Below are 56,016 nucleotides of genomic sequence, written 5' to 3' on the forward strand. Positions count from 1 at the left end.
CGTTGTTGTATTAAGGGTCAATACCCGTTTTTCAACGTAAGGTGTTTTTATTTGTCTCAATTTCTTATGTCAGTGCCGCTCGGGGATGGTTTTTTTTAGTTATCGATCTGTGGATGTTGCAATTATCAGAAGAAAGCCTTTCAATAGATAGAAAGAGAGAAAAGGGGGAGAGAGGATGGTCGAGGCGGTTCTTCATGGCGTCATCCTTGCAATTGGACTTATTTTGCCGTTAGGCGCTCAAAATGTGTTTGTGTTCAATCAGGGGGCACTACAGCCGAGGTTTGTTAGGGCACTTCCCGTCGTCATCACTGCTGGGATTTGCGATACAATTTTAATTGTAGCGGCGGTATCAGGTGTATCTTTGCTCATCTTGACATTCCACTGGTTGGAAACGACCATGTTTGCCGTCGGTATCCTGTTTTTGCTGTATATCGGAATTTCTCTTTGGCGGAGCGCTCCTTCGTCAATGGAGGCTGAAGTGGAACGGTTTTCTCCAAAAAGGCAGATCTTGTTTGCAGCATCCGTCTCTTTATTGAACCCCCATGCAATCATCGATACGATCGGCGTCATCGGGTCAAATGCCTTGAGTTATTCCGGGGAGGCTCGGTTCGCATTCACGTTAACGACGATCATTATTTCATGGTGTTGGTTTGTAGGACTTGCTCTTGCGGGAAGGGTGCTTGGCAAACTGGACACGAGCGGGAAGTTCATTGGCATGTTGAATAAAATCTCCGCCGTCGTCGTCTGGGCTGTCGCCATCTATATGGCTATCCGATTACTCGGCAAGTTTATTTGATGCTGTTTTTTTGACGGTGCCTGTGCATGATACATTTATGACAATTCTTCAAGGTGTATAATTATACAAGTTTCAAGCTGGCGAAAGTTGATTTTTTTGACTTAAGATATTACTTTATGCAATTGTAGTGCATAATCTGAATAGTGTCTTGCACAGGCACCTTACGAAGTAGGATCACAACCCCCTCAGCTCCTCATTCAACTTCGCCGCTTGTTTTCTGAAGTACATGTAGAACGCAAGCCAAATTATTGCATAGAACACGATAAATATGCCGAGCATGCCGATAAATCCTTCCACTGTGAATGGAATCCATCCGATGACGAAGGCGACGATGAAATATAGCACTGTCACGCTTAAGAAATGCATTGTTGTTTGCACGGGTAATGTCAATTTTTCATTTTCAAAGATTAATGGTGTGACTGCAAAGAACCAGCCGCAAAAGACAGTACCGAGCGCGTTTTTAGAAAGAAGCGCTGCATCCAGCATATCTTTATCTCCAAAATAGCTCACTGCTACGATTGTAACGATGGCCAAGAATGATCCGAAGAAGATGCCCAATATGCTTCTCGTCAGAAAAGTCTTCATCCGTTTTTCCTCCTGTTCAGTTTCAGCGCTTCCTTGATGCCGCTTACGTATGTCCGCGACACATACTCTTTCGCTCCCGACTTAAAATGGACGACTAACGTGCCGTTGAAAGAGGCTTCAAAACGGCTCAGTTCATGGAGATTGGCGATAACCGACTTAGATAGCCTGATAAATTTCGCCGAATGGAGCATTTCCTCAAGCTCGTAAAGCTTCTCTTTCAATGAAAAGGAGCCCGCGGCAGTGACGGCCACGACGCCTTCTTTTTCTGTATGGAAATAATGAATCTCGTCGGGTTTCAAAATATGCTGCATTTCACCATCTCGACCGACGAGAAACTCCGTCTTCTTCCCTTTCAAGAAATCAAGGATTTCCTTTATCGAATCATCTACTTCATCGCAATGAATCGTAACTTTCGTCTCCTCATAAATTTCATCAATGTCCAGCGTTACTTTCATTCCGTACATCTCCTCCTCGGTTCCTATTAGTAGGATACCATTTGAAGGAAGATTTTCGGAGTTTATTTCCAAAATGCAGAACTATTAGAGAGATTGTTGTAACGATCAGTATAAATCCGATGGAAATGAACGTCGCCCCGGTCCATTCCAGCTGTCCGTTCCAAACGGCGATGAATAATTGATTCATATGATAGAGCGGATTAAGGTCAGCAATAACTTGCACAAATTTCGGCATCATACTGATAGGCATCGTGAAGCCGCCCGTGAACATCACGACTTGAAAGATGACAATCGAGAAGACCAATGCTGCATTCATGCTTGTGAATAAAGAATAGATTGCTGATGAGATGATGAGCAATGCTGCATTCAATAACATGAACATCCCGAATGCCAATACAAAATTGAGGGGTTGGAATGTAAGATCATAAGCGATCATGCCGATGAAGAAAACTAGGAAGTATCCGAGACTCGTAATGATGATTGACTTCAAAATGCTCGACAGCAGCAATGTCCGTTTTGGAACAGGCGATAAATTGATGCGCTTTTCAACGCCAGTCGTCCGGTTCATCACCTCATCGAATCCGAATGCGAAAAAGACGACACCAAATGTGATGAGCAAGATGAACGAAGGGGTGTACGTTTCGGCATAATTAAGATTGCCTGCATACGTCACGTCTCCGAAGAGTTGCCCCATAAACAAATACGTGATCGGCGGAACGATGATCGTGAACACCATATAAAAAATCTCCCTCGTAAACATGAGCAAGTCGTACTTCAATTGAGTCGCCAACATATTAATTCCCCCTTATATCGTTACCTTTGAAAGATAGAATTCGTTGATTGATTTATATCCTGTGGACAAGATCGCTTCTGTCGAATCAAATACTTCATTGACACCATCATTTAAGAGCATTACTTTGTCGCAATATAATTCGACTTCGTCCATATTGTGAGTTGTTAAAATGACCGTGCTGCCTGTGCGTTTGTTGTAGTCGGTAATATACGTCCAAAGCGTATTGCGCATATGTGGGTCAAGACCGGTCGTCGGCTCATCCAAAATGAGCAATTTCGGTTCGGATAAAAAAGCGATAGCCAAACTGACAATCTGCTTCCAGCCGCCCGATAGCTTATCGAAGTACTTTTTCCGATGCGGCTCCAGTTTGAAATCCGTAATGATTTGTTCTATGTCTACGGCAGAGTTGTAATATGCTTTGAACAGTTTCAGCAACTCGATCACTTTTAGCGTTTTGTAAAACTGCGTTGGCTGCAGAACGGCTGAAATGTTCTTTCGTATCGTTTCAAGCTGGCTGTTGGATAAGGAATGCAGTTCCGTATTTAATACGGCGACATTTCCACTGTCATACGGTTTCAGTGTCATTAATATTTCTAAAAACGTTGATTTGCCGGCCCCGTTTTTGCCGATGACTCCGATGACTTCTCCAGCATTAGCTGTAAAATCAATTCCCCGTAAAACTTTGTTCTCCCCATACGCCTTTTGCAAATTGCTAACGCGCACAATTTCCATTCGCAATCCCTCCGTCGTTCTTCTTTGTACACTTACTATATACAGATAATCCAAATCGGTATGCAGCTTTTCGGTGACCGGTCGTTTTTTCACAGTCACTTACAAGAAAGTGCGTGTCAGTTGCATCCGGTAAAAAGGAGATTTCAGAAGTATTGTTGAAGTTAGTAAGGAAGAGAGGTGGCACTATGGCTTCACTACAACCGATTAAACGAAGCAAGCTCAGGATATTCGCAGGGAAGAAAGTATATAGATTGAAACGTTATAGTGAATGGCTGTTTGACGGAAAAAAGTATGCGCGCAAAAGACTGGATGAAAAGCTTCCCTACATGATCAAAAAGCATCGGACTCCTTTACTGAGGCAATTGAAAGATGTTGACATGCAACTGCAACGAAATAAAATCATTAATTTGCAACTCGCCGCTAAACGACTGCATAAAGTCGTCATCGAACCAGGCGAAACGTTTTCATACTGGCGCCTGATCGGTAATACTACTAAGCGGAAAGGGTATGTCGACGGCATGATTCTCCATTATGGAAAAGTAACTGTTGGGACAGGCGGGGGGCTATGCCAGCTGTCGAACCTCATCTATTGGATTACGTTGCATACGCCGCTGACTGTGACGGAGCGCTATCGCCACAGTTACGACGTCTTTCCCGATGCGAACCGAAGTCAGCCGTTCGGCAGCGGGGCGACATGTGCTTACAACTATTTGGATTTGCAAATAAAGAACGAAACGCAAATGCCATTTCAACTAATTGTCTATTTGACGGATACGCATCTCAACGGGGAATGGCGTTCTACTCTACCTACAACCCGGACATATGAGATTTACGAGAAAGAACATCATTTCACAAGGGAATTATGGGGCGGCTACGTCCGTCATAATTCGATTTTTCGGAAAGTATACGACGCAGACGGGAACCAGATCGACGATGAATTCGTCACAGAGAATCATGCGATAACAATGTATGAGCCATTTCTTTCATACGAAGGGGATGCGAAATGATTATCATGATCAATGGGGCGTTCGGTGCCGGAAAGACATCAGTTGCCAATGAACTGTTGCACAGAATGGATGGGGCGATGCTGTTTGATCCGGAAGAGGTCGGGTTCATGCTAAGGCATATCATACCTGACGAACTGAAATTGGAAGGCGAGAAAACGGGGGATTTTCAAGACTTAGAAATGTGGAAGCCGTTGACGGTCGAGGTGGCAAGGCAGCTTCGTGAGACTTATAGCAAAGATTTGATTGTACCGATGACGATATATAATAAGGATTATTTCGATGAGATTTATAATGGGTTTTTGAAAATTGATCCAGAATCATATCATTTCTGTTTGACTGCGAAAAAGGAAACAATCCATCAAAGGTTAATTGAACGAGGTGAAGAGGAAGGCAATTGGTGCTTCGCGCAGACGGATAAATGTCTCGCCGGCTTTGAAGACGCTTGCTTTGAACAATTCATACCGACTGACGGTGTTGGAATTGAAGAGATTGCGGATTTCATTTGCAAAGAGATTGGACAAGGAGAGAATAGAATTGAACTCTGAAAAAACGATTGTCGAGAAATTAGGCCTGCAAAAATATGAAAGAATCGCGATCTTGAATAAACCGGAAGACGTCGATGAATTTGATACGTTGACATACGATGCTGATCTTCAAAAAGAAAGCTACCAATGTGTATTCAGCTTTATTTTCACATTGGATGAATTTGTAGAACGAGCTAACGTATTGATTGAAAAACAGATGATTGAAAACAACGGATATGCCTTCTTGGCTTACCCGAAAAAGGGGAATAAAAAATATGAACAGTATATCGAAAGAGATGTGTTTTTTGAAAAGCTGGCAATTGACGAAGACGGCTATTTAAGCGGCAGTGATCTGAAGTTTTCGCGTATGGTCAGTTTGAATGAAGTGTTTACCGTTGTCGGGTTAAAAGCTGTAAAGAAAAAGGCCGAAAAAAAAGGTACAACTCCGGCTAGCCAATTCGTCGACGATTACATCGTTCATTTAGAGGACATTAAATCACACCTATCATCAAACGAAGCGATACTGGATATCTACAATTCGCTCACATACGGTTATCAGAAGGATTGGGCGCGTTATGTCTATAGCGCCAAAAGGAAAGAGACACAGGAAAAGAGACTTGTTGAAATGGAAATGATCCTGGCTGAAGGCTATAAATCGAAAGATCTCTATCGGCAGAAGAAAAAATGACAGTAGACAAAGTGGGAAGCCGAAAAGTCGATTATTGTCGGGACAGTACACTCATTCAAAAGAAGCCTATGGGAGCTCGCATCATAAGAGGAGCAGAACAGCTCGTCCGTTTTGGTTGGGAACAGGCTCTATCCTGTTTGTTCCCTGTCGTTATCTTTGCCTCTTTAGCGCTGACAAAAATCATATCTCTTCCATTCCTGCCACGGTATGACTGGCTACTAATCATTTGTGTCCTTATGCAGTGGTGGATGTTGCGTTCGGGGCTGGAAACACGGGACGAACTCAAGGTGATTACGTTATTTCACCTTATTGGATTGACACTTGAAATTTTTAAAGTGAATATGGGTTCGTGGTCTTATCCGGAGGATGGGTATTTCAAAGTTTTTGGAGTGCCTTTATATAGCGGGTTCATGTATGCAAGCGTAGCGAGTTACCTATGCCAAGCGTGGAGGAGGCTAGATGTCGACCTCATTAAATGGCCGCCGTTTTGGATAGTAGTACCTCTAGCAGCTGCAATCTATTTGAACTTCTTCACCCACCATTTCTGGATTGACGTTCGTTGGTGGTTATCTGCACTTGTCATTGTTGTCTTTTGGAAATCGTGGGTTAGCTATAAAGTGAATGGAACTCAGTACCGGATGCCGATTGCACTTTCATTTGTCCTCATCGGATTTTTTATATGGGTAGCTGAAAATATCGCAACGTTCTTCGGCGCATGGCAATATCCAAACCAAGCCGATGCATGGAGTCTCGTCCACCTTGGAAAAGTAAGCTCATGGCTTTTATTAGTAATTGTCAGCTTTATGATCGTAGCGACGTTGAAGCAGGTTAAAGGGAAAAACCTATAAGTTGCAGTGCAATGCTGTGGAAATTTTAAGTTAAGGTGGGGGTCAAATGAGTACGATATGGTTGGATTGGGCAAAGAGAATTCAGGCATTGTCTCAGTCAGGGTTAGCTTTTTCAAAAGATATTTACGACATCGAGCGCTATGAGGAATTACGTAAAATTAGTGTAGAAATTATGTCGGAGCATACCAATCTTGAAATGAATAAAATTGAAGCCTTGTTTACGAATGAAACAGGCTATCAAACTCCAAAAGTTGATGTTCGTGGTGTTGTTTTTACAAATGGCCAAATATTATTGGTGAAAGAAAATATCGATGATAAATGGGCTTTACCAGGCGGGTTTTGTGATATTGGATTGTCTCCTTCAGAAAATATTGTGAAGGAGATTAAAGAGGAATCTGGTTATGATGTAATTCCGGTGAAATTAATTGCCGTATTGGATAAAAACAAGCATCCTCATCCTCCAGATCCATACCATTACTATAAGATTTTCATTTTGTGCGAGATTATAGGTGGGGAGCCTGCTATAGGACCGGAAACGGATCAAGTTGAGTTCTTTTCGGAACACAAATTACCACCTCTTTCTACGAATCGAAATACCGAATCGCAGATTAAAACAATGTTTGAATTCTTGAGGAACCCTGAAAGGGAAGCGGTATTTGATTGATTTCATTCCACTATCAGTAGAATCCCTTTTTCAACCAATAGTTGATAGGCGACTCGGAAGCAATATGCTACGCTGAAGGTAACAGTGCGCGCTGAAACTTATTGGGGAGGTAGTTTGGATGTTGGATGCTCCGGAAACAGTAGCAGAATTAGCGCCGTTTGTGGATAAAGGGACATTAAGCAAATGGATTCAAGGTCTGTTGGTAAAGTGATGGGAAAAGAGGCAGCACCAAGATTGTTTTGGTGCTGCTTTTTTATGATGAAAAGAGGATATATATTTCATTTTGTAGAATAGAATAATAGCCGCTTCATGATGTTCCTCGTCAACCAGTTAGAGTTTTTTAGAAATGGAGTATATGTCTTTAAAGACTTGGGGGAAATATAGATGATTAAGCATAGTGAGCGGGTGGCGTTCCGTGAATTGATTTATGAGGATAAGTTTCTGCTGGCCAAATGGTTATCCGATCCGGAGGTTCTTCAGTTCTATGAAGGAAGGGATCGACCGCTCGATTTGAGGCAAGTGGAAGAGGACTTTTACGGGGAAGTGGATGATGAAACACGATGCCTCATTTTGTATGATGAGGAGCCGATTGGGTATGTGCAGTTCTATCCGGTCGGAGAAGAGGAAAGACGTGTTTATGGTTATTCGGATTCATTGGAAATCCTTTACGGAATGGATCAGTTTATCGGGGAACCTAAGTATTGGAATAAAGGAATCGGGACACAGCTCATAGAAATGCTTGTTGCGCATTTATTGACTGAAAAGGATGCAGACCGCATCGTCATGGATCCTCAAACGTGGAATGAGCGGGCGATCCGCTGCTATGAGAAATGTGGGTTCAAAAAGGTGAAGCTCTTGCCGAAGCATGAATGGCATGAAGGCGAGTACCGGGATTGCTGGTTGATTGAATATGCTAGGAAGTGAAGTTGTGCTTCCGAGAGATCGTGGGTCTGCCGTTATTATTAAAGAGGACAAGGTCGCGGTCATTAAGAGAAATCGTGATGATGAGGAGTATTACATTTTTCCGGGCGGTGGAATTGAAGATGGTGAAAGCCCTGAACAAGCCACAATCCGGGAAGCACTCGAAGAGTTAGGTGTTCATATTGAGGTAATAGACTATCTTGGAACTGTTGAATTCAATGGAAAACAACACTATTTCTTGGCGAAGATTGTCGGCGGGATATTCGGGTCAGGTAAAGGCGAGGAATATGAAGAGAGCCGTAAACGTGGACAATATGAGCCGATGTGGATACCGATTGCAAAGCTAGACTCGCTAGATGTCTGCCCAATGGAAATTGTGAAAAATATATATGGAAGAATGGAAATCTGAAAAGTGGTTGGAGGAACCCAGGAATGAAGAGGATGAAAAGAATGAAACCATTATTTGCAGCCAAACGATTTGTTGATGAATACTACCCTCATTGCCAAGCTGCAGTTTTGGCGGGAAGTGTCGTCAGAGGAGAAGATACACCAACATCAGATTTGGATATCGTAATTTTTAATAGCCAAATTGAAGAAGCCTATCGTGAATCCCGTATCGAATACGGCTGGCCGATTGAAGTATTTGTACATTCTTTAACCTCCTATAAAACCTATTTTCGAAGTGATGCGGAACGGGCACGTCCTAGCTTGCCGCGAATGGTGGCGGAAGGAATTGTATTAAAGGATTCTGGCATTTTATCAAACGTCAAAAACGAAGCTGCGGAACTGTTGCATGAAGGGCCGGCCCTTTGGTCGGAGCAGACTGTGACAATCAAGCGATATATGCTAACAGATGCGCTCGGGGATCTGATAGGCACGCAAAACGAGGCGGAGGCGCTTTTCATTGCCAACACACTCGCTGAAGCGATTCATGAATTTGTACTTCGGACGAATGGGAGATGGATTGGCGCATCCAAATGGATAGTTCGAGCACTGAAAGAATACGATGAGGATTTTGCCGACCGTTTTGTGGAAGTATTTGACGCATTTTACAAGACGGGTAATCGGGAAGGGATAATCAGGTTAACCGATGATGTATTAGCGCCATTTGGCGGAAGGCTATTCGAAGGGTATTCTGTAGGGAAATGAGGGGGAGCAATGCCGGTTATGTATGTTGATTGGGGTCCGCGGGGAGGCACTAATTTAAAGCTCACGTGGATGCAAAATTTTATGCCGGACCGAGAGTTAATCACAAGCGTCCATGCTTTTTGTTTTCATGAAGGGCAGCTGCTGATGGTTAACTTGAACGAACGGGGTTGGGATTTTCCGGGAGGTCATATAGAAGCGGGCGAATCGCCAGAAGCGTGTGTCTGTCGCGAAGTGATGGAGGAAGCCTATGTAGCGGGCGATTGCACGCTTCTCGGTGCAATTGAGATAAACCATGAAGACAATCCATTATGGAATCCATCCAGCCCCTATCCGAAAGTGGGCTATCAAGTGTTTTATCGAATGGATATTAAAGAATTCCTCCCATTTGATGCGGGTTTTGAATCATCGGAGCGGAAGCTGATCCGGCCGGTAGAAGTGGACAGCTATTATAAAGGCTGGCACGATTTATATCAGGCGATTATGGATGCGGCGATGAAAATTTAAGGATTATCTATTGAATAGGGTGACATGAATGAAGATAAGAAGATTGCAACTTGATGAAATGCCGCCATATGATTTGCTCCTACTAGCTGATCCATCACGAGAACTTGTAGAAACCTACATATCAGAAGGCGAATGTTATGTCGCGGAAGAGAACGATAACATACTTGGAGTCTTTGTAATCGTTCCGTTAACCAAAGAGACAATGGAGATTAAAAACATCGCGGTTTGCGAAGACAAGCATGGCCAGGGGATTGGCAAGAAATTGCTGCAAGAGGCAATTGGTGTTGCGAAAAGCAACGGCTATGACAATGTTGAAATCGGAACGGGGAATTCGAGTATTGGTCAGCTTGCGCTCTATCAGAAATGCGGATTTAGCATTTCGGGCGTGATCAAAGACTTCTTCATTCATCATTACGATGAGGTCATCATGGAGAATGGTATTCAATGCAAGGATATGATCCGCCTCCGGTTGGAAATTCAGTAAATGAAAGAAGGCATGATGATGCGAATACCAGAGAAGTTGAAGCGGGGAGACGAGATACGGATCATTGCTCCGAGTCGCAGTGCAAGCATCCTATCTGAAGAAGGCGTTCAAATTGCAGTGGAACAGTTGGAGAGCTTAGGTTTCATCGTTTCGTTCGGCAAACATGTTTTTGACAAAGACCTTCAAAACTCCACTTCCATTCAACAAAGGGTGGAAGATCTGCACGAGGCATTCCGAGATGAAAATGTAAAAGGGATTTTGACGGTCATTGGCGGTTTCAATTCAAATGAACTTCTTCCTTACATCGATTACGAATTAATTAAAGAGAATCCGAAAATCTTCTGCGGATACAGTGATATTACCGCGATCGGAACAGCGATATCGACGCAAAGTGAGTTGGTTACGTACTCAGGGCCTCATTTCTCAAGTTTTCAAATGAAGAAAGCGCAGGAATACCAAACACATTTCTTTGCGCAATGTCTCATGCAGAATGAACCGTTTGAGTTGAAGCCTTCGGAACAATGGAGCGACGATGCTTGGTATATGGATCAGGAAAACCGGGTTTTTGAGGAGACCGTGTGGAAAACGTATAATGGCGGAATCGCAAGCGGCGATTTATGGGGTGGGAATTTATGCACGCTGAATTTGCTTCAAGGGACTAAGTATATGCCGATCATTGAAAATGCCATCCTGTTTGTTGAGGATGATGATATGACAATACCCGAAACATTCGCGAGGGATTTAACGTCTTTATTGCAAAACGCGGATTCAATAAAGGCCCTTGTGATCGGCAGATTTCAACGTGCTTCAAAAATAACGGAGAAGCAATTGCTGTTCATTCTCGATAAGCATCCAATGTTAAAGGAGATTCCTGTTTTATATGACGTGGATTTCGGCCACACACAGCCGATGTTTACATTCCCAATCGGCGGAGAGGTACAGGTGGATGCTTCGAAAGGGTTATTGAAACTAACCAGGTTTTAAATTGCTTAACCTGCCGCTCTTCCCTTGTATATGAATAAGTTTACTTATGAAGGGCAGTCTAATCCTTAGAAAAAAGTTGAAAGGATTGGATGTTTTTGTACTACTACAAGGAAGAGCTCATTAATATAATTACTCCTGATAAACCAGACCCTGAAGCCGCAAGAGTTATGCAAGAAATATTAGGCGGTCATTTTGGCGAAATGAGAACGATGATGCAGTATTTTTTCCAGAGTTCCAATTTTAGAGGGAAAGAGACACAATATCGAGATTTGCTCCGTGGTGTTTTCTTGGAAGAAATCGCACACGTGGAACTTGTTCAAAATACAATAAATCAGCTATTAAATGACTCTGGCCATTCTGCGGCTCCAGGGAACGCCGGTGTGGATCAGGCTCCGCTCAACGACGCGATTCGACATGCAAATCCTCATCATTATATTATCGGAGCTCAGTCTTCTCTGCCAGTTGACGCTTCCGGTAACCCTTGGAATGGCTCTTGGGTCTATTCTCATGGAAATCTTATCTCTGATTTGCTCGACAATTTGGTACTTGAATCAACAGGTGTCCTCCAAAAAACTCGTATTTACGAAATGAGTTCGAATAAAACTTTCCGTGAAACGCTCGCTTTTCTTATTGTTCGTGATAATGCGCATCAAAATGCTTTTGCAAAAGCTTTGGAGACATTAGGCGTTGATTGGGGTAAGATACTCCCAATTCCTAACTATGATATAAATAAGTACCCTGAATGCAGAAAATATGTAGAGATGGGTTACCATAATGCACAGTTTAACTTTAGATTAGACCCTACTCGCATAGCCGAAATTCTTCAAGGAGAATCTCCAAGTAGAAATGAAGGCTCGTTTAATGTTATTGACCCTCCTAAAGGGTTTCCAGTACCGATGATGCCTGAAATGCCAAATGAACATAGTCCTGGAATCCAAGATTTGAACCGCTAATTTTCAGCCCCTATGCACACGACTAGGGGCTTTTTGTATTTTATTGTCACAAATTCGTCGGGAGACAAACAGCAACTTTCTGATTACGCTAAAACTTGTACAACAGACATTGGCTTCGGTACAAGTAAGAGGTGTATTGAAAGCGAATGCAGAAGTGAAATCAGCTATACTAGAACTATGAAAAACGCCTCCCGGTGATGATATACACCGGGAGGCATCTTAATCGATTATTGTGTTTTCCCTAAAATGACCCGGATCCTTTCATTTCTCTCATCCTCGCTTTTATACTCAAAGAATCCAAGCCGATTCCCCCAAGGGTCAGAAAAAGTTCCCCAGTTGACAGGAACCTCTTCCCTTGAATGAAGGACAATGTTTTCCACCCCTAATTCTTCTTTAACCCGCTTGCGCTCCTCTTCGATGTCAACCACCCCTAAGCGAATCGGACCGGAATTTTGGGAAGGGGAGCCTTCTGCAACTTGCAGCCAGCAACCCGGAAGTAGCTCCCACTCGGCAAACCCTTCATGCGGTATAAAATCAGGTTCTCTTTTGAGTAAAGTCGTATACCAATGTTGCCCTTTTTCAAACCCCGATACGCGAACTTGCATTGTCATTTCATATATCATCTGATCACCTTTTCATTGTCATTCAAACAACGCAACTTTAGGGTCTTTCCCCACACAATGCACAAGCATGGCATGCAGCTGTCCTCGGTGGTGATAGAGGTGGGAAGAGATTTCTAACAGCCACTCAAACCGTGTATAGGAAACGCCCCAGTAAGAAGTTGTCGTTTGTATTAGCTCCTTCTCTGCATAACCGAGATAACGGTTTTCCAGCAAAGTATAATTTGCAAGCAGGGCTTCTTTCATTTCCGATATGGTTTGAAGGGTGTTTAGGGAGTAATAGATGCTCATCTGTTCCTGGGATGCCTCATCTGAAATAAGTAGGTCCGCCTGGCAAATCAGGGACATATGAGCCAGCAACTGCCCGACGGAATACTTGTTTTCCGTTGGCTTTACATCTAAATCGTTTAGGTCCAATTTGTCCATCATATTAATGATAGAGTGTACCGCTATCGAAATTTGATTCAAAGTTGCCTTCACATATGCATTCATTTCAACACCTCAATCAAATGCTCTTAATACCCTCAAGTTATCAAGCGTCAGCACGCCGCTCCATTCCTGCTTTGCGGTTTCCCAAATATCTTCGAAACGCCCCCACGACCATGTCGGTTTCCAGCTGCCGTCTTCCGCTTGGGTGGAAGCGAGATGCTGGATGTTAGCAGGAATGATTTCCTTAAAGTCTTCATACAGAAAAAACATCGGGGAAGATACGACTTGAAGGGGAAGTAGGCAATAGTCATGCCATTTTTCCGGATCAGTCGTCACGCTGTGGTGGGCAATCTCCTGCACTCTAGCAACAATCTTCTCTGCTTCTTCAGCGGGCAATTCTTTCATTAATTTCACCAAGCATTGCAATTCATGAAAGTCGTTCGTCGCCTCTTCGTTAATATACGCAACCGCGTGGGCTGTCAGCTTTTCTAGAAATTCCTCAGGAACAAGACCTTTGTAATGGAGGAGCAATCCAGTCATTTCAGCGCTTGGATTCCCCCATGGCCAATCGCCTCCGTAATTCCACCAGATAGCGCGCGGTGCAGTCTCCACTTCCTCCGGGACGATTTCCCATCCCATCTTCTCTTCGTCAAATGTATCGATTGCATATTGAATCGCTTTTTGCACCATCGGCTCCGACTCGTCCGCCCCAATGCGAATCAAATGCTGAAGCCCAATTGTCGTCGCTAACGCCGAAGAGGCTTCACAACGGAAATCAGGCTCCAATCCATTTCCGAAACCGCCATCTTCATTTTGATAAACCTTCAATACCTCCAAAACTTGTTCACGGCTGCCATCTTCAAATTCAAATTCGAATAGCGCTTTTTCCAACGGGCGTGCTTTTGATTTGAGAAAATCCGTAGCTTGAAGATATTGTTCAGTCGATAACTTCTCCACATGAACCCCCACTTTCGAGAATGATTGATAATGGATGTATTCGCTTTTTAATAGGGGGAATCCTTTTCGAAACAGCGAATATTTCAGGGGAGGACATACCGTTGAATTGACTATCGAGAGTTTTACTCCTTATCAACCTTTGAGGTCTAGGTATGCATAGAATAATTTCTTAGTTGACTACTTCTTCGAATACTCGTAGAGGTAAAAGCCTGAATACTGTATATAAAAACCATCCCTTATCAAGTCATAGTTCTCCGGTTCAATAGCAAATCCAAATGCTGAATTAGGACCTCGGCCACTTTGTCCTACACCAATTTCAACACCATCGTTGTTATATAGATAAAAATCGTTATGGGACATGCTAGAAGTGAAAGTTCCGTCTTCATTAAAAATGCCATTGTACATAAAAGATCCATTGTTATAATCTAAATTGTACGTCGTGTCAAAAGAGAAAAATATATCAATCTCCCTATTCCAAATCTGAACAAGTACAATATTTGTGTTGTATTTCTCTGCGAGGACAGTGTCATAACTTTTTTCTGCGTTAGTGTTAAAAGGTATCCACTCAGGCTTTATATATAATTCTACCATCTCATTATCATTTATCTGGTTAAGTGCATAACCATTTCTATCCGATACATTTTTCAAAATCCCCTTGTTTGAATATGTCTCGTTATAAAATAAAAGTCCTACTAGAAGTAAATATCCAAGAAAAATTACTCCTAAAAATACTTTTTTCTTTCCCATGCTTCAACTCCTCGTTTCATAATTAAGTGTCATGATTAACTTCCAATTTAGACTTTGTTGAACTCGACAGAATCAAAAAAGGGCATTCCCGGAAATATGGGGAATGCCTATTTGTGATGTTTTAGTTGCTGACATGTTCCGCAAGTGCTTTCGCAATCGCATCTTCAATCGGCGCAACAGGTCCGGTTACATAATTATTAATCATGATGGAGAAGATCAGTTCCGTACCATCTTTCGCAGTGACGTAACCGGAAAGGGTGGAGACGCCTGTGATCGAGCCGGTTTTCGCCTTCACGTTGCCGGCCGTCAATCCATCACCCATCCGGTTCCGAAGCGTGCCGCCGATCATCCGTTCAGGGATGCCTGCAATCGGTAAGGAAGCTTCAAATGCAGAGAACCAGCTTTTCCCTTGAATGCCATACAACAGTTTCGATAATTCATCTGCAGAAACGAGGTTCTTATGCGACATTCCTGAGCCGTCGCGAAGAACGATCGTGTCCGTGTTGACGCCGAATTGCTTCAGCTTCTCCTTCATAACAGACAGTCCAGCATCCCAACTACCTTCGCCTCGCTGCACTTTCCCCATTTCCTTCACTAAAGTTTCAGCGTGTCCGTTATTGCTCAACTTCATGAATGGAATGAAAAGCTCTTTTAGCGGCATCGATTTTTTCGAAGTGAGAACAGTTGCCCCGCTTGGCGTAATACCAGTCTTCATTCCACCGTTCCCAACAAGTTGGATGCCTTGTTCTTCGAGTGATTTCTTAAAGACATCAAGGGTTAACCCTGTTGGCTCCCAAACAGCTGACCATGATTGAGATCTCGTGCCTTCTACAGGGATTTTGCCTTCAATGATAATCCTGTTCGATCCATGCTCACGCGCGATGGAAATGCTTTTCGCTTCGCCTTTCGCCACTGTCGTCGCGCGGTTGACGATCTCTACATAATCCGTCTCCGGAGTAAGTGTCACTTTCGGGAGATCCCCGGCTTTATTGCCAGCATTCACTTCGACGATGACAGTTCCCGCGTCATAGTCTTCGTTCGGAGAAAGCGTCAGGGCAGAAACTTGTGCTCCGACATAATTATGTTCATCCGACCAGTTCAAATCCTGTGAATAGCGGTCATCATCATACCAACTGTCGTCCGCGATCAAGTTGCCGTTGACTTTGTCGATCCCTTTCGCCTTCAAGTCCTTAGCGAACTGGTCTAAATCCTTTTTCATCAATGTCGGGTCGCCTTTACCTTTCAGATATAGATTCCCGTTAAGCATTTTCCCTTTCACTTGCCCGTCTGTCAGCACTTCTGTAGAGAACCGATAGTCAGGCCCCAATATGTCCATTGCCGTTGATCCTGTTAGCAATTTCATATTGGAAGCAGGGCGTAGACGGATGTCGCCATAATGGGAAAAGATTGCTTCACCTGTATTGGCTTTCCGTACGCTCACCCCGGTAATCCCTCCGTGGAGCTTCGGGTCTTTCAAGATTGCTTGTATTTTTTGCTCTAAAGTTGTCGAATCAATGGATGCTACGGGAGTTGTATCCCCGGATGCGGCGACAGATGAATACGTTCCTTCATGTGTTACCGGAAATAAGGCAATCATAGCAATTACCATTGCTAAGAAAGCCCTTTTGAGAAGACATTGCTGTTTCATTAAAATGCTCACATCCTTTCATCCTTTGTATTTGATTGTACTTCAACTTATTTGAAGTGGGTAGATGAAAATACAGAAAATTAGAAATTGAAGAGTTTTACCTAAGTTGGTAAGTAGTCGTTATTCATTATATGTTTGGAGGTACATAGCCCATACATTAGAGAGTAGAAAACAAGTTGCGGAAAATAGTCGTTCAGGTAGAATTATGTATATTCATAAGATAAGGAAGTGTCGGCAAGATGCGGTACACGTTGTCACCATTGGGCGATCAAGCCGTTGTCATTGAAGTTGGCAATGAAATATGTGCAGCATTCGAGTGGAAAGTGAAGGCCATTGTTTCCCGGATCGAAGCAGAATCGCCGCCTTGGATGATTGAATATATCCCTGCTTATACGACGGTTACGCTAATTTATTCGATTCAGACCTTCATGAAAGAAGAAAGTCCGTACGAAGCGGTTTGTGACAAAATTCGCGAGATGCTCGTCGATGTGAAGCAAACGGGGGCTGTTCAACAAAAGGTCGTGAAGATCCCTGTTTTGTATGGTGGCAAATATGGACCGGATTTAGATTTTGTTGCGAAGCATAACGGTTTGACAGCGGATGAAGTGATCGATATTCATACATCGGGCGATTACACGGTCCATATGATAGGCTTCGCACCGGGCTTCCCGTTCATCGGCGGCATGTCCGAAAAGATCAGTGCTCCAAGACGGAACACACCGCGGTTGAAAATTCCTGCCCGTTCGGTCGGGATTGCGGGAGTCCAGACAGGGGTTTATCCAATCGAAACACCGGGGGGCTGGCAACTCATCGGCCAGACGCCGCTTGAGCTGTTTCTCCCGGATGAAAATCCTCCTAGCTTATTGGCAGCGGGGGATAAAATTAGATTCTACAAGATTACGAGCGATGTGTATGAAGACTTGAGAGGTGGCGCGGATGATTGAGGTTAGTAAGCCGGGTCTTCAAGATACGGTCCAAGATTTAGGGAGGTACGGTTACCAGAAATTCGGCGTCGTGGCGGGCGGCGTCATGGACCCGTTCTCTCATCGGATTGCAAATCTACTTGTCGGCAATGAGGAGTCAGCTGCTTCGCTCGAAATGACACTAGTCGGTCCCCGGCTTTTATTTAGGGAAGACGCATTGGTCGCGATATGTGGCGGAGATTTAGCACCGACGATTGCGAACATGCCTGTACCGATGTGGAAACCGGTGTTCATTCGAAAGGGCAGTGAATTAAAATTCGGAGCTGCCAAAGCAGGAAGCAGGGCATATTTGGCGGTCGCTGGCGGATTTGACGTATCGGAAGTGCTTGGAAGTCGATCAACGTATGTGAAGGACGAGGCTTGGCGGGTTGGAAGGAAGGGCGCTCAGGAAGGGGGATGTCCTTCAAGTTACATCCGGGGATTCGATGACTATAAAAGAAATAATTGCTTCCGGTAAGCCGTTCCATGCTGCGGATTGGCAAATTGCACCCAAGCTGCTACCCAGTTTATCTAACCATTATGAAATCAAGGTTATACGCGGCAGACAATATGAGCTGTTTGACGAAGAGAGCCGACATAGGTTTTGGAATGAACCTTTCACCGTCAGTTCGCAGTCCGATCGGATGGGTTACCGGATAAGTGGATCCGCGCTACAGCTGAAGGAGCCGGTAGAGATGATTTCGGAAGCCGTTACATATGGAACCATCCAAGTGCCGCCAGATGGGAATCCGATCGTTTTGGCAGCGGATCGGCAGACGACGGGCGGCTATCCGAAGATTGGACAGATGTCTTCGATTGATTTTACAAAGCTTGCGCAGGCGAAGGCGGGGGACCTGCTTTCATTCAAGGAAGTGACAATTGAGCAATCACAGCGTCTTTTTGTGGAGCAGGAGATGAATTTGAATGCGTTACGTGCAGCAATAAGGTTTAAATTCAGATAGGGGTGTGCGGAATGGCTTTTGTAGTCGACTTGAATTGTGATATGGGCGAGAGCTTCGGCGCGTATGTAATGGGGAATGATGAAGCGATATTGGAGACAATCACTTCTGCGAATATTGCTTGCGGCTTTCATGCGGGGGATCCGACGACGATGCGGAAAACGGTGCAGCTGGCGCTCGAGAATAAAGTAGGCATCGGTGCGCATCCGGGTTTGCAGGATCTGGCAGGATTCGGGCGTCGAGAAATGGCGATTTCTGTTGAACAAGCTTTCGATCTTGTCGTATATCAAATCGGTGCACTGTCCGCATTTGTAAAGGCTGAAGGAGGGCAGATGCAGCATGTAAAGCCTCATGGAGCGCTTTATAATATGGCTGCGGTGAATCGGGAATTGTCCGAGGCTGTTGCAAAGGCTGTGTATAAAGTGGATCCGGAATTGATTCTCTTTGGGCTTGCGGGCAGCGAACTTGTGAGGGCAGGGGAGCGAATCGGGTTGAAGACGGCTCATGAAGTTTTTGCGGACCGTACTTATCAAGCTGACGGAACATTGACGTCGAGACGGGAAGCAAATGCATTGATTACCGATCATGAAGCTGCCATCGGCCAAATTGTCAGGATGGTGAAGGAAGGCAAAGTGACCGCGACGGATGGAGCAGATGTCGCGATAAAAGCGGATACGATCTGCATTCATGGGGATGGGAAGACAGCATTGGAGTTTGCAAGGGTGATACCTGGGGCTTTGGCGAAAGCGGGAATAGACGTTAAAGAGATTGGAGAATTTCTTCTGTAGAGAGTTGTATTGAAGAGGAGCTGTATGATTTTGGAATTACTGTTATATATTTTGTTAATCGCTTTTATTGCCCTAATTGCAAGTTCCTTACTGGGCAATCAAAAGAAATATATCCAAAGCAATAGGAGAATAGAAAAGAAATTAGAGAAGATAATAGAACTTCTTGGAAAAGAACAAAACAATAAGTAAGAAACAAATAGAACCACCTAGTAACCGTGAAAACCGATTGCTTGGTGGTTCTGTTTATTTATTCTCCTAAATCAACATTATGATAAACTTGCTGAACGTCTTCCAAGTCGTCCAATGCGTCGATCATTTTCTCGAATTGTGCTTGAGAATCAGCGTCCAATTCTACATCGTTTTGTGCTAACATCGTCAGTTCAGCTACTGTAAATTCAGTTATGCCGGCACCTTTCAATGCTTCCTGCACAGCGTGGAACTGGTCCGGTTCTGCATAGACAATGACCGTGTCTTCTTCTTCTAAAATATCGCGGACTTCAATGTCTTCTTCCATGAGAAGTTCGAGCACTTCATCTGCAGACATTCCTTCTAAACCGAAAACAGCAGTCGCATCGAACATGTACGCAACGGAGCCGCTGACGCCCATATTACCGCCATTTTTTCCGAATGCTGCACGTACTTCGGAAGCGGTACGGTTGACGTTGTTCGTTAGCGCGTCGACGATGACCATTGATCCGTTCGGACCGAAGCCTTCGTAGCGGAGCTCGTCATAGTTTTCTTCGGCGCCGCCTTTTGCCTTTTCAATTGCGCGGTCAATGATTGCTTTTGGCACATTGTATGTTTTCGCGCGCTCAATGACCATTTTGAGATTTTGGTTCAACTCGGGATCAGGCTCACCCTGTTTTGCTGCTACATATAATTCACGCCCGAACTTTGCGTAAATACGGCTCGTATTCGCATCCTTCGAAGCTTTTTTCTCTTTTATGTTATTCCATTTCCGACCCATCTTCATTCACTCGCTTTCGCTCTGTGCATAGATTTCATCGAGCTATTATACACCCGTTGCATGAATGCTGACAAGAGAAAAATCCTGAAAATGGAATGTGGAGATTTCTCTTTTTATACCGATGAAAGTGCATTATACTAATTGTGGCACTACATTTTCGAATGGAAGGGAAACGTGGTCATGGAACTTTTATATAAGGGCAAGACGAAAGACGTTTATAAATTGGAAGATGGAAATGTGTTACTGAAATTCAAAGATGACGTGACCGGGGAAGACGGCGTGTTTGATCCGGGCGCGAATACAGTAGGATTGACGATTGAAGGTGCGGGGCAATCGGGCTTGCGTATGACGAAGTTCTTTTTTGAGAAATTGGACGATAAAGGGATTCCGACGCATTATGTCGATGCGGATATCGATGCAGCGACGATGACTGTGAAGCCGGCTACCGTATTCGGGAAAGGACTTGAAGTCATTTGCCGTTACCGTGCTGTCGGTAGCTTCTTGCGCCGTTACGGGGCGTATTGCGAAGAGGGACAACCATTGGACGCATTCGTCGAAGTGACGATCAAAGATGACGACCGCAATGACCCGCCGATTACAAAAGACGCACTCGCTCAGCTCGGTATTTTGACGAATGAGGAATATGACGTCCTTGAGCCGATGACGAAGGAGATTTCAGCCGTTGTGAAGGAAGAGCTTGCGGAGAAGGGGCTTGAGCTATACGACATCAAGCTCGAGTTCGGACGTGACGAAGAAGGGAATGTCATGTTGATCGACGAAATTTCCGGAGGCAATATGCGAGTTTATAAGGATGGAGTATATATTGCTCCGCTTGATCTTGAGAAATTAATGTTAGCGTAATGTATAAGCCCGCTGTTCATTCCAAAAAAAATTGGAGTGAGCAGCGTTTTTTATTGCATACATCTCCCGCGTCCAAAACCTCAGTCGACAAATTGACGGGAAAAGTTTCCACACATAATTCCCGTTTAAGTGGACAAACTTGGCGAGAGTAAAAGTTGAGGAGGAATCATAGTGAAGCACAAACTGGTAGCCGTTATGCTTATTAGCGTCATTCTCGTTGTGGCTGGATGTGGGAAAGCGAATAAAAAAGTGCCTGTCAGCGGGGAAAAGATGGAGGCGATTATCTCTCCTATATTGAACACGGAAGGAAAGAAAATCGGTGAAGTGACATTGGTTCAGGAGCCGGAAGGTGTTCTCATCAATGTGCAGGCAGAGAACTTGCCGCCTGGATCGCATGGAATTCATTTCCATGAAACCGGCGTATGTACTCCGCCGGATTTTACTTCCTCTGGTGCGCATTTCAATCCGACCGGGAAGGAACATGGCTTTGACAATCCGAAAGGCTTTCATCTAGGTGATTTGCCGAATATTGAAGTCGACGAAGACGGCAAAGTATCCATGAGGTTGACGAATTCAGAAATCACGTTGAAAAAAGGCCTGGAAAATTCGATCCTCGATAAGGACGGAAGCGCAATCGTCATTCACGAAAAGGCGGATGACTATAAGACGGACCCAGCAGGGGATTCTGGTGCGCGGATTGCCTGCGCCGCCATAACAGGAAAAAAATAAGCCAAACCGGTCCATGCAATGAGTGCGTGGACCGGTTTTTGTGTTCGTCTAGCTTTTGTTTATGGTTTCAAAATCACTTTGATACAATCATCTTCATGCTCGTAGAAGTGATGGTAAGCGGCCGATGCTTCCTCCATCGGTACGACATGGGTAATGATTTCCGTCGGATCGAATTCCCCTTTTGTAATCTTATCAAACAATAAAGGCATATAGTGGATGACAGGAGCTTGTCCCATCTTCAGCGTAATATTGCGCTCAAACATATTCCCAAGTGGAAACATGTTGTAGAGCGATCCGTATACTCCTGTCAGATGGATCGTCCCGAATTTGCGCACGGATTGGTAGCCGATTTCTAGAGCGCTCAACGTCCCGCCTTGCACTTTCATCTTTTGACCGATCTTCTCCACTAGATTCTTTTTCCCGTCCATTCCGACACAATCGATGACGATATCGACACCGCCGCTCGTAATTTCTTTAATATGCGCACCCATATTGTCATAGTCATCGAAATTGAATGCTTCCACTTTGTTCATCTTGACGGCGTGACGCAAGCGGTAAGGGACGTGGTCGACCGCAATGACACGTTTCGCCCCTTTCATCCAAGCGAACTTTTGCGCCATCAAACCGACAGGGCCGCACCCTAGAACAGCGACAGTATCCCCTTTCTTCACGCCTGCATGCTCCACGCTCCAATAAGCGGTCGGCAGCACATCGGACATGAACAGAAGCGCCTCGTCCGGCAGTTCGCAAGACTCAGGGATAACAAATGGCGCAAAATTGCCGTAAGGAACACGTAAATACTCCGCCTGGCCACCTGGATACTCTCCATAGCGTTCGGTGAATCCTAAATAACCGCCCGTATCGACATGAGGATTGGGGTTGGAATTATCACATTGGCTTTCCATTTCATGCTCACAATAAAAACAGTGGCCGCATGACACATTGAACGGAATGACGACCCGATCTCCTTTTTTCACTTTCGTCACATTCGGTCCAATCTCCTCGACAATTCCCATTGGTTCGTGGCCGATGACATACCCTTTATGCGTCGGCAAGGCGCCTACATAAATATGAAGGTCGGATCCACAAATGGCCGTAGAAGTAACTTTGACAATAATGTCGTCGGGCTTCTCGATTTTCGGAGCGTCCACCTTTTTCACTTGGATATCTTTCGCTCCTTGGAATGTAACAGCTTTCATTCGAACTCCTCCTTTTCTATATTCTCCTCCTTATATTCCCCTTAAGAGACAGATATAGTCGTGAAGAGTTCATTGCAGGAAAAAGTTCTCCGTGTAATATGGCTGTGATTTTTCGTTGAAAGCGACCCCGATGCCGAGATGGCTGTAATCTTTTATTAATATATTCTCCCGGTGCCCTTTGGAATTCATTAGGCCTTCATGTGCGAAAATGCTGCTTGACTGGCCGTAAGCCAAATTTTCGCCCGCCCTGCGGAACTTGATATGGTCCTCTTTCATCCGGTCGAAGGGCGAAAGCCCCTGCAGATTATCGTGGCTGAAATAATCATTGATCGCCATATCGCGGCTGTGTTTGCGGGCCGTTTCGGCGATTCTGTCATCCCATCGCAATATCGAGCGGCCATGCCGGACACGGGCAGCGTTCGTCAAATCAAAAAGTTGCTGCTCGAACCCGTTGCGCAAAGATACATCCCCGCCCGCGTACATCCCGGTTTTTCTCTGCTCCATTTTAGTCGTGATGAGCTGAATGGCCGTCACGGTTTCATTCCGATGAAGATCATAAAACACATACAAATAGGCACCTCCGGCTTTAAAAAGGTCCATCCCTTCGTTTTCCTGAAGGACGTAGATGTTCAAGCCTTTGCGGATCTCTTTCAGCGGTTCGCCATACGCCTTTCGAACATCGGCTTTCGGTGTGCCATACTGGATCCCGGCTTTTGAGGAAATGAGGTCGTCGTTCGTGTAGATCGCATTCACTTTCGAATTTTCGTCAAAGGAAATCATGACGAAATTTTGGTAATCCTCATGGTAAGTGAACCACTCTGAGCCGTATTCATTCAATGAATAGCTTTTTGGCTCTCCAAGCTCTGCCTTCACTTGTTCTTCGCTTGCTCCAAGCTCGATATTATGGATGGACATAATGGAGTGATCGGGCTTGTCCAATATAGGTTTGGCCACTTTGTCTGGAATCATCTGTTCCACTTCAGAAGACTTCGAAGATATATATAGGAAGATTTTATCGGCAGCGTTAAGGATAGAGTTCATGGCGGAAGTGACCGGCTCTTTCTCCAATACGTTCTCAATCTTTTCGTCGACCGGATTCAAGAAGGAAAGGTCGATATATTTCGAAACGGGCTCTTCCCATAAAGGTTTAGCGAGATAAAGTGCAACTATGAAAATGATGAATTGAAAAATCCGCTTCACGGAAATCGCCTCCTTTCTATTATTGTACCCGCTGAAGGTGCGATAGATACAGTGGGACCTATTGATAGTTTGAGTCCGGGCGGAAAGGCGGTATACTGGTAGAACAATATTGGAACGGAGCATCGGAAATGAAATTGACGAAGAAAATGCAAAGCGCGCTAGTGATGGAGAAGAATATACGGCTATTCAAATGCCCAATCTGTTCTGCAGTGATGGAAATGGAGGAGCATTCCCGACTCGTCTGCCGGAACATGCACTCGTTTGATTTGGCGAAGAGTGGATATGTTAATTTGGCGCCGCAAGCCCATTCTACGAAATACGATAAGTCGCTGTTTGAAGCGAGGACTGCCGTCATGAATAGCGGTTTTTTCAAGCCGGTACTTGAGAATATCACCGCTCGTTTGGAAGATCAATTGGCGGAAATTAAAAGTCCTGCCGTATTAGACGCGGGTTGCGGGGAAGGGACACATTTACAGGCAGTTCATTCACAGCTAGGGAAGGAAAGTGTCTGCATCGGCATCGATTTGGCGAAGGAGGGCATTACGGCAGCTTCGAAAGCCTATCCAGGAATCATTTGGAGCGTTGCGGATCTCGCTGCCATGCCTTTTGCGGATTCTAGTATGGATGCAATCCTGAATATTTTATCACCGGCGAACTATGCGGAATTCAACCGGTTGCTGAAACGAGGCGGCTTGTTGGTGAAAGTCGTGCCGGAAAGCGGGTACTTGCAGGAATTACGGGAAGTCTTTTACGACGGGAAGCAGCAGAAAGAGGAGGCTGACCCGGTAGCGAGGTTCCAAGAACAGTTCGATGCAGTCGAGACGGAACGGGTTACATACCAATTCGAATTGCCTGAAACGTTGCTCGCGCCGTTAATCCGCATGACGCCGCTTACTTGGAATGCAAGTGAGGAAAAGATTCAAGAGGCGCTTGCGATGGGAATGAAGCACATTACGATTGATTTACGGGTGATTTCGGGTGTACGAAGGTTTTAGTGTGGGGGAAAATGGACAAGCGGTGATAAAGTCGCCGTGAGCGGTGATAAACTTAGTTTAAGTGGTGATAAACTAGCCGTGAGCGGTGATAACCTGTCCATAAGCGGTGAAAAATTCAACTCAAACGGTAATAAGCGGGATTTGAAGTTCGCCTGGATAAGGAGATGGTTAGGTGTTCACAGGAATTAGTTCGATTCCAAATTGGTTTTATATAATGGCGTTTTCGGTCGTCATACTGCTCATTCTATTCTTTGAATGGAAGACGCGATAGGAGGGATTACGTGGCGGAGAAAAAGGACAAGCGAATGAAGCCGAAATTGTCGATGGAACACGAACTGTTAAGGCCATCGGATATATGGATGCGGGAAAGGTTTATTGAACAAGCGAGATTTGAAGGCGGTGTAATGACTGGCGCTGATGAGGAGCGTCTCGTGTTCGATAATTGTGTATTCAAGGATATGTCTTTTGCGAATAGTGATTGGAGAGGCGTGGAGTTCGTCGATGTTTTATTCCAAACTTGCGACTTTTCGAACGTCCAAATGGAGAATGTCATGTTCCATCGATGCGAAATAGTAAATTCGAAGCTGACGGGAGCGGATTTGGCTAATTCTAATGTAGGGCATCTCCTTGTGAAAGATAGTGACGCCCGCTATGCGAACTTCAACTTTTCAGAGATGAAGGAAGTTGAGTTTACTGACTGCAATTTAATGGATAGCGATTTTTACGAATGTAAGTTCAATCAAGTGCGGTTTGAAAAGTGTAAGCTCGACAATGCGAATTTCTCGGAAACTGATTTGGATGGCGTGGATTTATCAAGCAGTACATATGAACACATTGAAGTGACTATACCGAAAATTGCGGGATGCATCGTTTCGATAGAGCAGGCGCTCGGTTTTGCGCGTGCACTCGGTCTGACGGTGAAGGAAGAATAATGGTATACTGGAAAGACATTTGACAAAGAAAGAGTGGCCAGATCATGCTAACATTCGAACAAAAACAGCAAATCATTGAGACATTCCCTGAACTGACGAGGAAAGAAGTGTCGATGAAACGGCTCAACTACCATTATGAAGACAGTTTGTACGACAAAACCGTCGTTGTCCAGCATCTACACCCGAACGGCAATGGATTTGTGTATGTGGAAGGGATCCCGAGCTACGAGCCGGATGAGCGCGGACTCGTCAACATTCGTGAAGCGACGGAAGAGGAATTGAAAGCAATAATCCGTGATGCCATTCGCGCGCTGTCGACAAAAGAAGAGGAAGAAGATCCGCTTGAGGAAGTATGGGTGAATGGACAAGGCCAGAAGCTGACGTTATTGGAAGAAGAGGGTTTCTTCAATGTTTATCATGGCTATAATTTGGAGGAAAGCTTCGGTGATTACCGGGAAGCTGCGGATTATTTGAAGGAGGAAAACTTCACAATTAGCGGAGGTGAATCCGAGTGAAGGGAAGAACGCTAGTCATCGGACTCGTCGTTTTCGTCCTTGCGGTAGTGGCAATCATTTATTTTCTGATGATTAAACAATTCGATAAGGATGCACATGTCAATACGAACGTGGAAATTGTGGATTTGATATGAAAAAACTGCCTGACAAACGGGATTTCCGTTGTCGAGGCAGTTTTTATTTTCATCATCCAGCTTCGGACAGCAGCCTCTCGGGTCGCTTCGATCTTGAAAGAAAAGGCAAAAAGCGCCTTTTTTTCAAGACCTCCAGCGCCTGTCGTGGCCAAACGCTGTCCTCCGCATTTGTTTAATGCCAATTCCCAGCTCTATAAGGACCTTTTCTGAAAGGCATCCACCAGTTCCATTTCCCGAACAGCTTCATTAAACTCGGGACGAGCAGAAGGCGGATAATTGTAGCGTCAATGGCGACTGCAATTGCGATGCCGACACCGATCTGCTTTACGGGCATGACATCCGTAAACGCGAATGCGCCGGTCAATACGATCATGATCAAAGCCGCGGACGTAATGATCTTGCTTGTCGTTGCAAGCCCTTCGACAGTCGAATGATCATTATCGAATGTGTTCGCATATTCCTCCTGCATACGCGAAATGAGGAACACTTCATAGTCCATGCTCAAGCCGAAGACGAGACTGAAAACGAGTATCGGAATAATGAGTGCAATCGTTCCGGGATGCAGCCCGAAATGTCCGTATTGGAAAATGTAGACGAGAATTCCGAAGGTCGCGGACAGTCCGACGATGTTCATTAAAATCGCCTTCAACGGAATGAGCACCGAGCGGAATGCAATCATCAGGATGATGAACGTCGACACGAGAATGACCGTCAGCACAGAAACAATATTGCCGAAAATCTCGTCGAAAATTTCCTGATTGAACTTCGGTTGACCACCCACCAACAGATTCCATTCCGTTTGTTCCGACCAATTCCGCGCCCATTGCTGCGCTTCTTCGGACGTACCTTTCGCCTTAAGCGTCACGGGAATCAATACTTGATTGTCTTTCACGAATGAATCGAGAAGCGGTTCAAGCTTTGCCTTCATTTCAGGGACTTGCGTCGCTTGTTCCCACTCTTCAGGGGACCCGACTCCACTTGCAGTGTAAATGGTCGTCAGTTTGTCGACTAAAGGGTCATCGGCTAAATCCTCTTCCAATGCTTTCATTGCCTTCAAGCCTTCCGTATCAGACCAACCGTCGTCCCGTTCCGCAACTATGTACACATTCGATTGCTTACCAAGCCCGAAAGTGTCATCCATCAATTCGTACGAAGCCCGTGTATCATACGACGCCGGCAGTGAATCGATCTGTGGGATCGTCAAATCCATATTTTTCACTGGAATTATAGCGATACCTAGTAAAACGAGTGCTGCAATCGTAATGAGGACGGGCCGTTTGATTACCGCATTGGCAAACTGCCTCCATCTGTCGGAGCCATTTTCCTTCACTTTCAATATGCGGCCTTTATTTAAACAGTCGCCAAGCAGTATCAAAATAGACGGCAGCAATGTCACTGAACTTAGAACTGCCATGCCGACGACAAGCATACCGCCGAGTGCAATATTTTGGAAAATCTCCACTTTGATAATGAACATTGCGCCGAGTCCGATGAACACACAAAATGCCGAGAAAATGACAGACCGGCCCGCCGTTCGGATTGTAGTCCCAACGGCTTCAAGTATATCGCTTTTCAATCGTTCTTCCCGATAGCGGCTAATGAATAGAAGCGAAAAGTCGATGCTCAAAGCGAGCCCGAGCATAGGGACGATATTCAATACAAAGATTGCCAAGTCCATCTGTCCGCCAACTAACGCCAACACGCCGAACGTGGAGATGACGGTTGCCACCCCGACAATTAAAGGGACCATCGATGCCATGACCGACCCGAAGGCGAATAAAAGAACGATGATCGCAATAGGCAATCCAATTGCTTCCGCCTTCATCAAGTCGCGCTGGCTTGCGCTGTTAATATCTTTTGTAATGGCTGATTGTCCCGTTAAGACAATTCCTTTCTTATCCCCGATCGCTTCCCGGATATCGGTGACGACAGTGGACATGTCCTTGCCGTTCCTTTCAAAATGAAGCAATGCGTATGAAACACCGTTCGTATATTGCTCTTCATTTTCCAGAGGGGAAACGACTTCGGAAGCAAGGTCTAGATTCTCAATGTCCGCCAAGGTGGAAGCGATTGTTTCGTCACTCACTTTATCAAACACGACGAACATCGTTTCTGCGGGCAAATCGAATTTCTCTGAAGCGATCTTCATCACTTGTTCATGCTCCGCATCCATCCTGAATCCGTCACCCGCAAGCAGCCCTGGCAAGCGGAGCGCAAAAATAGCCATCGCAATAAAAAACGCAATCCACACAATCGTGATCATCTTATAATACTTCGTAACAAAACGCGCAAGTGTGCGCATAACATCTTCCTCCCTGATCTTTCTGTCTATCTATTCCCTTATCATAGCTAAAATGGATGGGAATGTCTTTTCCAAAGGAATAATTTAGAAGAATCGCGTCCAAAGCGGGGAGCCGCGCGTCCAAAGCGGGAGGTCGCGCGTCCAAAGTCGGTGCCCCGCGTCCAAAGTGGTTGTCTCCGCGTCCAAAGCCGGTGCTCCCGCGTCCAAAGCAAGCCGTCCCGCGCCCAAAGTGAGTGCTCCTGCGCTCAAAGCAAGCCGTCCTGCGCCCAAAGTGAGTGCTCCTGCGCTCAAAGCAAGCCGTCCCGCGCCCAAAGTGAGTGCTCCTGCGCTCAAAGCAAGCCGTCCCGCGCCCAAAGTGAGTGCTCCCGCGCTCAAAGCAAGCGGCCAGCGCCCAAAGTGAGTGCTCCTGCGCTCAAAACAAGCCGCCCCACGTCCAAATTCTGCTCTCAGATATCTTTTAGAACGAAAAAAACCACTCCCCGAAGGAAGTGGTTTTGAAAGGTTTAAATCAAATTAGTTTTTTTCAACGTTTGTAGCTTGAAGTCCGCGTTGACCTTGTTCGATTTCGAAAGTCACGTCTTGGCCTTCTTCAAGAGTCTTGAAGCCGTCGCCTTGGATAGCGGAGAAGTGTACGAATACATCGTCGCCATCTTCACGTTCGATGAAGCCATAACCTTTTTCTGCGTTAAACCATTTTACTTTACCTTGTTCCATGTTTGTTTCCTCCTCGTGTGCAAAGCACACATTGTGTTACTATCCTTGCTCAAGTCTTGAAGCGGTCAAGCGTAAAAATCGTGACCATCACGCCGAACAAAAATAATTCTTCTTTATCATAACAGAGGTTTTTTGGCAATGCAAGTGAAAAGTTTTCTTTTTAGAAAAATAAGTTCAAAATTTGATACACAATTGCGGCAAGAGCAGCCGAAATTGGCATTGTAATTACCCAAGTGAGGACAATTTTTTTCGCGACTCCCCATTTGACGCCTTTAACACGTTGCGCAGAGCCGACTCCCATGATGGCGGAAGAGATTACGTGCGTCGTGCTGACAGGCAAATGGATAAGCGTCGCGCCGAAAATTATCATCGCGGAGCTCAAATCGGCTGCGGCTCCGTTGACAGGCCGAATTTTCATGATCTTTCCGCCGACCGTCTTGATAATCTTATACCCGCCGATTGATGTCCCGAGTCCCATCGCTGTTGCCGCGGCAATCCGAACCCAAAGCTGGATGTCGTCGCCCGTCTGCATTTGCGCTGCGATCAATGCCATCGTAATGATCCCCATCGCTTTTTGGGCATCGTTCGTCCCGTGCGTAAAAGCTTGTAGAGCTGCTGTTCCGATTTGCAAATAGCGGATCCGTTTATTAGCCTTGAACAGATTCCGGTTCTTCAACAACACCTTGAAGAGCGACATCATAAGGAACCCGCCCGCAATGGCGATGAACGGGGAAATGAGCAGGGCTTGCATAATTTTGATAAAACCGCCGTAATTTAAAATGCCGATCCCTGCAGCTGAAATGGCTGCGCCAGCGATCGAACCGATCAACGCATGCGATGAACTTGACGGAATGCCATAATACCAAGTGATCAAATTCCAGGCGATCGCAGCAGTAAGAGCTGCCAAAATGACGAGCGATCCGTTACTCAACGCAAACGGATCGACAATATCCTTGGAAATGGTCTTGGCAACTCCTGTAAACGTCAATGCGCCGATAAAATTCATGATTGCAGCCATATAGACGGCTGTCCGTGGTTTCAATGCGCGCGTCGAAACCGAAGTCGCAATGGCGTTCGCGGTGTCGTGGAATCCATTGATGAAATCGAAGGCAAGCGCAAAAACAACGATTGCAATCGTGAGAAACAGTACCATATCCATAATTGCTACCCCTTACGCGTTTCGCATGATGATTGTTTCGAGTGTGTTCGCCACGTCCTGGCAATGGTCTGCAATCTCTTCCAGCAGCTCATAAATATCCTTGAATTGAATAATGCGAATCGGGTCCTTTTCGCGGATGAACAGCTGTTTGATTGACGTGCGAAGGACTTCATCGCAAATGCGCTCGTATTCTTTGATCAAAACGGCATGATCCCGCATTTGGACAAGCTTCTTCTTCGCCAACAGCTCCATCGCCTTGACGATTTCATCGGAGCTTTTCACGATATTGTCCATGAACTTCTGGACATATTCATCAATTTCAGTAAGTGAGAACATTTCCAGATTTGCTGCGAAATGTTCGATGCCATCTAAGATATCATCCATTTTAATGGCCAATTGTAATATATCTTCCCGTTCGATTGGCGTCATAAACGAAATATTGAGCTTGGAGATTAGGTCATGAATTAAATCATCCCCCGATGTTTCGTACTCCTTCAGCTTGATGCTCACTTCTTTTAAATCTGCTACAGACGTCACTTTATAATCATGCGCATAATGCATCGCTTCTTGAACGTGCTCAGCAATCTCCAAAAGAGCTGCGAAAAAAGGATCGGTTTTACGTGGACTGAACATTTTTTAGGCCTCCATCCGTTTCCGGAATCAATTTTTAGTAGTCTTATCATAGCAAAAAAAAGCAAAAATAAGTACAGATATAGATGCTGATTTCTTTGGAAAAGTTATCATTTGACTGAAATATTATGTTAAGAAGATTTAAATTTATTTCCAAAAATATTGAAACTTTATTCCTGATGAGTCGTATGTATAGTAGAATTCAAATAGAAGAAGGCGAGGTGAGAGGATGGAAGTGTTCGGAATGCCGGTTATCAATGTCTATTTGACCGTGCTTATCCTCGGGGGATTGGCAACCGTGCTGTACATTTTCTTCAGTGACATTGCAGAAGGAATAGGTGATGCGAGTCCGCTTTTGGATCCCGCAGTCATTCTTGCATTCATTTCATTTACATCTGCAGTCGGTTATATTTTGGAGTTAACGACAGAATGGAATCATTTGCTGATCTTGATCATTGCACTTGGGGCGGCGACCGCATTGGACTTCCTTCTATATTTCTTCGTTCTCCTTCCATTGAAATCCGCGGAAGTATCGCTTGCCTACACAGATGAATCACTCACAGGCCAGGTCGGCAAAGTCATCGTACCGGTACCGGTCGACGGCTTTGGCGAAATCATCATCGAAACGGTGAATGGCATCATTTCGAAAAGGGCTGCGGGTTATGAAAACAAAGCGATCGACTACGGAAAAGAAGTTTTAATCATCGAAGTGAAGGAAGGGACGTTCATCGTCAAGGAGTATGAACCTTTCCGCTTCAAGTAATCAATGCGAAACCAATCAATTAAGGGGGAATTAGAATGGCAGGGATTTCAGGATTGTTTATTGTCATCGGAATTGTCGTGTTCATTTTGCTGGCTGTCATACTCGTCTATATTTCAAAGTATAAGACAGTCGGGCCGGATGAAGCGCTAATCGTCACGGGAAGTTATTTAGGAACGAAAAACGTACATACGGATGACTCGGGCAACCGGATCAAGATCATCCGTGGCGGGGGAACATTCGTCTTCCCGGTGTTCCAGCAATCGGAACCGCTCAGCTTGCTTTCAAGCAAATTGGAAGTGACGACTCCTGAAGTGTACACGGAACAAGGTGTTCCCGTCATGGCCGACGGAACTGCCATCATTAAGATCGGTGGATCGATTTCTGAAATCGCGACGGCGGCAGAGCAGTTTTTAGGAAAATCGAAAGCCGACCGCGAAAATGAAGCGAAGGAAGTGCTGGAAGGGCATTTGCGTTCCATTCTCGGATCGATGACGGTCGAAGAGATTTATAAGAACCGTGATAAGTTCTCCCAGGAAGTGCAGCGTGTTGCATCACAAGACTTGGCTAAAATGGGGCTTATCATCGTTTCATTCACAATTAAAGATGTCCGCGATAAAAACGGCTACTTGGATTCACTCGGTAAACCGCGTATCGCCCAAGTGAAACGCGATGCCGATATTGCCACAATGGAAGCTGAAAAAGAAACGCGTATTAAGAACGCTGAAGCATCGAAGGAAGCGCAAAAAGCGGAAATCGAGCGTGCGACTGAAATCGCGGAAGCGGAGAAGGAAAATCAGTTGAAAGTCGCTGACTACCGCCGCGAGCAAGATGTCGCAAAAGCGCGCGCCGACCAAGCGTATGAGCTGGAATCGGCACGTGCGAAGCAGGAAGTTACGGAGCAAGAGATGCAAGTCAAAATCATCGAGCGTCAAAAGCAGATCGAATTGGAAGAGAAAGAGATTCTACGACGTGAGAAACAATACGATTCCGAAGTGAAGAAGAAAGCGGACGCTGACCGCTATGCGATCGAACAAAATGCAGCGGCGGACAAATCCCGTCAAATGGCGGAAGCGGAAGCAGAAAAGTACCGCATTGAATCGCGTGCTGCTGCGGAAGCTGAAAAAATCCGCCTTGACGGTTTGGCGAGAGCTGATGCACAACGTGCGCAAGGTGAATCGGAAGCAGATGTTATCCGCTTGAAAGGTCTCGCAGAAGCGGAAGCGAAGCGTAAAATCGCGGAAGCATTCGAACAATACGGCCAAGCAGCTGTGCTTGATATGATTGTCCGCATGATTCCGGAATACGCGAAGCAAGTTGCAAGCCCGCTTTCGAATATTGATAAGATTACAGTTGTCGACACAGGCGGGGGTGAAGGCGGCGGTGCCAACAAAGTGACATCGTACGCAACGAACCTCATGGCGACATTGCAAGAATCGTTGAAAGCCTCTTCAGGCATCGACGTGAAGGAAATGATGGAGAGCTACGTCGGGAAGAACAACCTACGTCCAAGCCTCGATAATCTGGCGGAAGAGCTTCGTACACCAAAGCCGACCGCAGTTAAACCGAAGTCTGTAGATGAAGATTAAGCTTTGCCTAAACACCCGGTCCACGAATGTGGTCCGGGTGTTTTTTATGGTTAACCGCCTGGAAAGTCGTTAATACCGCCTGAACTCCGCCGCCGACCGCCTGAAGCACGGCCGCAACCGCCTGAAATCGTTGCCGGCCGCCTGAACTGACAATGTGAGCGCCTGAAGTGTTTAGTATTCCGCCTGATATAGCTGCACAACCGCCTGAACATTAAACGATGTTTGCCTAGCTTAGAAGGACATGACCATAGTCTGCATGCTAGGGAATCACAATGAAAAAACTTTAGGAAATGGCAAATTCGATTTTTCAAAAATAACAAAGCGTATACCTATGCACTTTTTTGGAATAAGAGTAATAAAAAAAAGGCAAAACACCGTCAAATTTGATTTTTGAACATTTTGTCAACTGTTTAGTTTGTTGGTATGATAATTTTGAGGTGAAGAAGTTGCTTTATAAGGTTCGATCTGCACCCTTAAAGCTAGTTGGCTTACAAGCTTTAATTCAAAGATTGTCACCTTCTCATCCTCATTTCCTGGACATCCAAGAGGAGATAAGGAGAAGAGCCGCCGGTTTTAGTGGAGAGGGAAACTTTGACAGGAACATTAGTGATTTTCGGCCATCATATCCATACGCGTTGTTGCATGATATCTGTCTAAAACAAAATGGAGTTTATTTTCAAATGGATTCTGTACTGATAACTCCGTCCTATATCATTATATTTGAGATTAAGAACTTGGCTGGCAAAATCATTGTAAAATCCAATCCAACTCAATTTATTCATGAGAATGTTGAAAGGAAAATTATTCAAAGCCCTATTACTGAGCTTGAAAGAAAGGAGATTTTCTTGCGCAAGTGGCTGCAAGTAAGAGGTATTGATATTCCAATAAACGGGGTCGTCGCACTTGCATATACAAATGAGTTAACAATACTTGAGACTCCAGATAAACCAGTAGTGTTTACACATGATATTCCTATTCTGTTATATAAAACCAATCTTGATAAGGAGATTCTTCGGCAAAATGAAATACATAATCTGGCGAATGAAATGATTGGAATGCATGATGAATACAATCCTTTTCCACTTGTGAAAACGATGGATATTATTGCTGATGATGTTTTGCCGGGAATTATTTGTCCGAACTGTAGTTATCGTGGAATGGCGTGGTATCGGAGGAAATGGAATTGTAAGAAGTGCCAATATCAAGCATCTAATTCGCATAGAAAGTTACTTGAAGAGTGGTTTATGTTACTTGATAATAAAATTACAAATAGGGAATTTAGAAATTTCTCGTATCTAACTGATCCGGATGTTGCCAAAAGGCTTTTGAAGAACTCGGGACTTATCATGAAAGGACAACATAGAAATGCATATTATATTGAAAAATAACGCTTGATGAAAGCGTTGTTTTTTTATTAATGATAGATTAAGCCGCCTGAAATCCCTATGTGAGCGCCTGAAGTTGGCCGACATTCGCCTGAATTCGACAGCGACCGCCTGAAATTGGCTACCAATCGCCTGAACCTCGATGACAACCGCCTGAACCCCGCTCACGATCGCCCGAAGCACGTCCCAAACCGCCTGAACGACGGTCAATTGCTAAGCTAGCCAACCCACATCTTAAGAATTTCTTCATATTTCTCCTCACTCCCCCTTAAGATTCTCCCCTTACAATGAGAAACAGTTACTACGTTGGAGGGGAATTCATGATACAAGTTCAGGAATTGACACATTCATTTAAAATCGGCAAGAAAGGCAAGGAGAGGCATGTCCCGGTGCTGAAGGGGCTATCCTTCACGATTGACGAGGGAGAAATTGTTTCGATTGTCGGGCGGAGCGGGTCGGGGAAGTCGACATTGCTCCATATAATGGCGGGGTTCCTTAAGCCGGAGGCAGGTATTATCCGAATAGGAGAAACGCTAACTTCAACATTCAATGAGGTGGAGAGCGCGAAGTTCCGCCTCGATCATTTCGGATTCATCTTTCAAAATTTCCAGCTCATGCCGGGTCTCACGGCGTTTGAAAATGTGGAGCTGCCACTAAAACTCGCTGGAGCTTCCAAAAAGGAACGGCGGGATAAGGTCCGACACCTTCTTCAGCTTGTCGGCTTGACAGAGGTGCAAGACCATTATCCGAATGAATTATCAGGTGGACAGCAGCAGCGGGTGAGCATTGCGCGTGCGCTCATAACCGATCCGCCAATCATCTTTGCGGACGAGCCGACGGGGAGCCTCGATTCAGAGACGGAGCAGGACATCCTGCTACTCATCCAATCGTTGAATAAGTCCCGCGGCATCACATTTATCATTATTACGCATGATGACACGGTGGCGGAGACGGCCGACCGCATTTACCGCATGCACGACGGTGAGTTAACAGAAGGGGGTGTCGTACATGCAATTTAACGATCAAATCGATTTCGTACGGCAACATATTAAAAAGAATAAACTTCGCGTTTTCATGACCATCCTCGCCGCAACGATGGGCACAGCATTCTTGATTGTCCTTGCATCCGTCGGATTTGGCATCCACGACACGATGCGAAATGAAATACTCGATAATCGATTAGTGAATCAGATTGAAGTGTACTCGAGTGATATGGATCAGACTAAAGTGGAGGAACTTAAAAAACGGGATCGTGTGAAAGCGGTCGTCTTCCGCCAGTCTGTTAGCATTAACCAGCAAACGGAATTGGACGGGTTCATCGGCAGCCATAACATGACGGTCACGGAATTCCAAGAGGAAGCAAAAGTGGGCTTCGCCTTGCAAGAGGGGCGCTTGCCGGAGAATAAACATGAAGTCGTCGTAGGAAGCCATTTCGCCGAAAATCTGATCGAACCGAAAGCGGACGACGGAGAAGCGGAACCTTCAACATATAAGGAAGCAATTATCGGCAAACAGTTCACATACAAAATGGGATTGTATGAAGAGAAAGAACTGTTCCCTGAAGAAACAACATTGACTATCGTTGGTATTGCAAAAGAGCCTGCGAAAGATTGGGTAATGGACTTTAATATTTATGCGGACGCGGCCATCATGTCTGATTTGAATCGGATTTTCCTCACCCACGTAGAGGATGCCGACAGCGAATTGTTCTACGGGAACGTCAATGTGTATGCAGATAATCTTGAAAATGTCACTGCACTAAGCAAGTCCCTCAAAGAGGAAGGGTTTGCCGTCTACTCCATTGCCGATCAGCTTGAACAACTTGATGTCTTCTTTCTGGCATTCAAAGCTGGCCTCGTATTTGTCGGCACAATCGCGATTTTAATTGCCTCCATCGGAATCTTCAACACGATGACGATGGCTGTAACGGAAAGGACCCGAGAAATCGGCGTCATGAAAGCAATCGGGGCAAGCCCGAAACTGATTCAAAGACTATTCCTCATGGAAAGTGCATGGATTGGAATAATAGGAACAGTCATCGCCGTCGTGATCTCTTACGGTGTCAGTTTCATCGCCAATATGGTTTTGCCGATCATCGTTTCAGCTGCGCTCGGGGAAGAAGAAATCGCAAGCTTTGATATCACTTTTTCCATCATTCCATGGCAACTAGTCGTCATAGCATCCGCAATCAGCATATCAGTCGCCATGATTTCCGGCTGGCGCCCAGCTCGTAAAGCGACAAAGATTGATGTCATTCAGGCATTGAGGCAGGAATTATAAAAGAATGTGTATTCTATTTATTCAAAAATAAGTGTAGAGTTTCCTAGCACTTTTCGTTATACTAGAAGAAACACGTGGAAAATAGTCGAAACCTGCTTGACGGAGGATGCCTATGGGAACAACTCGAAACTACACGCACCGCCAAACAGATGGCCAGTACCCTGTTTTACGCATGACATCCGGACAGATTATGATTATGGGATGTTGGAATAACGTTGCGGAAGCCCTCTTTTCTTTGAATGAAGGGGGATCTTTCTGCGCCCAATACAACCCCGAGAACACGGTTGTCGAAACGTACACGTTATTGGATGGCGAAGTCGAAATTGAACACCGTGGCAATCGTACGAAACTGCAAATCGGAGAAACGCTCGACGCTTCCTGTTACGAGAAAATCGTCACGTTTTACGGAACATCCAACTCAGAAATCCTCATGAAGATGGATGCCGATTTCTATGAACAATTATTTTTCGAAACGCAGACTCTGCAAACCGAAATGGATGCTGTTGCGAGGGTGGATGGTTACACATATCACCATTGCGATCGAATTAGGCAATACGCCATAGAAGTTTGGAAACGGATGGACCAGCCGAAATGCAGACTCAAATTGCTGCGGTGGGGTTCCTATTTCCACGATATCGGCAAGCTCGCGATTCCCATTGAGATATTAAACAAACCAGGAAAGCTTACGGGGGATGAGTGGGAAACGATGAAATTGCATTCCTCGATCGGCGCAAACATTATGCGAGCCCACCCGGTGGAGTGGTTGAAAGATGCCGCATTCATCGTCGAGCAGCATCACGAGCGATACGACGGCAAAGGGTATCCCTATGGTTTGAAAGGGGACGAAATATCTTTGGAAGCCGCCATTGTCTCTGTCGTCGACGCCTATGATGCAATGATAACGGAACGCGTCTACAAACAAGCGGTGACGGTCGAAGAGGCGTTTGCAGAACTAAAAAGGGGCAGAGGGACACAATTCCATCCGGAAGTAGTGGATAGATTTATAGAAATATTCCAGGAAAAGAAATTAGCCTGATTTTGAAAGACTCGGATAACCGGGTCTTTTCATTTTATTTCAACTCTAAAAAAGTGCATGATAGAAGGAGGAGTTTGAATTATCTATTGAAAGGCGGAGGGAAAATGGACTATCGTATCGAGCATGACACATTTGGAGAAATCAAAGTACCGGCGGATAAGTTATGGGGCGCGCAGACGCAGCGGAGCAAGCAGAACTTTAAAATCGGCGGAGAACGTATTCCGCTTGGCGTCATTCGTGCGTTTGCCCATTTGAAAAAATCAGCCGCAATTGCTAGCAACTCATATGGCAATCTATCTGACGCGAAAATGAAAGCAATTGTCGCAGCTGCCGAAGAAGTAATTGAAGGAAAATGGGACGACCATTTCCCGCTCGTCGTTTGGCAAACAGGAAGCGGAACGCAATCGAACATGAATATGAACGAAGTGCTAGCGAACCGCGGTAACCAACTGTTAGAGGAGTGGGGCGAAGAAGAGCGCCTCCATCCGAACGATGATGTGAATAAATCTCAAAGCTCCAACGATACATTCCCGACAGCACTGCATGTCTCGGGTGTTATCGCAGTGGAACGTGAATTGCTGCCAGCTCTACAAGAACTGAAGGCAACGCTTGGCAAGAAATCTGAGGAATTCATGGATATTATTAAAATAGGTCGTACGCATCTGCAAGACGCGACACCTCTTACATTAGGGCAGGAAATTAGCGGATGGCATCGCATGCTGGAAAAGACGGAAAAAATGTTGAACGAAAGCGTCCAGTCCATGAAGGAACTTGCAATTGGTGGAACTGCAGTCGGCACAGGACTGAATGCACCAAAAGGATTCGGTGAGAAAGTTGCTGAAGAGATTTCAAAATCGGTCGGCATCGCATTCACATCTGCTGAAAATAAATTCCACGCGCTCACTAGCTATGATGAAGTCGTCTATACACATGGTGCGATGAAGGCTTTAGCAGCGGATTTGATGAAAATCGCGAACGACGTAAGATGGTTGGCGAGCGGTCCGCGTTCAGGAATTGGTGAAATCACAATTCCTGAAAATGAACCAGGCAGCTCCATCATGCCAGGTAAAGTCAACCCGACACAAAGTGAAGCTCTCACAATGGTTGTTGCACAAGTGATGGGTAATGACGCGGCAATCGGATTCTCGGCAAGCCAAGGAAACTTTGAACTGAACGTTTTCAAGCCGGTTATCATTTATAACTTCCTGCAATCTGCACAATTGCTTGCAGACGGCATGCGCAGCTTCAACGACAATTGCGCAGTCGGCATCGAACCGAACAGGGAAGAGATCGATAGCAAAGTGAAAAACTCCTTGATGCTTGTAACAGCTTTGAACCCGCATATCGGATACGAAAACGCAGCGAAAATCGCGAAAACGGCACATAAAGAAGGCACGACATTGAAAGAAGCGGCGCTTAAAACGGGTCTATTGACAGAAGAGCAGTTCGACGAATACGTTGATCCTTCGAAGATGATTGGTCGGTAACATATGTACGAGAAAGATTGTCCGTACTGTAATTTAACTGCAGATCCCGAACAGCAAATTATCTTTGAAACAGAAACATGCGCGTATATTCAAAAGCGTTCTGAACAAAAAGTTTTGGAAGGAAGCGGCTTGATCGTCCCGAAACGGCATGCGGTCGATGTGTTTTCATTGACGGCGGAAGAGTGGCGGGACACGCAGGAGCTCCTGTTGAAAGCGAAGGCCTATTTGGAGGAGCGTTATGGCCATGAAGGCTATACAGTCGGCTGGAATACAGGCGAAGTGGGCGGACAATCGATTCCGCACGCCCATCTGCATGTCATCCCGCGGTTTTCCGACGAACCGTTAGCTGGGAAAGGCATCCGCTATTGGATCAAGCAGAAGGAAAATAAACGGGGTGCATTGTCCACAAATTTGTAACCGTGCAATCTATCAATCTCCGCTATGATGGAAGGACAAGTAACTTATAAAGGAGTCGACATGAATGAAGAAAAGCCTTACGTCTATCATGTTAATATTGGTCCTTGTCCTTTCCGCATGCGGAAACAAGGCGCAACAGCACACGGAAGAGGAACATCTGGAAGTGGGTCATGAAAAACATTTGCCGAACGGGGACTTGCACGAAGTGACGGAGTCGGCTGCAGTCTTGCCGAAGTTTTTAGATGACAAGCCCGAAGACATGCGCCTCGTCTATCAAGTGGCGGCATCCGCTGAAGATATACTGGCTTATATGCCTTGCTACTGCGGTTGTGGGGAAAGTGCCGGCCATGGCAGCAACTTGAATTGCTTCGTCGATGAAATCCGTGAAGACGGTTCCGTCGTCTGGGACGATCACGGAACGCGCTGCCTCGTCTGCTTGGAAATTGCGGTTACATCCGTGCAAATGAAACAGGAAGGCAAGTCAATTAAGGAAATCCGTGAATTCATTGACGATACTTACAAAGAAGGCTACGCAGAACCGACAGATACGCCGATGCCTGCATAATCTCAGCGCTCAGCCTGTTGACAAACGCTCGCATCCGTTGTTGCTCGTCCACTCATGAACTTTAGTTCTATTCGCGTCTTCGCTCCACTTCGCGCCTAGGCTGACAAGCGTTTTCAATCAGGCTGAGGATATGCTTAGTTATCTTGTCTACACTCTGATCGCTCCATCCTAGCTGGGTGGAGCGTTTTTCACTTGCGACGCATAAACTCATTGAAAGAAGCATAAATTGTTCCAAAGGCGCATAAATCATTACACATACTCATAAATCATCCTAGAAACGCATAACCTACAAGATTGACGCATAAATCGCCCGAAAGCCTCATAATTGCTCTTTGAAACGAATAAATCCTTCCAAACTCGCATTAACTAGTTCAATTACAAATATAACCAACATCTTATTTTTCTGAATATGATTCTATCACTTTAATTTTTCTTCAAAAAGGCGTATGCTGTGGGAGTAAAATTGAATGCCCCTAGTTCGTTCTATATAAGGAGAGATATAATGGTTTTAGAGGGGAATAACAAAATCAGAAGAAAAATTTACCACACCCTCGATGGGTTGACTGATAACGAATTTAATGCAACTCCGTCAACAGGAGGTTGGTCTCCGAAACAGATCTTGGAACACCTCGCATTGATGGAAACTTATATAGCTTCAAAAATATCGGGAGAATTGAAGAACCCGAAAAGTCTAAGAGCCTCCAAGAAACTGATCGTCCTTTCCGGGAGCTTACTCGTCAAAGGAAAACTTCCTTTGCAAACACAACCGACAGATACGTATAAGACGATTGCAGATATTAAAGAAGAACTTCATAACTCAAGAATCTATTTGCTCGATGTCTATGACGGCTGCAGCAAAGATCAATTGCGTGATAAGTCCTTCAAGCATCCGAATCTAGGATTAATTCCACTGGAACAATGGTTCCCGGTCGTCGGCTTGTACGAGAAATGCCATTTGAAGCAATTGAGGAAGACGATCGATGATTTACGAATAAACGGCTACTCATTAGAAGCGGCAGAATAAGAAAAGTCCCCGAACGCTATTACGCCTGGGGACTTATTTTATTTATGAACGCACTGGATTCACATGTTTCAACGAATATACACATCATATAATTTTGTCAATATAACGTAAGGGAACGTGTTGCAAATGAACAATGAACCATTCGTCGCTTCATGGAGTGGCGGGAAAGACTCGACACTGGCGTATTATCGTGCACTTCAAGAAGGTGGAGTCGCAAAACGGATTTGGACAATGTTCGAAGAGGATAAAGAGCGATCAAAATCTCACGCATTGCCATTGGAAATTATCCAAGCGCAGGCGGATAGCATCGGTGTTCCTTTGATGATTCGGGGAGCGGACTGGTATGGGTATGAAGAGCAATTTTTAGATGCAATGAAGGAATGTGTCGATGCAGGCATTCCGAATGGCGTTTTCGGAGATATCGACCTCGAGGACCATTTGACTTGGGTACAAACGGCATGTGCCAAAGTCGGCATGAAAGCAATCCACCCGCTATGGATGGAATCGCGCCGGAAACTGTTGGAGGAATTCGTACAGGCGGGTTTTGAAGCATATATTGTAGTTGTCAATACGAAGATGATGCCTGCACAATTTATAGGGCGTGAATTCACGATTGAATTAATGAACGAACTAGAATCGCTTGGTATTGATTCATGCGGGGAATCGGGGGAATTCCATACCGTTGTCGTCGATGGACCGATTTTTAAGAAACGTGTACCTATCGAGTTCAAAGGTCGGCATGAGCGAGAGGGATATGTATTCATGGACGTCGGGTTGAAATGAAATAATTAATAATCACGAACCTACTAACTTAGTCAGTTAGCAGGTTTTTGACAATTTGGTGGATACTGGAACTTTCCTATTGAAAAAAATCCCTTATTTAATTATAATAAAAAAGTTGCTTGTGAAAAGCTCATGAATGAAATACACATAAATGCTACTCTGGCTAACATAGATAGAATCTAAACAGTAAAGGGTGTATGGGAAAGAGAATGAAAGAACGAATGACGGTATCGCAAATCGTCGCTGTAATCGAATCGACCATCTATGCCGTAAACATGGATGTGGAGCTGAAGCAGGAACGTACGGGTGTTAACATGATGTATGATTTCATCAACGATGAAGTGATTGTCGACAATGCCCGGGTACAAAAAGCTTGCCAAGAACTCCCCGAACCGATGCCACTGGAAATGTATCTTCGCATATTGACCATCCACGAGCTTGGCCATGCGATGGATCGCAAAGCCTTACTCGACTCACTCGATCGTACGAAAGAAATCATGCTTATGAAAAAACAAGCTGCGGCTGAAAAGAGGCCAACAGATCTGCCTTTCATGACGATGGTAATAGAAGAGCATGAGACCGATATTGCCTTTGAGGAAACTGCATGGGCCAATGCCGAAATACTGAACAGCTTCTTTGAAATCGTCGATGGAGACAGCTTCGAAAAAGTAAAAGCGCACAGTCTGTCGACATATCGAGCGTCATATGAGTACGATTTGGAAATTTATAACGGATTCATTGACACGCAAGAGGAATTATTATCCGTATAACATCAAGAAACCGCCTGCCTGAGGAATCGGGAGGCGGTTTTTCGTGAAATTAAAAGAGAACTGGACGAATCCAGTTCCCATTCACTCATCTTCAACATCGATTAAAAAAATCCTCTCGTCAAACCCTCCACGCTTTTCCGCTTTTTGCAGACGGACTTTCTCCAACTCATCAAAGCTGGATCCGTGAGCAACAGCAGCCGCGTGGATCAGCTCTAATAAATCAGCCAATTCCTCGATGGCATCCTCTGCAGTTTCCGCCGCTACGTATTCAGCGAGTTCCTCATGCATTTTCTTGTTGAGTTCCGTTATGAATTCATCGTCATGCATGATGCGTGTCGTACACGTTTTCCCTGAGCTTTCAATAATATGGGGAATGAAGTCACGTACGAGTTTGTTGTAAGTAGGCATTCTTTCAACTCCTAAGAGAGTGCACGTATTTTATTGTATATAACCGGCTTCTTTTAATTCCCTTTCCAAAAACGGCTTTGCGTTCAGCATGTCTCGAAACGCTTCGTATTTTGCGATGGAACTAGAAGCTGGTTTCTTGCCTGTTTTATAAGCACGGATCAAAATATTCTTCGGTGTATGCTCCATATCGATAAACTCCAGCAGCTGTGCATCGTACCCGACGAGCTTCAAAAGTTCAGCCCGGATGGAGTCCGTCGCAAGTGCGGAAAAGCGCTCTTTAATGAGCCCGTGCTGGAGCATCACGTCAAGAGCGGGGGATTGGATTTGATTGAACAGTTCGTGCTGGCAGCAAGGGACGCTCAAAATCACTTCCGCTCTCCATTTAACAGCGCGCGCTAATGCCATATCCGTAGCAACGTCGCACGCATGTAAAGTGACGACCATGTCCACGGACGTTTCCTCGTTATAATCGTTAATATCGCCGACGAGGAACTCCAGCTGTTCATAGCCAAGATCCTTCGCAATCAAATTGCATTCCTCAATGACTTCCTTTTTCAAATCAAGACCTGTCACCCGGATATCCAATCCCTTTTCTATATGCAAATAGTGATAGAGGGCGAACGTCAAATACGATTTGCCGGAACCGAAGTCCAAAATGCGGACGGGACGGTCTTTCGGCAAGTGGACGAGCGCATCGTCGATGAATTCGACAAAGCGATTAATTTGCCGGAACTTATCGTATTTCTGCTTCTTCACCTTGCCTTCGGGAGATTGCACGCCAAGACGGATGAGGAAAGGATAAGGAGTTTCATCGTCCAATAGGTAATTCTTTTTCCGGTTATGCGACAAGTCGACTGTTTTCGTCTTAGCCGTCTTTTCACCTTTCCAGGAAACTTTGAATTTTTTTGTCAGCTGGATATGAACTTTCTCATCCGTGAATTCTCCCTGCATTTGCTTGAATTGCTCCAGTAGTTGTTTTAGAACGGGCTGAATATCTGGAATTTTTATATTTTCATGTTTCAAAATGCGTTCGTAGTGATATTCAAATTGTATATGGACTTCTTTCTTAATTTCCACTGGCTTCAGTTTCACTTTCTGCAGGCCAGTAGATTTGTAACGCGGCTGACTGATCGTCCCTTGGATGAACGTCCCTTCATGGATTCGTTGGACGATTTCTTCGACGAGTTCTTCAAATTGCATATTGCTGGACCTCTTTTCGGACAAGTATATACATATAAGAATACAACAAGGGATTGGCATTTGACCAATCCCTTGAGGTGAAATCTGTTTATGCGTTGAAATTTCGTTTTATGCGCGAGTTATCCGATTTATGAGCTTTTCTGCAGATTTATGCGTCGATTATTGCGTTTATGCGTGAGAATACCATTTTATGCGTGACTAAATGGATTTATGCGTTTTGGGATGCTTTATACGTGATGAAAACGTTCAGTGTTTCATTTGAACGTAAATCCACGTTTCGCCAAGAACTCTTTCATATATGTTCGTCTCGGTTCGGAGAGGAAGTCGGCTATTTGCACGGACCATGCTGTATCCTTTTGGTTCGATCCGCGGTTTAAGTAATAGTCGTGCATCGTTTGGTCATAGTCTGGAAGAAGTTCGTCATATTTGGCAGCGTCATAGCTGTTCTCATGGATGATCGCTTCGACGGGCAATCTCGGTTTCACTTCGTTCGCTTCGTCCGGCACGCCGATCGTCATTGCGAACATTGGCGCGACGCCGTCCGGTAGCCCTAACAGCTCGCTGATTTCTGCAGGGGCGTTTCGTACGCCTCCGATATAGCAGATGCCGTATCCTTTCGACTCTGCGGCGATTGCAACATTTTGGGCGAAGAGCGCGACATCGATCGAGCCGACAAGTACGTTTTCGGCATGTGAATAATCGATCTCTTTGCCATGTAATGCGGCGGCTTTGGCCAATCGGCAATAATCCGCGCAGAAGACTAGTACGGCTCCGGCGGATAGGATTTGCCTTTTATTCTTCGATAATTCGGCGAGACGTTCCCGTTTTTCCGCATCGGTTACGTGTATGACGGAATAGGCTTGAACGAAGTGGGAGCTCGCCGCATGCTGGCCTGCGTGGACCAGTTCCTGGACGTCTTCCTTCGATAGGGGAATGTCTTTGTATTTTCGTACGGATGCGTGTGATGTCAATAATTCGATTACCATATGTATCCCTCCATAATAATTAATTGATCAAATTGTATGAATATGTTCATGTTACACTACACGAAACGCATAGGAAAGGGGTGTGCTCATGGATTGGTTTGAAGGCATTTCGTTGACGACAACTTTGCTAGTCCTCATTTTAGTCATCGTTCCTATTTCAATCGCAATTTATCTTTATTTCTATGACAAACGACAGAAGCAGCACGCGATTCTTCGGAACTATCCCGTCCTCGGACGGATGCGATACATGCTAGAAAAGACGGGGCCGGAGCTTCGTCAATATTTGTTCAACGCTGACCATGAAGGTAAGCCTTTCAACCGGGAAGAGTACTTGCATATGGTGCTTCCCGGGAAGTATTTGAACAGCATTATCGGTTTCGGCTCAAAACGTAATTTTGAAGAGGCCGGCTATTACATCCGCAATGCGCTGTTCACGAAGCAGAATGAGGAAATGCGTGTCGATAACGACGAGTTGATCAATACGATGCGCTATCGTGTCGATGAAGATAACCTCTTCTCTAGGAAAGAGCATCGGGAGGAAATTCCTGCGTTGCCTTGGCTTTTGCCGGAAGAGGATGCAATCGTTATCGGACCGAACTGCGAGCATCCATTCCACGTCAGGAGCCTGCTTGGCCAATCCGGCATGAGTTACGGAGCGCTTGGTGAAAATGCCATTACAGCTTTGTCGAAAGGGATCGGCATGGCGAAAGAAGCTTGGATGAATACCGGGGAAGGCGGACTTTCCCCTTATCATTTGGCGGGGGATGCCCACATCATTGCACAAATTGGATCGGGCTTATTTGGCTTTCGCACGGAGGAAGGGGAATTCAGCTGGGAGCGCCTCCGTGAAAAGGCGGAAATCCCACAGGTGAAAGCATTTGAAATCAAAATGGCGCAAGGTGCGAAAATGCGGGGAGGCCATGTTGAAGGAGAGAAAGTGACAGAGGAGATTGCGAAAATCCGGAATGTCGTTCCGTATACGACGATCAACAGTCCGAACCGTTTCAAGCAGTTCTCCGATTATCCGACGCTATTTGATTTCATTGAAAAAATTAGGGATCGCGGGGGAAAGCCTGTCGGGATTAAGATCGTCATCGGAGGCAAGGAAGATGCGGAGGAACTTGCATCGTTCATGAAAGAAACGGGCAAAGGTCCTGACTTTATCTCCTTGGATGGCGCAGAAGGGGGATCGGGGGCAACATATCAGGATTTGGCGGACAGTGTCGGATTGCCGCTTAAGTCGGCGCTCGTCTTATTGGATGATGCACTTCGGAAGTTTGAAGTGCGCGACCAGGTGAAAATCATCGCTTCAGGAAAAATTACAACGCCCGACAAAGCGGCGATTGCTTTGGCGATGGGGGCAGATCTTGTCCAAATTGCACGGGGCTTCATGATTTCGGTCGGATGCATCATGGCTGAAAGGTGTCATACGAATGAGTGTCCAGCAGGTGTAGCAACGACGGATAAAAATCTGCAAAGAGGACTCGTCGTGGAGGAGAAGAAATTCCGTGTCACAAATTACATTTTGACGATGCGTGAAGGCTTGTTTCGGATTGCTGCAGCTGCAGGGCTTGAGTCTCCGACAAAATTCGAGCGCCATCATGTCGTGTACAAAGACGAAAGGGGACGTGTTTTCCCTGTTGAATAACGAACTTGAGTCGTTTTGCCTAACTGGTGAGACGGCTTTTTTTGAAGAGTAATGCCTAAGACACCTTCTGAATTTTGTGATAATATGTAAATAACTATAGATTCACAGAAAGGGGTTAGATGGATGTCTTTGTTGAGTAAAACGGTTGGCGAGGTCTTAAGGGATTGGGCAAAAGCATTGCCGGAGCAAGAGGCCTATGTGTACCCGGAGCATGGGATCAGAAGAACATATGAAGAGTTTAATCGTGAGACTGACGAGCTGGCGAAGGCATTCATCGGGATGGGAATCCAGCGTGGGGAGCATGTCGCCATATGGTCCGATAACAAACCGCAATGGTTGCTGAGTCAGTTTGCGACAGGAAAGATGGGGGCTGTCCTCGTTACGGTGAATACAAATTACCAAGCGAACGAGCTCGAATATTTGCTGAAACAATCGGATGCTACAACGTTGATACTGGATGAGGGCTTTAAAGGGACGAGCTACATCGACATTATCCGTTCCATTTGTCCGGAACTGCAGAATAGCAAAGATGGCGTCGTTTCCAGTGTAAAACTGCCGAAGTTGAAAAGAATTATACTTATGACGGATCGCGAGGAATCCGGAATTTATAAATGGTCGGAATTTCTTGCTCATGCAGAAGGGATTACGGACGAAGAATTGACTGAGCGGGAGAAGAGCATGTCGCCAGAAGACGTCATTAACATCCAATACACGTCTGGGACGACTGGCTTTCCAAAAGGCGTCATGTTGTCGCACTATAATATTGTGAACAACGGTAAGATTATAGGGGATTTCATGAAATTGACCGAGAATGACCGGCTTTGCATTCCTGTACCTTTCTTTCATTGTTTTGGAGCGGTTTTGAGCAATTTAGCTGCGGTGACGCATGGATCGACAATGGTCATCCTTGAACAGTTCAATCCTCTCCGCGTATTGGAAGCGGTCCAAAACGAGAAATGCACGGCTCTTAACGGGGTGCCGACGATGTTTATTTCCGAATTGAACCACCCGGATTTCCATAGATTCGACACATCGACATTGCGGACCGGCATCATGGCGGGCTCCACTTGCCCGATTGAAGTGATGAAACAAGTAATCCACGAAATGGGTGCAGAGGAAATTACGATTTGTTACGGACAGACGGAAGCGTCGCCGGTCATCACACAGACGCAAACCGATGATCCGATTGAGAAGCGGGTATCGACAGTCGGAAAACCGCATCCGTTCGTCGAAGTGAAAATCATAGATCCGTTGACAGGAGAAAAGGTGCCCGTCGGTAGTCCGGGTGAACTGTGCACACGCGGCTATCATGTGATGAAAGGGTATTATAATAATGAGGAAGCGACACGTGAGGCCATCGATGAGGATGGTTGGCTCCGTACTGGGGATATAGCTGTCATGGACGAAGATGGCTATATCGATATTACAGGCCGAATAAAAGACGTCATCATCCGCGGTGGCGAAAACATCTATCCTCGTGAAGTGGAGGAATTCCTTTATACACATCCAGGAATATCGGACGTTCAAATTGTTGGAGTACCGGACTCGAGATACGGAGAGGAATTGATGGCGTGGATCATCCCTAAACAGGGAGCCGTCATTGACGAGGAAGATGTACGTTCGTTTTGCCGAGGTAATATTTCGTATCATAAAATCCCGAAATATATTAAGTTCACTGACGAATACCCGATGACTGCGTCAGGAAAGATCCAGAAGTTCAAACTTCGTGAAATGTCGATTGATGAATCATTAAGTCATCAACTGTGATAAAACTTCGATTTGTAACAGGTGAAGGGAAAACCCCTCCGCCTGTTTATTTTTTCATCGAATGAGAGTTGAGAACTCATTCATATAAAGTCGATTCGAGTGATCCGTCGGCGTGGTAGACCGTTAGGATCCCGTTATGCTCATTTACGTATGGCTTTGCTTTTTCAAGTAAGTCATCCTTTGTGCCTTCCTTGAAAATCGCCCGTTCGCCATTTTCCTTCAAAAGAATCCAATCCTCGTCACGCGCTTTCACTTCATATTTTGGGCGGTCGGAACTGTCACCAAGCACGTATTCCCTTGCTTTTGCAGTAGCAATGGAAATGGCGCGGCCTTCTTCATTCCCTTCGCGCAACAACGCATTTGCTATTTCAATTGCCTTATTCCTTACATCGGAATCCAGGTTTTTAAAAGAATCAGGATAATCGTTTTTATTCCAAGGCATCAGGAATCGCCTCCTTACGTAGACGATTCCCTCTTTCAGCATGCTTAAACGTCATTCATTCGGTGCTTGATCCAATCTCTGCTGTCGAAAGTTGTTCATTTCCCAGGAAATATGTAGGAAGCAGAACAAGATTGTCTAATTTTATACCATTTTAGGAATAATAAAGTTAATTTTTAAAAGACTCCTTTACTAATTGAAAAGATGATATTATAAAAAGAAATAGAAAAAGAAACAGGAGGGGAAAATATGTCTAGTGATTTCTATCAATTAATTGCTATCGTCGTCTATATGGTAGCCATGCTTTTCATCGGCTGGTACGCCTATAGGAAAACAACGAATTTGAATGATTACATGCTTGGCGGGCGGTCGCTTGGACCTGCAGTCACTGCACTGAGTGCAGGCGCAGCAGATATGTCGGGTTGGCTGCTCATGGGACTCCCGGGAGCCATTTATGCAGTCGGGCTGACTGAAGCTTGGATTGCCATCGGTTTGACAGTAGGTGCGTATTTGAACTGGCTCTTTGTTGCGCCAAGACTTCGCGTATATACGCAAGTGTCGAGCGATTCGATTACGATTCCAAGTTATTTGGAAAGTCGGCTGAAAGATAAGTCACGACTCCTGAGGATTGCTTCGGGTGTTATCATCCTTGTTTTCTTCACATTTTATGTTTCTTCAGGTATGGTAGCCGGCGGTAAGTTCTTCATGAGCTCATTCGGACTTGATTATCATTCCGGAATGTTGATCGTTTCGGCAGTCGTTGTCGCGTATACGCTTTTCGGAGGATTTTTGGCCGTCAGTTATACCGATTTCGTTCAAGGTCTTACGATGTTCTTTGCTTTATTACTAGTGCCGATTATCGGCTTGACATTGACAGGCGGTTTCGCGGAAACGGCTGCAAGCATCCGTGAAGTGAATCCCGACATGCTTAGTCTTGTGAAGGGGGCCACGGTAGCAGGTGTCATTTCTTCCGTTGCTTGGGGTCTCGGCTATTTCGGACAACCGCATATTATCGTACGTTTCATGGCGATCAAGTCGGTGAAGGAAACGAAAAGCGCACGCCGGATCGGGATTGGCTGGATGGCGTTGAGTTTGTTCGGTGCGATTGCCACTGCACTTGTAGGCATCGCTTATTACCAGCAAAACGCAGCTGAGCTTGTTGATGAGGAAACAGTATTCATTGCATTAGGGCAGATTATCTTCCATCCATTCATCGCAGGAATCATGCTTGCGGCAGTACTTGCCGCTATTATGAGTACAATCTCTTCCCAGTTGATCGTCACTTCTTCGGCGCTGATCGAAGACTTGTACAAGGCGATTATTAAGTCCGATGCAACAGATAAGCGATATGTGTTCCTCGGCAGGATGGCGGTTCTCATCGTTTCATTAGTTGCAATGGCGCTTGCTTGGCCGAACAATGAATCAATCTTGAAGCTCGTATCATTTGCATGGGCGGGCTTCGGAGGCGCCTTTGGACCGATCATCTTGCTTTCCCTTTATTGGCGCAAGCTGACAGCAACTGGCGCATTATGGGGAATGGTGGCAGGTGCAATCACTGTCGGAATTTGGGGTACTGTCGACGCGCTGTCGGATGCTCTTTATGAAATCGTGCCGGGCTTCCTTATCTGTCTAGCCGTAACGTATTTTGTCAGCTTGATGACGTATCGTCCGAACGCGGAAATTGATAAGGAATTCTATGACGCATTAGTTTTATTGAAAAAAGAAAAGTAATGGAACCGACCTCCTGCATATGTTGCGGAGGTCGTTTTTTATTGGATATGGTAATCTATTCATAAGAGGGGGATGTATAAGATGAAGCTTGATCATGTTGTTTATTTCACATCGAAAAGCCCTGCCAAGATTGTTGAAGAGCAAAGGAATGAAGGCAACCAGTCGGTCATTGGAGGCAGGCATGAAAAATGGGGGACTTATAATGCGTTGAGGTATGTGAAAAATGCATACGTCGAATGGTTATCCGTAGAACGCCCCGAGATTGCGAAGCAAGTGGACCATCCGTTGACCCGTTTGCTGTTGCATGATTTGAAGGATAAGGACGGATGGGGGACAATATGTTTATCCGTATCCAATATTGAGCAATTTAATGAGGATATTATAAACAAAGGGTTTAACACGTCCGGCGTGTTGGATGCAGAGCGTCGGACAGCTGGAGGAGAGCTAAGGAAGTGGAAAATGCTATTTGTCGATCAGCCGGTTTCCGATGAGCTGCCGTATCCGTTTTTCATCGAGTGGGAAACGTCTGAGGAGATTAGACTCGAGCAATTGCGCGCAGAAGGAACCTTGACCGAAGAGAATGAAAAACTGGAAGTCCGGGAGTGCGTGTTTGGCGTGGAAGATCCATTGCGAGACACCGGAGAATGGGCAGTCTTACTTTCGCAGAAGGTTGGAGATTCGAATGATATTAGAATCGGAAATGTCCTACTTCGATTCATCCAACAAGAAGGCGGGAAGGATCGATTGCAAGAAGTTATCATCCGGTAGAACGTTGTGAAAGGGGAATTACTTATTGGAAATTTTAGTGGAATATGCGGTTCTTGTCGGAGTGCAGGAACAGAACGATGAGCATTTTGAATATGAAATGGAAGAATTGAAGAACTTGGCGGAAGCCATCGATGTGAACGTCGTTGGCACTGTAACGCAAAATTTGGAGCGCAGGCATCCGACCACATATGTCGGCAAAGGGAAGATTGCAGAAATCAAACGGTTTTACGAGGAGACGGATGCAAATCTGATCATTTTCAATGATGAGCTTTCCCCGTCCCAAATCCGCAACTTGGAAATGGAGCTTCAAGTGAAGGTCATCGACCGGACGATGCTCATCCTCGATATTTTTGCGAGACGTGCTCGAACACATGAAGCGCGTATGCAAGTTGAGTTGGCCCAGCTCCAATATACGCTTCCTCGACTCGTCGGATTGCGTGCCTCTTTGAGCAGGCAAGGGGGCGGAACGGGCGGAGGCTTCCAAAACAAGGGGGCCGGGGAGACGAAGCTTGAGCTCGATCGCCGGAAAATCGAAGACCAGATTTCGAAGCTACGGAGGGATCTAGAGCATGTACGTGACCGGCGCGATACACAGCGGAAGCAAAGGAAGAAAAGCGGCATCCCGGTCGTTTCGATTGTCGGGTATACGAATGCCGGCAAGTCGACGTTGATGAATGGGTTGCTCCGGAAAATTGACGATGAACATGCAAAGCAAGTATATGAAGAAAATATGCTTTTTGCGACGCTCGACACTTCGGTGCGCCATTTGAAGCTTCCCGACAATAAGGAGTTCCTTCTGACGGATACGGTCGGCTTCGTTTCGAAGCTGCCACATCACTTGATCAAAGCTTTCCGCTCCACTTTGGAAGAAGCACGCGGAGCCGATCTTCTTCTGCATGTCGTTGACGTATCCAATCCCGAATACCGTTATATGATGGAAGTGACGAATGAGACGTTGCAAGATGTCGGCGTCGAGAATATTACGACCATCAACGTCTACAATAAAGCTGATCTCGCAGGAGTCCCTTATCCAAGAGAGAATGCGGATAGCGTCTGGATTTCAGCAAAAGAGGCGGAAGGATTGGACGAACTGCTAGATTTAATCAAGAAAAAGATCTTTGAACAATACATCACTTGTAAATTGCTCGTTCCGTTCGATCGCGGAGATGTCGTGTCCTATTTGAATGACAGGGCGAATGTGAAGAAGACGGAATATGAGGAAGAGGGCACGCTGATGACTGTTGAAATGGATGGTTCCGAAAGGGAAAAGTTTGAGGAGTTCATCATTAGCCATTAAACTGTGTAACGAAAAAACTGCACCGCGACTCGAAAGTCGGCGGTGCAGTTTTTATCTATAAAGAGAAAGGGGGTGGGATGTTACTAGTATCCCCGATTCTTACAATGTTAAACCTCTTGGAATTGAATATTATGCAGGCGGGCAAAAATGCCGCCCTTACGCACTAACTCATCGTATTTCCCATCTTCCGCAATTCCGTCTTCCGTAACGACGATGACACGGTCTGCATCCCGGATTGTCGCCAATCGGTGTGCAATGATGAGAGTTGTCCGGTTTTCAGCCAACTCGTTCAATGACTGCTGGATGATCCGCTCCGTTTCCGTATCCAACGCGGACGTCGCTTCATCCAAAATGAGGATCGGAGGATTTTTCAGGAACATGCGCGCAATCGCTAGCCGTTGCTTCTGGCCGCCTGATAATTTCAATCCTCGCTCACCGATCTGCGTCTCGTAACCGTCAGGAAGTGAAGCGATGAACTCCTCCAAATGCGCTTTTTTAGCAGCGGCCATAACTTCTTCATCGGTTGCATCCAAATTTCCGTACGCGATGTTTTCCTTGATTGTCCCTGTGAATAAAAAGACGTCTTGCTGCACAATTCCGATCTGTGAACGCAAAGATTGCTGCGTCATGTTGCGGATATCGATGCCGTCGATTGAAATCGCACCGGAATCGACGTCGTAAAACCGGGGAATAAGGGAACAAATTGTCGTTTTACCGGCACCGGATGGGCCGACGAATGCAATCGTCTCACCAGATTTTATCGATAAGTCGATGCCGCTCAATACGTTTTTATTGTCATCGTATTGGAAATGAACGTCATCGAAAAGGATGTCCCCATTTAAATGACTGACAGCCATCGCACCCGGCCGATCTTTAATTTCTGGTTCCTGTTCAATCAACTCGCGAAATCTGCGGAAACCTGCCATTCCTTTCGGATACAACTCAAGCAATGCGCTGATTTTGTCGACAGGCTTAATAAGAACATTAACGAAAAGAATGAATGCGACAAGCTCCCCTGGCTTCAAGGTGCCGTTGTATGTAAACCATGCGCCAACGACAAGGACGATCAATGTTACAAGCCTCGTCATCATATACATGCTCGAATGCGTCCACGCCATGACCTTATAGGCGACGAGCTTGGCCAGTCTGAAACTACCGTTGTCTTTTTTGAATCGTGAAATTTCGAAGTCCTCATTCGTGAACGATTTGACAACCCGCGCACCAGACACCGAATCTTCGACACGCGCATTGACATCAGCGATTTTCCCATACATGTTCTGCCACGCTGCATTCATTTTAATGTTGCAGAATGTCACGAGCACAATGAGAAGTGGCACCATGCAAATTGCAATGAGGGCTAGTTCGGGATTAATGGAGAACATGAGAATGAAAGCCCCAATCATCGTCATTACCGCAATGAAAGCATCTTCAGGTCCGTGGTGGGCAAGCTCTCCGATGTCGAACAGGTCATTTGTAATCCGGCTCATAATATGGCCTGTTTTTGTATTGTCGAAGAATCGGAAAGACTGTCGATGGACATGATTGAACAGCTCCTGTCTCATATCCGTCTCAATATTGATACCGAGCTTATGTCCTAAATAACTGACGATGTATTGAAGGAATGTGCTTAGCAAGTAGACCAGCAACAATAGGGCACTCGTCGTAACGATCATCCCCCAATCCTTGGAAGGCAACAATGTGTCGATGAACCATTGGACGGCCATCGGAAACGCCAGCTCGAGCAGTGCGACGAGTATGGCGCTCGAAAAGTCGATTATGAAAAGCCTTTTATGCGGCTTATAATAAGAAAAGAATTTTTTCAACATAGTATGATGTCCTTTCTGTTATCTCCGTTATTATAGCGGAATTCATTGCAAAGGGACATGTTAAGCATCAGAAGCAAAAAGTTATTGCGGGTGAGGAAAGGCATAGAGGATTCTTGTGGTAGGAAAGATTCAAATTATAGGAATTTACCAAAATGGTGGAACCCTTTTCCTTTTATGCCGTATGATTAGATGTAGCATATAGAGAAACAAAGAGAGGAAGATAAACTGATGAAAAAATGGTTAAAGGGTCTCGGTGTCGGTGTTCTAGCACTAGGTTTGGCTGCTTGTGGGTCTGCCGCAGAGCCGAAAAAAGATG

General features: G+C 45.4%; 65 protein-coding genes (1 of these 65 only partly in view). 42 read left to right on the forward strand and 23 right to left on the reverse strand.

The window, feature by feature from the left end; all coding sequences use genetic code 11:
- Positions 1-175: 175 nt before the first annotated feature.
- The gene (locus AB1K89_RS15745) at positions 176-796 is read left to right on the forward strand and encodes a LysE/ArgO family amino acid transporter (RefSeq protein ID WP_413055657.1); all 621 of its coding nucleotides are present in this window, start codon (positions 176-178) and stop codon (positions 794-796) included.
- Positions 797-970: 174 nt separating this feature from the next.
- On the opposite strand, the gene AB1K89_RS15750 is transcribed toward AB1K89_RS15745, so the two are convergent.
- The 4 genes from AB1K89_RS15750 to AB1K89_RS15765 are packed head-to-tail and all read right to left on the reverse strand — an operon-like array spanning position 971 to position 3,361.
- A complete protein-coding gene (locus AB1K89_RS15750; protein ID WP_413055658.1) occupies positions 971-1,381 on the reverse strand; it encodes a DUF3021 domain-containing protein in 411 nt (136 codons plus the stop codon).
- On the reverse strand, positions 1,378-1,836 hold the full coding sequence (locus AB1K89_RS15755) for a LytTR family DNA-binding domain-containing protein (protein ID WP_413055659.1): 459 nt from the start codon (positions 1,834-1,836) through the stop codon (positions 1,378-1,380). The genes AB1K89_RS15750 and AB1K89_RS15755 overlap by 4 nt, the downstream gene beginning before the upstream one ends.
- The gene (locus tag AB1K89_RS15760; protein WP_413055660.1) at positions 1,814-2,629 is read right to left on the reverse strand and encodes an ABC transporter permease; all 816 of its coding nucleotides are present in this window, start codon (positions 2,627-2,629) and stop codon (positions 1,814-1,816) included. Before AB1K89_RS15760 ends, AB1K89_RS15755 begins: the two co-directional genes overlap by 23 nt.
- Before the next feature lie 12 nt (positions 2,630-2,641).
- A complete protein-coding gene (locus AB1K89_RS15765; protein WP_413055661.1) occupies positions 2,642-3,361 on the reverse strand; it encodes an ABC transporter ATP-binding protein in 720 nt (239 codons plus the stop codon).
- A 185-nt stretch (positions 3,362-3,546) separates the two neighbouring features.
- Here AB1K89_RS15765 and AB1K89_RS15770 point away from each other — a divergent pair, with 185 nt between their 5' ends.
- The 12 genes from AB1K89_RS15770 to AB1K89_RS15825 all read left to right on the forward strand — a co-directional run bounded on the left by AB1K89_RS15770 (position 3,547) and on the right by AB1K89_RS15825 (position 12,087).
- Positions 3,547-4,368, forward strand: coding sequence for a VanW family protein (locus tag AB1K89_RS15770; protein WP_413055662.1), 822 nt, complete (start codon positions 3,547-3,549; stop codon positions 4,366-4,368).
- The gene (locus tag AB1K89_RS15775; RefSeq protein WP_413055663.1) at positions 4,365-4,913 is read left to right on the forward strand and encodes an AAA family ATPase; all 549 of its coding nucleotides are present in this window, start codon (positions 4,365-4,367) and stop codon (positions 4,911-4,913) included. The genes AB1K89_RS15770 and AB1K89_RS15775 overlap by 4 nt, the downstream gene beginning before the upstream one ends.
- Positions 4,903-5,580: a YdeI/OmpD-associated family protein gene (locus AB1K89_RS15780; protein ID WP_413055664.1), complete on the forward strand. Its 678-nt coding sequence runs from the start codon at positions 4,903-4,905 to the stop codon at positions 5,578-5,580. The genes AB1K89_RS15775 and AB1K89_RS15780 overlap by 11 nt, the downstream gene beginning before the upstream one ends.
- Positions 5,581-5,663: 83 nt before the next feature.
- Positions 5,664-6,428: a DUF817 domain-containing protein gene (locus tag AB1K89_RS15785; protein ID WP_413055724.1), complete on the forward strand. Its 765-nt coding sequence runs from the start codon at positions 5,664-5,666 to the stop codon at positions 6,426-6,428.
- A gap of 46 nt (positions 6,429-6,474) precedes the next feature.
- Positions 6,475-7,092, forward strand: a complete 618-nt coding sequence (locus AB1K89_RS15790; RefSeq protein ID WP_413055665.1) for an NUDIX hydrolase — start codon at positions 6,475-6,477, stop codon at positions 7,090-7,092.
- A 384-nt stretch (positions 7,093-7,476) separates the two neighbouring features.
- Positions 7,477-8,016, forward strand: a complete 540-nt coding sequence (locus AB1K89_RS15795; protein ID WP_413055666.1) for a GNAT family N-acetyltransferase — start codon at positions 7,477-7,479, stop codon at positions 8,014-8,016.
- A 4-nt stretch (positions 8,017-8,020) separates the two neighbouring features.
- Positions 8,021-8,422, forward strand: coding sequence for an NUDIX hydrolase (locus tag AB1K89_RS15800; protein ID WP_413055667.1), 402 nt, complete (start codon positions 8,021-8,023; stop codon positions 8,420-8,422).
- A gap of 41 nt (positions 8,423-8,463) precedes the next feature.
- Complete coding sequence (locus tag AB1K89_RS15805) at positions 8,464-9,162, forward strand: nucleotidyltransferase domain-containing protein (protein WP_413055668.1); 699 nt, start codon at positions 8,464-8,466, stop codon at positions 9,160-9,162.
- A gap of 9 nt (positions 9,163-9,171) precedes the next feature.
- Positions 9,172-9,666, forward strand: a complete 495-nt coding sequence (locus AB1K89_RS15810; RefSeq protein ID WP_413055669.1) for an NUDIX hydrolase — start codon at positions 9,172-9,174, stop codon at positions 9,664-9,666.
- A gap of 28 nt (positions 9,667-9,694) precedes the next feature.
- Positions 9,695-10,150 carry a GNAT family N-acetyltransferase gene (locus tag AB1K89_RS15815; protein WP_413055670.1) on the forward strand — a complete coding sequence of 152 codons (456 nt, stop codon included), beginning with the start codon at positions 9,695-9,697 and terminating at the stop codon, positions 10,148-10,150.
- A gap of 18 nt (positions 10,151-10,168) precedes the next feature.
- Complete coding sequence (locus AB1K89_RS15820) at positions 10,169-11,134, forward strand: S66 family peptidase (RefSeq protein WP_413055671.1); 966 nt, start codon at positions 10,169-10,171, stop codon at positions 11,132-11,134.
- Positions 11,135-11,229: 95 nt separating this feature from the next.
- A complete protein-coding gene (locus AB1K89_RS15825; protein ID WP_413055672.1) occupies positions 11,230-12,087 on the forward strand; it encodes a manganese catalase family protein in 858 nt (285 codons plus the stop codon).
- Between the two features lie 227 nt (positions 12,088-12,314).
- Here AB1K89_RS15825 and AB1K89_RS15830 read toward each other — a convergent pair whose 3' ends face one another.
- The 5 genes from AB1K89_RS15830 to dacB form a co-directional block, all read right to left on the reverse strand.
- On the reverse strand, positions 12,315-12,710 hold the full coding sequence (locus AB1K89_RS15830; protein ID WP_413055673.1) for a VOC family protein: 396 nt from the start codon (positions 12,708-12,710) through the stop codon (positions 12,315-12,317).
- Positions 12,711-12,728: 18 nt separating this feature from the next.
- Entirely contained in the window at positions 12,729-13,199 is a 471-nt protein-coding gene (locus tag AB1K89_RS15835; RefSeq protein ID WP_413055674.1) for a DinB family protein, read from the reverse strand.
- 9 nt (positions 13,200-13,208) lie between these two features.
- Positions 13,209-14,093: a hypothetical protein gene (locus tag AB1K89_RS15840; protein WP_413055675.1), complete on the reverse strand. Its 885-nt coding sequence runs from the start codon at positions 14,091-14,093 to the stop codon at positions 13,209-13,211.
- 177 nt (positions 14,094-14,270) lie between these two features.
- Positions 14,271-14,840 (reverse strand): hypothetical protein, encoded by a 570-nt coding sequence (locus AB1K89_RS15845; protein ID WP_413055676.1) that lies wholly within the window; start codon positions 14,838-14,840, stop codon positions 14,271-14,273.
- A gap of 121 nt (positions 14,841-14,961) precedes the next feature.
- On the reverse strand, positions 14,962-16,488 hold the full coding sequence (gene dacB / locus AB1K89_RS15850; RefSeq protein WP_413055725.1) for a D-alanyl-D-alanine carboxypeptidase/D-alanyl-D-alanine endopeptidase: 1,527 nt from the start codon (positions 16,486-16,488) through the stop codon (positions 14,962-14,964).
- A gap of 239 nt (positions 16,489-16,727) precedes the next feature.
- Here dacB and pxpB point away from each other — a divergent pair, with 239 nt between their 5' ends.
- Genes pxpB through AB1K89_RS15875 form a run of 5 tightly spaced genes read left to right on the forward strand, consistent with a single transcriptional unit; the run spans position 16,728 to position 19,386 of the window.
- The gene (gene pxpB / locus AB1K89_RS15855) at positions 16,728-17,432 is read left to right on the forward strand and encodes a 5-oxoprolinase subunit PxpB (RefSeq protein ID WP_413055677.1); all 705 of its coding nucleotides are present in this window, start codon (positions 16,728-16,730) and stop codon (positions 17,430-17,432) included.
- The gene (locus AB1K89_RS15860) at positions 17,425-17,928 is read left to right on the forward strand and encodes a 5-oxoprolinase subunit C family protein (RefSeq protein ID WP_413055678.1); all 504 of its coding nucleotides are present in this window, start codon (positions 17,425-17,427) and stop codon (positions 17,926-17,928) included. The genes pxpB and AB1K89_RS15860 overlap by 8 nt, the downstream gene beginning before the upstream one ends.
- Positions 17,840-18,412: a 5-oxoprolinase subunit C family protein gene (locus AB1K89_RS15865; RefSeq protein WP_413055679.1), complete on the forward strand. Its 573-nt coding sequence runs from the start codon at positions 17,840-17,842 to the stop codon at positions 18,410-18,412. The genes AB1K89_RS15860 and AB1K89_RS15865 overlap by 89 nt, the downstream gene beginning before the upstream one ends.
- 11 nt (positions 18,413-18,423) lie before the next feature.
- Positions 18,424-19,197, forward strand: coding sequence for a LamB/YcsF family protein (locus AB1K89_RS15870; protein WP_413055680.1), 774 nt, complete (start codon positions 18,424-18,426; stop codon positions 19,195-19,197).
- A 24-nt stretch (positions 19,198-19,221) separates the two neighbouring features.
- Positions 19,222-19,386, forward strand: coding sequence for a DUF4083 family protein (locus AB1K89_RS15875; protein WP_413055681.1), 165 nt, complete (start codon positions 19,222-19,224; stop codon positions 19,384-19,386).
- A 58-nt stretch (positions 19,387-19,444) separates the two neighbouring features.
- Here AB1K89_RS15875 and AB1K89_RS15880 read toward each other — a convergent pair whose 3' ends face one another.
- Positions 19,445-20,164 (reverse strand): YebC/PmpR family DNA-binding transcriptional regulator, encoded by a 720-nt coding sequence (locus tag AB1K89_RS15880; protein ID WP_413055682.1) that lies wholly within the window; start codon positions 20,162-20,164, stop codon positions 19,445-19,447.
- A gap of 180 nt (positions 20,165-20,344) precedes the next feature.
- Between AB1K89_RS15880 and AB1K89_RS15885 the strand changes: the two genes are divergently transcribed.
- Positions 20,345-21,025: a phosphoribosylaminoimidazolesuccinocarboxamide synthase gene (locus tag AB1K89_RS15885; RefSeq protein WP_413055683.1), complete on the forward strand. Its 681-nt coding sequence runs from the start codon at positions 20,345-20,347 to the stop codon at positions 21,023-21,025.
- Between the two features lie 171 nt (positions 21,026-21,196).
- Positions 21,197-21,754, forward strand: a complete 558-nt coding sequence (locus tag AB1K89_RS15890; protein WP_413055684.1) for a superoxide dismutase family protein — start codon at positions 21,197-21,199, stop codon at positions 21,752-21,754.
- A 59-nt stretch (positions 21,755-21,813) separates the two neighbouring features.
- On the opposite strand, the gene AB1K89_RS15895 is transcribed toward AB1K89_RS15890, so the two are convergent.
- On the reverse strand, positions 21,814-22,953 hold the full coding sequence (locus AB1K89_RS15895; protein ID WP_413055685.1) for a zinc-dependent alcohol dehydrogenase: 1,140 nt from the start codon (positions 22,951-22,953) through the stop codon (positions 21,814-21,816).
- A 69-nt stretch (positions 22,954-23,022) separates the two neighbouring features.
- The gene (locus AB1K89_RS15900) at positions 23,023-24,153 is read right to left on the reverse strand and encodes a CAP domain-containing protein (protein WP_413055686.1); all 1,131 of its coding nucleotides are present in this window, start codon (positions 24,151-24,153) and stop codon (positions 23,023-23,025) included.
- 128 nt (positions 24,154-24,281) lie between these two features.
- Here AB1K89_RS15900 and AB1K89_RS15905 point away from each other — a divergent pair, with 128 nt between their 5' ends.
- The 4 genes from AB1K89_RS15905 (at position 24,282) to AB1K89_RS15920 (ending at position 26,729) form a co-directional block, all read left to right on the forward strand.
- Complete coding sequence (locus tag AB1K89_RS15905) at positions 24,282-25,148, forward strand: putative RNA methyltransferase (protein ID WP_413055687.1); 867 nt, start codon at positions 24,282-24,284, stop codon at positions 25,146-25,148.
- Between the two features lie 281 nt (positions 25,149-25,429).
- Complete coding sequence (locus AB1K89_RS15910) at positions 25,430-26,080, forward strand: pentapeptide repeat-containing protein (protein ID WP_413055688.1); 651 nt, start codon at positions 25,430-25,432, stop codon at positions 26,078-26,080.
- A gap of 44 nt (positions 26,081-26,124) precedes the next feature.
- On the forward strand, positions 26,125-26,595 hold the full coding sequence (locus AB1K89_RS15915; RefSeq protein WP_413055689.1) for a hypothetical protein: 471 nt from the start codon (positions 26,125-26,127) through the stop codon (positions 26,593-26,595).
- Positions 26,592-26,729, forward strand: a complete 138-nt coding sequence (locus tag AB1K89_RS15920; protein ID WP_252504618.1) for a hypothetical protein — start codon at positions 26,592-26,594, stop codon at positions 26,727-26,729. Before AB1K89_RS15915 ends, AB1K89_RS15920 begins: the two co-directional genes overlap by 4 nt.
- Positions 26,730-26,901: 172 nt before the next feature.
- Here AB1K89_RS15920 and AB1K89_RS15925 read toward each other — a convergent pair whose 3' ends face one another.
- The 5 genes from AB1K89_RS15925 to AB1K89_RS15945 all read right to left on the reverse strand — a co-directional run bounded on the left by AB1K89_RS15925 (position 26,902) and on the right by AB1K89_RS15945 (position 31,537).
- Positions 26,902-29,031 carry an MMPL family transporter gene (locus tag AB1K89_RS15925; protein WP_413055690.1) on the reverse strand — a complete coding sequence of 710 codons (2,130 nt, stop codon included), beginning with the start codon at positions 29,029-29,031 and terminating at the stop codon, positions 26,902-26,904.
- 84 nt (positions 29,032-29,115) lie between these two features.
- On the reverse strand, positions 29,116-29,385 hold the full coding sequence (locus AB1K89_RS15930; RefSeq protein ID WP_413055691.1) for a hypothetical protein: 270 nt from the start codon (positions 29,383-29,385) through the stop codon (positions 29,116-29,118).
- A gap of 159 nt (positions 29,386-29,544) precedes the next feature.
- On the reverse strand, positions 29,545-29,745 hold the full coding sequence (locus AB1K89_RS15935) for a cold-shock protein (RefSeq protein ID WP_060205704.1): 201 nt from the start codon (positions 29,743-29,745) through the stop codon (positions 29,545-29,547).
- Positions 29,746-29,905: 160 nt separating this feature from the next.
- A complete protein-coding gene (locus tag AB1K89_RS15940) occupies positions 29,906-30,904 on the reverse strand; it encodes an inorganic phosphate transporter (protein ID WP_413055692.1) in 999 nt (332 codons plus the stop codon).
- A gap of 12 nt (positions 30,905-30,916) precedes the next feature.
- A complete protein-coding gene (locus AB1K89_RS15945) occupies positions 30,917-31,537 on the reverse strand; it encodes a DUF47 domain-containing protein (RefSeq protein ID WP_413055693.1) in 621 nt (206 codons plus the stop codon).
- A 226-nt stretch (positions 31,538-31,763) separates the two neighbouring features.
- Here AB1K89_RS15945 and AB1K89_RS15950 point away from each other — a divergent pair, with 226 nt between their 5' ends.
- The 3 genes from AB1K89_RS15950 to AB1K89_RS15960 all read left to right on the forward strand — a co-directional run bounded on the left by AB1K89_RS15950 (position 31,764) and on the right by AB1K89_RS15960 (position 35,271).
- Entirely contained in the window at positions 31,764-32,297 is a 534-nt protein-coding gene (locus AB1K89_RS15950) for an NfeD family membrane protein (RefSeq protein WP_413055694.1), read from the forward strand.
- Positions 32,298-32,332: 35 nt separating this feature from the next.
- Positions 32,333-33,883, forward strand: a complete 1,551-nt coding sequence (gene floT / locus AB1K89_RS15955) for a flotillin lipid rafts scaffold protein FloT (RefSeq protein ID WP_413055695.1) — start codon at positions 32,333-32,335, stop codon at positions 33,881-33,883.
- 437 nt (positions 33,884-34,320) lie between these two features.
- Positions 34,321-35,271 carry a nuclease-related domain-containing protein gene (locus AB1K89_RS15960; RefSeq protein WP_413055696.1) on the forward strand — a complete coding sequence of 317 codons (951 nt, stop codon included), beginning with the start codon at positions 34,321-34,323 and terminating at the stop codon, positions 35,269-35,271.
- A gap of 118 nt (positions 35,272-35,389) precedes the next feature.
- Here the strand turns inward: AB1K89_RS15960 and AB1K89_RS15965 are convergent, their stop codons facing one another.
- The gene (locus AB1K89_RS15965) at positions 35,390-35,518 is read right to left on the reverse strand and encodes a hypothetical protein (RefSeq protein WP_413055697.1); all 129 of its coding nucleotides are present in this window, start codon (positions 35,516-35,518) and stop codon (positions 35,390-35,392) included.
- A gap of 70 nt (positions 35,519-35,588) precedes the next feature.
- Here AB1K89_RS15965 and AB1K89_RS15970 point away from each other — a divergent pair, with 70 nt between their 5' ends.
- From AB1K89_RS15970 to AB1K89_RS16010, 9 genes are all read left to right on the forward strand, one after another.
- Complete coding sequence (locus AB1K89_RS15970; RefSeq protein WP_413055698.1) at positions 35,589-36,287, forward strand: ABC transporter ATP-binding protein; 699 nt, start codon at positions 35,589-35,591, stop codon at positions 36,285-36,287.
- Entirely contained in the window at positions 36,277-37,548 is a 1,272-nt protein-coding gene (locus AB1K89_RS15975; protein ID WP_413055699.1) for an ABC transporter permease, read from the forward strand. The genes AB1K89_RS15970 and AB1K89_RS15975 overlap by 11 nt, the downstream gene beginning before the upstream one ends.
- A gap of 112 nt (positions 37,549-37,660) precedes the next feature.
- Positions 37,661-38,584, forward strand: coding sequence for an HD-GYP domain-containing protein (locus tag AB1K89_RS15980; RefSeq protein ID WP_413055700.1), 924 nt, complete (start codon positions 37,661-37,663; stop codon positions 38,582-38,584).
- A 104-nt stretch (positions 38,585-38,688) separates the two neighbouring features.
- Entirely contained in the window at positions 38,689-40,071 is a 1,383-nt protein-coding gene (gene fumC, locus AB1K89_RS15985; RefSeq protein WP_413055726.1) for a class II fumarate hydratase, read from the forward strand.
- Between the two features lie 3 nt (positions 40,072-40,074).
- Positions 40,075-40,488 (forward strand): HIT family protein, encoded by a 414-nt coding sequence (locus AB1K89_RS15990; RefSeq protein WP_413055701.1) that lies wholly within the window; start codon positions 40,075-40,077, stop codon positions 40,486-40,488.
- A 64-nt stretch (positions 40,489-40,552) separates the two neighbouring features.
- A complete protein-coding gene (locus AB1K89_RS15995) occupies positions 40,553-41,053 on the forward strand; it encodes a PCYCGC motif-containing (lipo)protein (protein ID WP_413055702.1) in 501 nt (166 codons plus the stop codon).
- 502 nt (positions 41,054-41,555) lie between these two features.
- The gene (locus AB1K89_RS16000) at positions 41,556-42,077 is read left to right on the forward strand and encodes a DinB family protein (protein ID WP_413055703.1); all 522 of its coding nucleotides are present in this window, start codon (positions 41,556-41,558) and stop codon (positions 42,075-42,077) included.
- 126 nt (positions 42,078-42,203) lie between these two features.
- Entirely contained in the window at positions 42,204-42,860 is a 657-nt protein-coding gene (locus AB1K89_RS16005) for a Dph6-related ATP pyrophosphatase (protein ID WP_413055704.1), read from the forward strand.
- A 209-nt stretch (positions 42,861-43,069) separates the two neighbouring features.
- The gene (locus tag AB1K89_RS16010; protein ID WP_413055705.1) at positions 43,070-43,630 is read left to right on the forward strand and encodes an integrase; all 561 of its coding nucleotides are present in this window, start codon (positions 43,070-43,072) and stop codon (positions 43,628-43,630) included.
- An 81-nt stretch (positions 43,631-43,711) separates the two neighbouring features.
- Here the strand turns inward: AB1K89_RS16010 and AB1K89_RS16015 are convergent, their stop codons facing one another.
- The 3 genes from AB1K89_RS16015 to nfsA all read right to left on the reverse strand — a co-directional run bounded on the left by AB1K89_RS16015 (position 43,712) and on the right by nfsA (position 46,224).
- On the reverse strand, positions 43,712-44,038 hold the full coding sequence (locus AB1K89_RS16015) for a pyrophosphohydrolase domain-containing protein (RefSeq protein WP_413055706.1): 327 nt from the start codon (positions 44,036-44,038) through the stop codon (positions 43,712-43,714).
- A gap of 30 nt (positions 44,039-44,068) precedes the next feature.
- Positions 44,069-45,238: a class I SAM-dependent methyltransferase gene (locus AB1K89_RS16020; protein ID WP_413055707.1), complete on the reverse strand. Its 1,170-nt coding sequence runs from the start codon at positions 45,236-45,238 to the stop codon at positions 44,069-44,071.
- Positions 45,239-45,492: 254 nt separating this feature from the next.
- Positions 45,493-46,224 (reverse strand): oxygen-insensitive NADPH nitroreductase, encoded by a 732-nt coding sequence (nfsA, locus tag AB1K89_RS16025; RefSeq protein ID WP_413055708.1) that lies wholly within the window; start codon positions 46,222-46,224, stop codon positions 45,493-45,495.
- Between the two features lie 88 nt (positions 46,225-46,312).
- On the opposite strand from nfsA, the gene AB1K89_RS16030 reads away from it, so the two are divergent.
- Together AB1K89_RS16030 and AB1K89_RS16035 are read left to right on the forward strand one after the other, a co-directional pair.
- On the forward strand, positions 46,313-47,872 hold the full coding sequence (locus AB1K89_RS16030; RefSeq protein ID WP_413055709.1) for an FMN-binding glutamate synthase family protein: 1,560 nt from the start codon (positions 46,313-46,315) through the stop codon (positions 47,870-47,872).
- 123 nt (positions 47,873-47,995) lie between these two features.
- Positions 47,996-49,639 (forward strand): AMP-binding protein, encoded by a 1,644-nt coding sequence (locus AB1K89_RS16035; protein WP_413055710.1) that lies wholly within the window; start codon positions 47,996-47,998, stop codon positions 49,637-49,639.
- A gap of 76 nt (positions 49,640-49,715) precedes the next feature.
- Here AB1K89_RS16035 and AB1K89_RS16040 read toward each other — a convergent pair whose 3' ends face one another.
- Positions 49,716-50,081 carry a DUF2188 domain-containing protein gene (locus tag AB1K89_RS16040; protein WP_413055711.1) on the reverse strand — a complete coding sequence of 122 codons (366 nt, stop codon included), beginning with the start codon at positions 50,079-50,081 and terminating at the stop codon, positions 49,716-49,718.
- Positions 50,082-50,327: 246 nt separating this feature from the next.
- Between AB1K89_RS16040 and putP the strand changes: the two genes are divergently transcribed.
- From putP to hflX, 3 genes are all read left to right on the forward strand, one after another.
- On the forward strand, positions 50,328-51,809 hold the full coding sequence (gene putP / locus AB1K89_RS16045) for a sodium/proline symporter PutP (RefSeq protein ID WP_413055712.1): 1,482 nt from the start codon (positions 50,328-50,330) through the stop codon (positions 51,807-51,809).
- A gap of 81 nt (positions 51,810-51,890) precedes the next feature.
- A complete protein-coding gene (locus AB1K89_RS16050; protein ID WP_413055713.1) occupies positions 51,891-52,577 on the forward strand; it encodes a VOC family protein in 687 nt (228 codons plus the stop codon).
- Positions 52,578-52,602: 25 nt separating this feature from the next.
- Entirely contained in the window at positions 52,603-53,874 is a 1,272-nt protein-coding gene (gene hflX / locus AB1K89_RS16055) for a GTPase HflX (protein WP_413055714.1), read from the forward strand.
- A 107-nt stretch (positions 53,875-53,981) separates the two neighbouring features.
- Here the strand turns inward: hflX and AB1K89_RS16060 are convergent, their stop codons facing one another.
- Positions 53,982-55,700 carry an ABC transporter ATP-binding protein gene (locus AB1K89_RS16060; protein ID WP_413055715.1) on the reverse strand — a complete coding sequence of 573 codons (1,719 nt, stop codon included), beginning with the start codon at positions 55,698-55,700 and terminating at the stop codon, positions 53,982-53,984.
- A 228-nt stretch (positions 55,701-55,928) separates the two neighbouring features.
- Between AB1K89_RS16060 and AB1K89_RS16065 the strand changes: the two genes are divergently transcribed.
- Positions 55,929-56,016, forward strand: partial view of a DUF6612 family protein gene (locus tag AB1K89_RS16065; protein WP_413055716.1) — the 5' end (the start) only. Its footprint extends 806 nt past the window's final position; 88 of the gene's 894 nt are visible here — the first part of the coding sequence; its start codon is at positions 55,929-55,931; its stop codon lies beyond the right edge, outside the window.

The sequence above is a fragment of the Sporosarcina pasadenensis genome (assembly GCF_047228845.1).
In the GTDB taxonomy this organism is placed as follows: Bacteria; Bacillota; Bacilli; order Bacillales_A; family Planococcaceae; genus Sporosarcina.

What these genes read in the sequence shown, in the direction of transcription:
- AB1K89_RS15745 (WP_413055657.1), top strand. Translation starts at nt 176, where the DNA reads ATGGTCGAGGCGGTTCTTCATGGCGTCATCCTTGCAATTGGACTTATT.
- AB1K89_RS15750 (WP_413055658.1), bottom strand. Translation starts at nt 1,381, where the DNA reads ATGAAGACTTTTCTGACGAGAAGCATATTGGGCATCTTCTTCGGATCA.
- AB1K89_RS15755 (WP_413055659.1), bottom strand. Translation starts at nt 1,836, where the DNA reads ATGAAAGTAACGCTGGACATTGATGAAATTTATGAGGAGACGAAAGTT.
- AB1K89_RS15760 (WP_413055660.1), bottom strand. Translation starts at nt 2,629, where the DNA reads ATGTTGGCGACTCAATTGAAGTACGACTTGCTCATGTTTACGAGGGAG.
- AB1K89_RS15765 (WP_413055661.1), bottom strand. Translation starts at nt 3,361, where the DNA reads ATGGAAATTGTGCGCGTTAGCAATTTGCAAAAGGCGTATGGGGAGAAC.
- AB1K89_RS15770 (WP_413055662.1), top strand. Translation starts at nt 3,547, where the DNA reads ATGGCTTCACTACAACCGATTAAACGAAGCAAGCTCAGGATATTCGCA.
- AB1K89_RS15775 (WP_413055663.1), top strand. Translation starts at nt 4,365, where the DNA reads ATGATTATCATGATCAATGGGGCGTTCGGTGCCGGAAAGACATCAGTT.
- AB1K89_RS15790 (WP_413055665.1), top strand. Translation starts at nt 6,475, where the DNA reads ATGAGTACGATATGGTTGGATTGGGCAAAGAGAATTCAGGCATTGTCT.
- AB1K89_RS15795 (WP_413055666.1), top strand. Translation starts at nt 7,477, where the DNA reads ATGATTAAGCATAGTGAGCGGGTGGCGTTCCGTGAATTGATTTATGAG.
- AB1K89_RS15805 (WP_413055668.1), top strand. Translation starts at nt 8,464, where the DNA reads ATGAAACCATTATTTGCAGCCAAACGATTTGTTGATGAATACTACCCT.
- AB1K89_RS15810 (WP_413055669.1), top strand. Translation starts at nt 9,172, where the DNA reads ATGCCGGTTATGTATGTTGATTGGGGTCCGCGGGGAGGCACTAATTTA.
- AB1K89_RS15815 (WP_413055670.1), top strand. Translation starts at nt 9,695, where the DNA reads ATGAAGATAAGAAGATTGCAACTTGATGAAATGCCGCCATATGATTTG.
- AB1K89_RS15820 (WP_413055671.1), top strand. Translation starts at nt 10,169, where the DNA reads ATGCGAATACCAGAGAAGTTGAAGCGGGGAGACGAGATACGGATCATT.
- AB1K89_RS15830 (WP_413055673.1), bottom strand. Translation starts at nt 12,710, where the DNA reads ATGATATATGAAATGACAATGCAAGTTCGCGTATCGGGGTTTGAAAAA.
- AB1K89_RS15835 (WP_413055674.1), bottom strand. Translation starts at nt 13,199, where the DNA reads ATGAATGCATATGTGAAGGCAACTTTGAATCAAATTTCGATAGCGGTA.
- AB1K89_RS15845 (WP_413055676.1), bottom strand. Translation starts at nt 14,840, where the DNA reads ATGGGAAAGAAAAAAGTATTTTTAGGAGTAATTTTTCTTGGATATTTA.
- dacB (WP_413055725.1), bottom strand. Translation starts at nt 16,488, where the DNA reads ATGAAACAGCAATGTCTTCTCAAAAGGGCTTTCTTAGCAATGGTAATT.
- pxpB (WP_413055677.1), top strand. Translation starts at nt 16,728, where the DNA reads ATGCGGTACACGTTGTCACCATTGGGCGATCAAGCCGTTGTCATTGAA.
- AB1K89_RS15860 (WP_413055678.1), top strand. Translation starts at nt 17,425, where the DNA reads ATGATTGAGGTTAGTAAGCCGGGTCTTCAAGATACGGTCCAAGATTTA.
- AB1K89_RS15870 (WP_413055680.1), top strand. Translation starts at nt 18,424, where the DNA reads ATGGCTTTTGTAGTCGACTTGAATTGTGATATGGGCGAGAGCTTCGGC.
- AB1K89_RS15875 (WP_413055681.1), top strand. Translation starts at nt 19,222, where the DNA reads ATGATTTTGGAATTACTGTTATATATTTTGTTAATCGCTTTTATTGCC.
- AB1K89_RS15880 (WP_413055682.1), bottom strand. Translation starts at nt 20,164, where the DNA reads ATGGGTCGGAAATGGAATAACATAAAAGAGAAAAAAGCTTCGAAGGAT.
- AB1K89_RS15885 (WP_413055683.1), top strand. Translation starts at nt 20,345, where the DNA reads ATGGAACTTTTATATAAGGGCAAGACGAAAGACGTTTATAAATTGGAA.
- AB1K89_RS15895 (WP_413055685.1), bottom strand. Translation starts at nt 22,953, where the DNA reads ATGAAAGCTGTTACATTCCAAGGAGCGAAAGATATCCAAGTGAAAAAG.
- AB1K89_RS15905 (WP_413055687.1), top strand. Translation starts at nt 24,282, where the DNA reads ATGAAATTGACGAAGAAAATGCAAAGCGCGCTAGTGATGGAGAAGAAT.
- AB1K89_RS15915 (WP_413055689.1), top strand. Translation starts at nt 26,125, where the DNA reads ATGCTAACATTCGAACAAAAACAGCAAATCATTGAGACATTCCCTGAA.
- AB1K89_RS15925 (WP_413055690.1), bottom strand. Translation starts at nt 29,031, where the DNA reads ATGCGCACACTTGCGCGTTTTGTTACGAAGTATTATAAGATGATCACG.
- AB1K89_RS15935 (WP_060205704.1), bottom strand. Translation starts at nt 29,745, where the DNA reads ATGGAACAAGGTAAAGTAAAATGGTTTAACGCAGAAAAAGGTTATGGC.
- AB1K89_RS15940 (WP_413055692.1), bottom strand. Translation starts at nt 30,904, where the DNA reads ATGGATATGGTACTGTTTCTCACGATTGCAATCGTTGTTTTTGCGCTT.
- AB1K89_RS15945 (WP_413055693.1), bottom strand. Translation starts at nt 31,537, where the DNA reads ATGTTCAGTCCACGTAAAACCGATCCTTTTTTCGCAGCTCTTTTGGAG.
- AB1K89_RS15950 (WP_413055694.1), top strand. Translation starts at nt 31,764, where the DNA reads ATGGAAGTGTTCGGAATGCCGGTTATCAATGTCTATTTGACCGTGCTT.
- floT (WP_413055695.1), top strand. Translation starts at nt 32,333, where the DNA reads ATGGCAGGGATTTCAGGATTGTTTATTGTCATCGGAATTGTCGTGTTC.
- AB1K89_RS15965 (WP_413055697.1), bottom strand. Translation starts at nt 35,518, where the DNA reads ATGAAGAAATTCTTAAGATGTGGGTTGGCTAGCTTAGCAATTGACCGT.
- AB1K89_RS15970 (WP_413055698.1), top strand. Translation starts at nt 35,589, where the DNA reads ATGATACAAGTTCAGGAATTGACACATTCATTTAAAATCGGCAAGAAA.
- AB1K89_RS15975 (WP_413055699.1), top strand. Translation starts at nt 36,277, where the DNA reads ATGCAATTTAACGATCAAATCGATTTCGTACGGCAACATATTAAAAAG.
- AB1K89_RS15980 (WP_413055700.1), top strand. Translation starts at nt 37,661, where the DNA reads ATGGGAACAACTCGAAACTACACGCACCGCCAAACAGATGGCCAGTAC.
- fumC (WP_413055726.1), top strand. Translation starts at nt 38,689, where the DNA reads ATGGACTATCGTATCGAGCATGACACATTTGGAGAAATCAAAGTACCG.
- AB1K89_RS15990 (WP_413055701.1), top strand. Translation starts at nt 40,075, where the DNA reads ATGTACGAGAAAGATTGTCCGTACTGTAATTTAACTGCAGATCCCGAA.
- AB1K89_RS15995 (WP_413055702.1), top strand. Translation starts at nt 40,553, where the DNA reads ATGAAGAAAAGCCTTACGTCTATCATGTTAATATTGGTCCTTGTCCTT.
- AB1K89_RS16000 (WP_413055703.1), top strand. Translation starts at nt 41,556, where the DNA reads ATGGTTTTAGAGGGGAATAACAAAATCAGAAGAAAAATTTACCACACC.
- AB1K89_RS16005 (WP_413055704.1), top strand. Translation starts at nt 42,204, where the DNA reads ATGAACAATGAACCATTCGTCGCTTCATGGAGTGGCGGGAAAGACTCG.
- AB1K89_RS16010 (WP_413055705.1), top strand. Translation starts at nt 43,070, where the DNA reads ATGAAAGAACGAATGACGGTATCGCAAATCGTCGCTGTAATCGAATCG.
- AB1K89_RS16015 (WP_413055706.1), bottom strand. Translation starts at nt 44,038, where the DNA reads ATGCCTACTTACAACAAACTCGTACGTGACTTCATTCCCCATATTATT.
- AB1K89_RS16020 (WP_413055707.1), bottom strand. Translation starts at nt 45,238, where the DNA reads ATGCAATTTGAAGAACTCGTCGAAGAAATCGTCCAACGAATCCATGAA.
- nfsA (WP_413055708.1), bottom strand. Translation starts at nt 46,224, where the DNA reads ATGGTAATCGAATTATTGACATCACACGCATCCGTACGAAAATACAAA.
- AB1K89_RS16030 (WP_413055709.1), top strand. Translation starts at nt 46,313, where the DNA reads ATGGATTGGTTTGAAGGCATTTCGTTGACGACAACTTTGCTAGTCCTC.
- AB1K89_RS16035 (WP_413055710.1), top strand. Translation starts at nt 47,996, where the DNA reads ATGTCTTTGTTGAGTAAAACGGTTGGCGAGGTCTTAAGGGATTGGGCA.
- AB1K89_RS16040 (WP_413055711.1), bottom strand. Translation starts at nt 50,081, where the DNA reads ATGCCTTGGAATAAAAACGATTATCCTGATTCTTTTAAAAACCTGGAT.
- putP (WP_413055712.1), top strand. Translation starts at nt 50,328, where the DNA reads ATGTCTAGTGATTTCTATCAATTAATTGCTATCGTCGTCTATATGGTA.
- AB1K89_RS16050 (WP_413055713.1), top strand. Translation starts at nt 51,891, where the DNA reads ATGAAGCTTGATCATGTTGTTTATTTCACATCGAAAAGCCCTGCCAAG.
- AB1K89_RS16060 (WP_413055715.1), bottom strand. Translation starts at nt 55,700, where the DNA reads ATGTTGAAAAAATTCTTTTCTTATTATAAGCCGCATAAAAGGCTTTTC.